The sequence below is a fragment of the Pontibacillus salicampi genome, from assembly GCF_042434395.1.
GTDB classification, from domain to species: Bacteria; Bacillota; Bacilli; order Bacillales; family BH030062; genus Pontibacillus; species Pontibacillus salicampi.
Genome location: NZ_JBHLTP010000020.1, coordinates 1 through 52688, shown reverse-complemented (window position 1 = coordinate 52688; position 52688 = coordinate 1). Strand labels below are relative to the sequence as shown.

Below are 52688 nucleotides of genomic sequence, written 5' to 3'. Positions count from 1 at the left end.
TAATCGAAGTATGGTGGCTTAAGCGAAGAGGTCACACCTGTTCCCATGCCGAACACAGCAGTTAAGCTCTTCAGCGCCGATGGTAGTCGGGGTTTTCCCCCGCAAGAGTAGGACGCCGCCATGCACACAAGTAATCCCTTCCGATACTGTCGGAGGGGATTTTTTTAGAACATCGGAACCAGTAACGGTTAACGGTTTGGTGATTACGAATGTATAGACAATAAATATAAGAGCGGTACAGACACCTGTTCTGGGCGCCTCTCATACCATGTAAAGAAACTATTATTGAAGAATATGTATATAGTTCGTTAGATTAGGAGATACTAGTCTTACGGAGGTGGAGAACCATGGGCGAAGGGCGTCGGAAAGAGCGTTGTGGTGTTTGTGAATTAGAAAAAGAGAATGGCATTCATCTATATAACATGTATATTTGTGGATCTTGTGAAGAGGAAATCATAGATACTGATCCATCAGAGCAAAAATATCAATATTTTCTTAAGAAGATGAGGATTATGAATCAAACTACCTTATACTCATAATACATGTACTCACCGAACTAATTGGTTCGGTTTTTTTGTGTTTCCTATTATGAGGCAGCACCCCATTGTTTGTTACAATAATAGAAAGAGATTGAGTATAGAAAGGAAAGTACTATGAATCAGCGACATACCCCTCTATTTGATGCAATACAATCACACCATCAGCGCCAACCTGTTTCTATGCATGTTCCTGGTCATAAAAATGGACGGGTTTTCCCGGAAAAAGGCAGAGCATTCTTTGAAACGATGTTGTCGATTGACTATACAGAACTAACCAATCTGGATGATTTGCATGAACCAGAAGGCTGTATAAAGGAAGCACAGGAATTAGCGGCACAATGGTTTGGGGCAAGGGAGTCCTTTTTTTTAATAGGTGGCAGTACGGTAGGCAATCTAGCTATGATTCTAGCAGTTCATCAACGTGGAAAACCGATTATCGTGCAACGAGATTGTCACAAGTCGGTAATGCATGGATTAGAATTAGCCGGGGCTTTACCAGTATTTGTGGCCCCTTCCTATGATTCGTCCGTGGATATAGATGGGACTCTTTCGGCCATGGAGGCATACCCAGATGCATCGGGAGTTGTTTTAACCTACCCAACGTATTTTGGTCACACCTATCATTTGGAACGCATCATAAAACGAGCTAAGGAATTAAATATCTTAGTACTTGTCGATGAAGCACATGGCGTTCACTTTTCGCATTCCGATGTACTACCTCCCTCTGCATTGGAGCTTGGGGCGGATGTGGTGGTTCAATCCGCTCATAAAATGGCACCATCTATGACGATGGGATCCTATTTACATATTGCTCAACAGGCTGGGATGTCCATTCGTAATAAGCTGGCAAATTATTTGCAGATGGTTCAATCAAGCAGCCCCTCTTATCCGATTATGGCTTCTCTAGATTTAGCGAGGTATTACTTAGCAAATGTAACAAAAGAGGCTCTCTTGAAAAGTATCCTGTCGGTTTCTCAGTTCAGAGAAGGACTTGCCAAGATTTCCATTTGGGATGTGGCTCCTTGTCGAGCGAAGGATGACCCGTTTAAGGTAACCATAAGGGTGAAAGATTGGTATGATGCACAGGAAATTGCTTCTATATTAGAAGCTAAAGGCTTTTATCCAGAGCTTGTTTATCAGCAGAGCATATTACTTCTGTTTGGCTTAGAGGGAATATCGAATGTAGAGGGATATATACAGATATTTCAAGAGGTAGAACAGGAAGTGACCGCCCATAGAAATACTCAGCGTGCTACAATAGAAGCAGTGTCTATGTTTGAGGGGATTCCTTATCAAAAGGCTGCATATCATTATTTACAGCTATCGGAGATGGAAACGGAGTTTGTACTCTGGCATGAGGTAGAAAATCGAATCGCATGTAATCATATCATTCCATATCCGCCAGGGATTCCGTTAATTATGAAGGGAGAGCGTGTAACCAAGCAGCAAGTAGATGTATTGCACACCCTTCTCAAACAAAGAATACACATACAGACGAATGAAGCTTCCCTCGAGGAAGGGATGCATGTATATAGAGAACGCAGGTAAAGGAGAATGATTTGTGACTGGTCGGTTTATTACATTTGAAGGTGGCGATGGCGCCGGTAAGTCTTCAGTGCTAAAAGCGTTACACGATAAGCTAGTACAGGAAGGATATGACGTAGTTGCGACGAGGGAACCAGGTGGTGTCGAAATCGCCGAAAAGATTCGCAACGTTATTTTAGATACTTCTCATACTGCAATGGACGGCAGGACAGAGGCCTTGTTATATGCTGCTGCACGAAGGCAGCATTTAGTAGAAGTCGTCATGCCAGCTTTGAGTGAGGGTAAGATGGTGCTGTGTGATCGCTTTATCGATAGCAGTCTGGCCTATCAGGGATATGCTAGAGGATTAGGAATGGATGAAGTATATAAGATAAATGAATTTGCTGTTGAAGACTGTATGCCGGATTTAACGTTATTATTTGATCTATCACCAGAAGAGGGGCTGGCAAGAATAGCAGGTAATAAAGGAAGAGAGCAAAATCGTCTAGACTTGGAAAAAATTCAATTCCATCATGATGTCTATGCTGCTTATCAGACCATTTTAGAGAAATTCAAAGATCGAATAAGCGTCATTGATGCTTCTAAAACAGAGGAAGAAGTACTGCAGGAAGTATATGACACACTAATTCCATACCTTCAATGCGATTGATGTATTCGTTTTTATGACAATTCTTGTTATAATAGAACTAAATGCTTCCCAATGATTTAAGGAGGAAGAATCACAGTGAAATTAATTATTGCGGTTATTCAAGATAAAGATAGTAATCGGTTAACAGACGCTTTATCCGATCATAACTATAAGACCACTAAGCTATCCACTACTGGGGGCTTCCTTAAGGAAGGAAACACAACCTTAATGATTGGAGTGGAGGATCACCAGGTGGATGATGTACTGGATGTCATTCGAGATAACTGCAGCCAGCGAGATCAGATGGTAGCTCCTATCTCTCCAATGGGTGGAAATGCCGATTCCTATATACCGAAACCAGTAAAGGTTGAAGTTGGCGGTGCTACAGTATTCGTCATGCCTGTCGAGTCTTTCTTTCAGTTTTAAGCAGTATGGAGTAAGGGAGATACGTTCATGAAGATTGGACAAGATTTGCGGACGCAATTAGATACCAATACGAAAAATCTGAAGCAGCTTCCCCCATCAGGGAAAGGGTTTGACGCACTTGTCCAAACACAGGCAAGTAAAATGCAGGAGAATCAGCTTCAGCGTTTAATGGATGATATTACGAAGCAAGGCGAACGAGTCGCCCGTTTTCGTTCCTTCAAGGATTTAGCTAAGTATAAACGTTTAGTCAAATCATTTCTTGAAGAATCCGTGCAATATGGGATGAACTTGAAGCAATCCCATAACTGGAATATGCATGGACAAAGCCGGAAGCTGACTATAGTGGAATCCGTGGATGAGAAGCTAATGGAGTTAACAGACGCAGTGGTGCAGCAAGAGAAGAAATCTATAGATATATTAGGAATCATTGGAGAAATTAAAGGACTATTAGTTAACCTTTATGCGTAAGGTAGTGAACATATATGGCAACATGGACTGAGATGGCAAACTTGCAGCCGACTGTATCTAAAATGCTGACTAACAGTATTAAAAAAGATCGTGTAGCGCATGCCTATTTGTTTCAGGGTTCTAAAGGAACCGGAAAATTACAGATGAGCCTTCTTTTTGCACAAAGTTTCTTCTGTTCCTATCGAGATGGTATTGAGCCTTGCCATAGCTGTAAGGATTGTAAGCGTATTTCTTCCGGGAATCACCCGGATGTACACGTCATCCAGCCAGACGGTCAATCCATTAAGAAAGAACAGATTCTTCATTTGCAAAAAGAGTTTACCTATACTGGACTTGAGTCCAATCAAAAAGTATATATTGTAGAAGATGCAGATAAAATGACAACGAATGCATCCAATCGATTGCTTAAATTTTTGGAGGAACCCAATCGGCAAACGATTGCCATGCTGCTAACGGAAAATGGCCAATCCTTATTGGATACCATCCGTTCCAGGTGTCAAATAATGGCGTTCCAGCCTCTCAATCCTCAAAATATCACGAACAAGCTCATGGAGGACGGTATGACGGAGTCTACAGCACGTCTCATGAGTGAGTTAACGAATAATATAGAGCAAGCTAAGGAGATTAGTGAGGATGAGTGGTTTGCTAAGGCAAGAAAATTAGTGATACAATTAATAGAAGTGCTTCAAGATAAGCCCAGCGAGGCTTTATTATTTATAAATAATCAGTGGATGAGTCATTTTAAGGATAAAGACCTTATGAACCAGGGACTTGATTTACTCATGCTTTGGTTTAAGGATGTCGTATATGAACACGTAGAGAACGAATCAGCAATTGTGTTCATTAAAGAAAGGGAACGCATACAGACTAGTACGTATCACTGGTCTAAGCAACAAGCGACAGAGGCATTAAGTGCCATCTTAGAGGCTAAACGCAAGCTAGTATCAAATGTTCATCCTACCCTGGTGATGGAACAACTCACGCTTCAAATACAGAGGTGATATAGATTGGTTGAAGTTGTTGGCGTACGTTTTAAACAAGCAGGGAAGATTTATTACTTCGACCCAGATGCTTTTCAAATAACGAAAGATGATTATGTAATTGTCGAGACGGTTAGAGGAATTGAATTTGGAAAAGTGGTAATAGCTAATAAACAAGTCGATGAGGAAGATATCGTCTTACCATTGAAAAAAGTCATCCGCATTGCGGATAATAAAGATAAGATAGCTGTTTCCGAGAATAAAGATAACGCTAAAGAAGCGTATGACGTCTGTACTCAGAAAATAAGAGAACATAAATTAGATATGAATCTGGTGGATGTGGAGTACACGTTTGATCGAAATAAGGTTATTTTTTATTTCACTGCAGACGGGCGCGTTGATTTTCGTCAGCTAGTAAAAGATTTAGCTTCTGTCTTTAAGACACGTATAGAGCTAAGACAAATAGGGGTGCGGGATGAGGCAAAAATGCTAGGCGGTATTGGACCGTGTGGACGAATGTTGTGCTGTTCTACATTCTTAGGTGATTTTGAACCAGTATCCATAAAGATGGCGAAGGACCAAAACCTTTCTCTCAATCCCGCGAAAATTTCTGGATTATGTGGTCGCCTCATGTGTTGTTTGAAATATGAAAATGACGACTATGAAACCGCTAAGAAGGAAATGCCGGATATTGGGGAAGATATTAAAACCCCTCAAGGTGCAGGACGTGTAGTAGGCTTAAACATCCTAGAACGTATTGTACAAATCGAACTACCTGACAAAGAACGTATGTTAGAATATACGCTAGACGAGCTCATACAAGAAGGTGCCGTACAAACGCAAGCCACAGAATGATGGGGTGGATTTAAGCGTGAACAAAAAAGAAGTATTTGAACAAGTGTCCCATATGGAAGAACAAATTGGTCAGTTATACCAGCAGCTTGGTGATTTAAAAAAGCAGCTGGTGGAATTGCTGGAGGAAAATCAGCATTTATCTATCGAGAATCATCATCTTAGACAACGCCTGGAGAAAGAGAATGATGAGAATGGAAGTGTCCCCTCTAGCCCCGAGCAGGATAGAGGGGCTCTTATAGGCGAAGGGTACGATAACTTGGCCCGTCTGTATGAGGAAGGCTTTCATATTTGCAATCTTCATTTTGGGAGCCCTAGGGATGAGGATTGCTTATTTTGCCTGTCCTTCTTAAACAAAAACAAGTAATGATGGAATCCTAGCACAAGCCCTTTCAGTGCTAGGATTTTCATATGTTTTCATAGAATGTAATGGCAGATGGGGAGTGACAATACGAATGGAATTACACGGTGACGAACGAATTGATTATTTACTAGCGGAAGAGGATATGCGGATTATCCAAAGCCCAAGTGTTTTCGCTTTTTCCTTGGATGCGGTGCTGTTAGCTAAATTTGCCTATGTTCCTATCAAGAGAGGCAACATATTGGATTTATGTACGGGGAACGGGGTAATTCCGTTATTTTTAACAAGGCGATCCTCCTCACCCATTCTCGGGGTGGAAATTCAGGAGCGTCTATACGATATGGCTGTTCGAAATGTAGACTTAAACCAAATTGGAGAACAAGTATCCATACAACAAGGAGATTTACGTGATATGCCTGCCGTGCTAGGGCATGGACGCTTTGATGTTGTTACATGTAACCCTCCTTATTTCCCAACCCCTAAAGAGGACGAACTCAATGTAAATGAACACCTAGCGATTGCAAGACACGAAATTCATTGTACTCTCGAGGAGGTCGTATGGGCCTGTAGTCGATTAGTTAAGCCTGGTGGGAAAGTTTCCTTGGTTCACCGTCCCGGCAGATTAATTGAAATCATTGAGTTATTTCGAAAATATCGTTTAGAGCCAAAACGAATTCAGTTCGTGTATCCACGGGTAGGAAAGGAAGCGAACATGCTGCTGATAGAAGGAGCAAGGGATGGAAAGCCGGACGTCAAAATGCTTCCTCCTCTATTCATCTATAATGAACAGAACGAATACACACCTCAATTGAAGGAGATATTGTATGGGTGAGCATACCGTGTATATATTGCAATGTAAGGATAGCACCCTATATACAGGTTACACGAATGATTTGGATAAGCGTCTGCGTATGCATGAAGAGGGGAAGGGTGCTAAATACACAAGAGGAAGAGGTCCGTTTACGGTTGTATATATAGCAGTATTCCCTACAAAAAATGAAGCCCTGCAGGAGGAATATCGGATAAAACAACTGACCAGAACACAAAAGAATGTGTTAATTAGTTCTTTTACCACAGGCTTTGTTCAACCCTAAAACGGAAGCTTAACTATCCATACAGAAAGGTTGGAAAGCTGATGAACATACAAAAAAGCTATCAACAATCAGAGGACAGCCGGGGTAGATTATATATCGTGCCAACCCCGATAGGGAATTTAGAGGATATTACGTATAGGGCACTAAAGACATTGGAGCAAGTAGCAATCATTGCAGCAGAGGATACAAGGCAAACGAGAAAGCTGCTGACCCATTTCGATATCCATACCCCGCTTATGAGCTATCACGAACATAATAAACTGAATAAAGAAACTCAGCTTCTCGACGCACTAGCAGAGGGGAAGGATATAGCCATTGTCAGTGATGCGGGGATGCCAGGTATTTCAGATCCTGGTTATGAGATTGTTAAGGCAGCTATTGCTAAAGAACTGAACGTCATTGTTCTGCCAGGAGCGAATGCGGCACTTTGTGCACTAGTTGGTTCTGGACTCGATACATCCCAATTTCACTTTTATGGATTTCTTCCAAGAAAGAAGAAGGAACGAAAGGAAGAGCTGGAGCAGCTAAAAAAAATGACGACTACCCTGCTGTTTTATGAATCACCTCATCGGATTAAAGAAATGATGAAGCATATACAGGAAGTATTTGGGGAACGGCCGGTGGCGCTAGCAAGAGAGCTGACAAAGAAATATGAGGAATTTGTGAGAGGCAGTACCTCTGAAATAGTAGAATGGCTTCAGGGGAATGAGATTCGTGGAGAATTTTGCGTCATTGTGGAAGGAAATCCGGAAGAACAGGCTGCTGATGATACTGGCTGGTGGGCTTCTTTCTCTATAATGGACCATGTAGAACAGTATATGGAGCAAGGACTTTCCTCAAAGGATGCCATCAAACAAGCGGCTAAGGACCGCAACATGCCAAAACGTGAAGTCTATCAAGCCTACCACGTCGAGGAATAAAACATATAAAAAACCCCGCTTCATCCAGCGGGGTTTTGTCGTCTCTTTTTTGTCTCTTTTTTATTTGTTTTGGTTATCTAGGCTGTTTTGAATCTCAGACATTAGTTCTTTTGCACCTTCAGGGCTTAGAACTAATTTACCATTAGCAAGGCTCATGTTGTTGTCAGATACTTCACCAGTTACGTGGCAAGTCATGTTAGGCTTGTATTTTTTCAATACAATCTGATCATCATCCACATAAATTTCAAGAGCATCCTTTTCATTGATTCCTAGAGTACGGCGTAATTCGATAGGAATTACCACACGACCTAGCTCATCGACCTTACGTACAATACCAGTAGATTTCATAAATTAATAACTCCCCTCACTCAGTTTTTGATAGTTCTCTCTCTTTTCGTCATGATTCGACATTTCTATACCACATATCGTACCAATCATTCCAAAGCATGTCAATTCTTTTATTTCCCATATTGCGCAAAAATTTAACAGATATGCTTGGAAGAGGATTGCTATATGAAACTATTATACCATGAATAAGTGAAAATTTACCTGTTAATATTTTGTATGCCAATATATATCATTATTATGGTATCTAATACATGATTCGACAGAATTCGACCATACTTGAGGGTGGATTCTACAAAAATTTAGTAGCTTTTCCGATTTCTTGACATAAAGAAAAAGGTTTTTGTATAGTTTTTTGTTAGAGATGGAAATAATGCTAATTAATCGGTAAAATAGAAGGTATCTGTCCATTAAGTATTAGTAGGATTGAGATGCTATGGAAAAAGTCCTCTCGTCTTTTGTGGACGGGAGTTTTATTATAGGAATGGTACATAATTGTTGAGGAGGGAAATACATGGCGGAAGAAAAGAAGACTTTTTATATTACAACCCCGATTTACTACCCAAGTGGAAACCTGCATATTGGCCACGCATACACAACTGTAGCAGGAGATGCGATGGCACGTTATAAACGGTTAAGAGGCTTTGATGTCATGTACTTGACCGGTACAGATGAGCATGGTCAGAAGATTCAGCGTAAAGCGGATGAGAAAGGCGAAACCCCACAGGAATATGTGGATCATATCGTAGGTGGGATTAAAAACCTGTGGGAGAAAATGGACATCTCTATTGATGATTTTATCCGAACAACGGAGGATCGTCATACCCAAGTGGTAGAGCAAATCTTCTCCTATTTAGTAGAAAAAGGGGACATCTATTTAGATGAATATGAAGGATGGTACTGTACTTCGTGTGAATCCTTCTTTACGGAAAGACAGCTGGAAAATGGCCGTTGTCCGGACTGTGGAAATGAAGTAGAAAAAGTGAAGGAAGAATCGTACTTCTTCAAGATGAGTAAATATGTGGACCAGCTTCTCGAGTTTTATGATCAGAATCCTGAATTCATTCAACCTGAAAGCCGTAAGAATGAAATGATTAATAACTTTATCAAGCCAGGGCTGGAGGATTTGGCGGTATCCCGTACGACCTTTGAATGGGGAGTTAAAGTACCAGGTGATCCAAAGCATGTAATCTACGTATGGATCGACGCATTAAGTAACTATATTACAGCGCTTGGTTATGGAACGAACAATGATGAACGCTATCAGAAATATTGGCCTGCGGATGTGCATTTAATGAGTAAGGAAATTGTTCGTTTCCACACCATCTACTGGCCTATTATGCTGATGGCCCTTGATGTACCGCTTCCGAAAAAGGTGTTTGCACACGGCTGGATTTTAATGAAGGACGGTAAAATGTCTAAATCGAAAGGGAACGTTGTGGACCCGGTTGATCTTATCGATCGTTATGGCCTAGATGCTTTACGTTATTACCTGCTGCGCGAGGTACCATTTGGTTCTGATGGCGTATTTACACCAGAAGGTTTCGTAGAGCGTACCAACTATGACTTAGCTAACGACCTTGGTAACCTGTTAAATCGTACGGTTGCTATGATTAGTAAATACTTTGATGGCCAGATTCCATCCTTCCGTACTGGAGAAGAGCCAGTGGATACAGCGTTAGAGGATTTCGCAAAGGATACACGAGCTAGTGTAGAACAAGCAATGGAGAACATGGAATTCTCGGTAGCGTTAAATAAGCTATGGAGCTTCATTAGTCGTACTAACAAGTATATTGATGAGACGACACCTTGGATTCTTGCTAAGGACGAGTCCAAGCAAGAGCGCCTCGGCAATGTGATGGCACATCTAGCTGAATCATTACGCCATATTGCTGTGATGCTGCAGCCGTTCATGACTCGTACACCACAGCAAATTGTTGGCCAGCTTGGATTAACAGGTGACGAATATCTATCCTGGGAAAGCCTTGATCAGCTTGGAATGATTCCTGCTGGTACAACCGTGCAGAAGGGTCAGCCTATCTTCCCGCGTTTAGAAACAGAGGAAGAAACTCAAATCATCAAAGATATGATGAAGGGTGCCTCTCCACAGCAGGAGGAAGAAGAGCCAGAAGCAGAACAAACAGAAGAAATCGCTATTGATGACTTTATGAAGATAGATTTAAGAGTTGCCGAAGTAGTGGAAGCTGACAAGCATCCGAAAGCAGACAAACTGCTGCGCTTACAGTTGGATTTAGGTTCAGAAAGCCGTCAGGTAGTATCCGGCATTGCTAAATACTACAATCCAGAAGACTTAGTAGGTCGCAAAGTAGTATGTGTTACCAATTTAAAACCTGTTAAACTTCGCGGAGAGTTATCACAAGGAATGGTATTATCCGCTGAAGATGAAAACGGTGATCTAACGCTAGTTTCCATTGATCAGAATCAACCAAATGGGTCAGTAGTTAAATAAATAATAGGGATGTTACGGCATTCCGTTCAGCTTGCAGAGAAACGCTCGTTTCCTGCAAGCTTTTTTTCTTGCTTTAAACACGCCCCCAATCCTTCCATATTCAAAGAGAGAAACGAGTAAATACGTGTCGAAAAAAGGGAAAGGGGCAGACTATAGCGAAAGAGGTAGTTGGGAATACATACACGTTTAATCGAACTACTTAAGAAACTAAGATACTGGTGTTACAATGATGACACAAAATCGAATTAAAGGAGATATACTATATGCTATTTGATACACATGTACACTTGAATGCAAGACAATTTGATGATGACCGAGAAGAAACGATTAAACGGGCAAGGGACGCTGGTGTGGAATATATGGTTGTCGTAGGGTTTGATAGAGAAACCATTCCTTTAGCGATAGAAATTGCCGAAACCCATGAGCATATTTATGCAGCTGTAGGGTGGCATCCAGTTGATGCTGTAGATATGGAATCAAAGGATTTGGAGTGGCTCGAGGAACTATCGGCACATCCGAAAGTGGTGGCGCTTGGTGAAATGGGCTTGGATTATTATTGGGATAAATCGCCAGCAGAGGTGCAAAAGGACGTATTTAGAAAGCAAATCCAACTAGCTAAAAAGGTAAATATGCCAATCATTATCCATAACCGTGAAGCAACAAAGGATATCGTCGACATATTGAAGGAGGAGCGAGCAGAAGAAGTAGGAGGCATTATGCATTGCTATAATGATGTGGTGGAATATGCGAAAGAATGTGTAGAGATGAACTTTTACATATCCTTAGGGGGGCCTGTCACCTTTAAGAATGCAAGAGATCCGAAAGAAGTAGCGGAAGCAATTGATCTTGAGCACATGCTGATTGAAACGGATTGTCCATTTCTAGCACCGCATCCAAACCGCGGAACACGGAATGAACCTGCCTATGTGAAGCTGGTTGCAGAAAAAGTTGCAGAAATTAAAGGACTTTCGCTCGAAGAAGTTGGTCAGAAAACGACAGAAAATGCTTTTAAATTATTTCGTCTAAACCAATAACTCCGCAAAAAGTGGCAGCGGTAGGGGGGAATTGGAGGCTCTTGTATATACGTGTCGAAACTTTTGGGTTTCCAATTTCTCTATTACCGTTTATAGTAATAAGAGCTTGGCTGAAGGGGTTCTGGGTAATTATGCCATAACGACCAGAATCTGATTTGACAGCTAACTTATGCGGTGAGTATAATCTACTGCATGGATAAAGGAGGCAGAGCATGAAGAAGCTTGTGTTGTCAGTAGTAAGTTCTGTAGTGTTTTTTGCCTTGCTCGGTAGCTTTACCTACGAAGCTCTTAAAGCGGAGGTAACGGTAAGCACTAATGAAGAGACAAAGACAGTGCGTACACACGCCAAAACAGTTGGCGATCTACTAGCAAGCCTTGACATCGATGTTCAGTCACACGATAAAATCTCGCACTCCACAGAAGCGGACATTACATCAGGAATGAAGATAGACTATCAATCTGCTAAAGCGGTGACGCTGACGGTTGATGATCAAACTAAACAATATTACACAGTTCAAGATACAGTAAAAGATTTTTTCCAGGCTAAGGACGTATCTATATCCGATCGGGACCATTTGTCTCATGAGAAAGGTGCGACAATTAAGGATGGTATGAGTATAGACGTACGAAAAGCGTTTGAGGTTTCATTAAATGACGGCGGCAAGGAAAAAAATATTTGGACTACTGCTCAGACAGTAGAGAAATTCCTTGAAGAGCAAGGAATTGAGTTAGGCAAGCAAGATACATTGAAGCAGAACACATCGGATGCCCTATCACATGATTCATCCGACGTAACGATTACTCGTGTGGAAAAAGTGACAGACGTAGTGGAAGAATCACTCGACTATGCAGTAGTAAAACGAAATGATGAATCGATTGAAAAAGGCGATGAAAAAGTAGTACAAAGTGGTAAAGAAGGCGTTGTGGAGAAGCATTATGAGGTAACGCTTGAAAACGGGAAAGAAGTGAAGCGGGAGCTAGTGGAAGAGAAGACTGCTAAGGAAAGTAAGGACAAGATTGTCGCTGTAGGAACGAAGGTAATTCAGCAAAACGTTTCCCGTAAGTCCTCCAGCAGCAGTAATAGCAATAATAACAATAATACTAATAATCCGTCCGGCAGCAGTAAAACTCTTTACATGTCCGCAACAGCTTATACTGCCAACTGTTCTGGTTGTACAGGTGTGACCACTACCGGTATTAATTTGAAATCAAATCCAAACCAGAAGGTCGTAGCAGTGGACCCAAGTGTTATACCCCTCGGTACTCGTGTGTGGGTAGAGGGCTACGGATATGCTGTAGCAGGTGACACGGGATCAGCTATTAAAGGAAACAAGATTGATCTCTATTATCAATCGAAAAGCGCCGCGAACTCATTTGGAAGGCGGCAAGTCAGAGTGAAGGTGCTAGGTAAGTAAAGCAGGGGGAAACCTCTGCTCTTTTTTTTTGTGCCGTCCATCATTGGTTGCTCCGGGGCTACGTTTTCTTTTCCTCTCGTTCCGTGTTATAACTAATAGAAGATAGATGTACGGGAGGAAGAATGATTGAGAATAAAAGAAGTAATTGTTGTAGAAGGCAAGGATGATACAGTCAACATTAAAAGAGCCGTTGAAGCGGATACTATTGAAACGAATGGGTCGGCGGTGGACGAATCAGCGCTAACTCAAATTCGTCACGCTCAAGCAAAGCGAGGCGTGATTATTTTTACGGACCCTGATTACCCGGGGGAGCGAATTCGGCACATTGTCTCTCAGGCTATCCCTGGATGCAAGCACGCCTTTTTGCCGAAGAAGGAAGCTTTGGCTAAATATAATAAAGGCGTCGGTGTAGAGCATGCATCAATAGAAGCGGTGCAGGAAGCGCTAAAGAACGTCTATACAATGACAGAGGCATATGAGAGTGATATTACTCAAGAAGACTTAGTGATTTTTGGGCTTGTTGGTGGTGCTAATGCCAGAGCACGAAGAGAAAAGCTAGGTCTCAGATTAAAAATAGGGTACACCAATGCAAAGCAACTATATAAGCGGTTAACGATGTTTCAAATCACGAGAAAAGAGTTTGTGACGGCGATGGAAGCCATACTGCAGGAGGAAGAGGCATAATGGAGCAAAAAGCGATAGCAACCCCTAAACGGACCAAAGAGATACTCGACAAATACAGCTTCGCGTTTAAGAAGAGCTTAGGGCAGAATTTCTTGATTGACGTCAACGTGTTAGAGAATATTGTAGAGAAGGCTGGAGTGGACGAGGAGAGTGGAGTCATTGAAATCGGCCCAGGAATCGGTGCTCTTACGGAGCAGTTAGCAAAGAAAGCAGATAAGGTATTGGCATTTGAAATTGATCAACGCCTTCTGCCGATTTTAAACGATACGTTAGAGCCCTATGAGAATATCCGTATCGTTCATGAGGATATATTAAAGGCAAATGTCCATGAAGTGATTGAGGAGTATTTTCAAGAGGGACAGCCTATTCATGTAGTTGCGAATCTCCCTTATTATATTACGACTCCAATCTTAATGAATTTGCTCATGGACAACCTCCCGATAACTAGTATCAATGTTATGATTCAAAAGGAAGTGGCAGATCGTATGGCTGCCGAACCAGGCAGCAAGAGCTATGGCTCTCTTTCAATAGCGGTACAGTACTACACAGAGGCAAGTGTAGTCATGGATGTGCCGAAGACGGTGTTTATGCCGCAGCCTAACGTTGGTTCTGCTATTTTACGATTAGTAATGAGAGAGGAGCCACCTGTTCAGGTCGATAATGAGCCGTTTTATTTTGACTTGGTTAGAGCCTCCTTTGGGCAACGAAGGAAAACACTAATGAATAACCTTTCTCGTCATTTCAAGGATCGCTTTTCAAAAGACGAAATACGCGAAGGGTTAGAGGAAGCCTCCATTGAGGGTGGACGACGCGGAGAATCTCTATCAATGGCAGAGTTTGCAAGGCTTGCTAATACATTTTACTCGATGCTGTAAGCACAATCTCCTCTTTCACACATAGGCTACTGTAGTAAGTGTTCTTTGTGTGAGGAGGAGATTTTTGTATGTTTGTAAAGGGTGACCTAGTAACGCGTTCCTCATACGGCCATGACGTGTTATTTCGCGTTCAGGAAGTACAAGAGAAACGAGTTCTATTATATGGAGAAGAAGTTCGTTTAGAAGCAGACGCCCCTCCTTTGGATTTGGTAAAGGTTCAAACAGAGGAAGTGAAGCGGCGTAAAGAACAAGCCAAGGAAGAGGAGGAATACTCTTATCGCTTGTTCAAGCAGGACTATCAACTAATGAGGCAAAAACGAGAATATGAAGCGTCTGCTGGATATCAGCATGGAGGATCTTATTTTCAGCTCCCTTCTCGTGTTCTGCATTTAGATGGAGACCGATTATACTTAAAGAAGTGTATCGACCTATATGAGCAATTAGGACTCCAGGTGCATGGTGTGTATGTGAATGAGAAGGATATGCCTCACCAGGTAGGAGAGCTTATTGACAAGATAAACCCAGATATTCTGGTTATCACTGGTCACGATGCTTACTCCCAAAACAAAGGAGAGAAGCATGACATACGCGCTTATCGACATTCTAAGTACTTCGCTGAAACCGTCCGAGAGGCTAGAAGAAAAGTACCCCATTTAGATCAGCTGGTTATTTTCTCCGGTGCCTGTCAATCCCATTTCGAGTCGTTAATAGGGTCTGGCAGCAATTTTGCAAGCTCCCCGACAAGAGTGAACATTCACGCCCTAGACCCTGTCTATATAGTCGCAAAAATCAGCTATACATCCTTCATGGAAAAAGTGAACGTATGGGATGTTATCCGTAACACCTTAACCGGAGAAAAGGGGCTTGGTGGTGTGGAGACAAGAGGGCTGATGAGAACAGGGATGCCATATCAGAAAGAAGAAGGAACATTTCTAATCGAGGAATAAACGCCTGGTGCAATCGCTGCGCCGGGTTTTTTGTATAAATTGCCCGACCGCTCATTAATTTGAATAACAGCTCATTCAACTCATATAACTGACTCATCCCATTTAAAAATCGCTCATATATAGCACTCCATTTGTAAATTTACTGGAGGATGCATACTATTCCTTTTTGGAGCATAGTATTACCTTTGTGGGGTGCAAAGAAGAACGTAGAAATTCCTCAAATTATCTATACATAAGTTTGTCGAAATTTGGAACAATAACCAATAGTGTAGGAATTTACGTAGAAATCATTGACATTAAAAATAAGATACTGCTATAATATTAAGATTTATTTGACTTAAGTAGAGCTTCTATGTTATAGTGGAAACATAGTGAGGTGGAGTGTAGTGGGAAAAACGTTAGCAGAAATTAAACAGGCTCTCGATGGTCAAATTGGGAATCGGTTAACATTGAAAGCTAATGGTGGTCGTAGAAAAACCATCGAACGAAGTGGTGTACTTGCAGAAACCTATCCGGCTGTATTTATTGTAGAGCTGGATCAAGAGCAAAACTCTTTTGAAAGAGTCTCTTACAGCTACGCAGATGTCTTAACAGAAACAGTTGAATTAAGCTTTGGCGAAAGTGCTACAATGGCTTTAGGGGAGCAGTAAACCACGTTTACTGCTTTTTTTATTGCCTTTTTTTCCATAAACATTTCCGATTATTGCCTAGTTGCTTCTCACACACTATAGATGTCGGACCCATCTAATGAAGAAAGGAGCTGTTTTCCCTTGAGCAGACGTCGAGGCATCATGTCAGATCAATTCAAAGAGGAAATCGCTAAAGAGTTGGGCTTTTACGACACCGTTGCTAAAGAAGGCTATGGTGGTATTACGGCACGAGATGCAGGTAATATGACTAAATTAGCCGTTCAACGAGCACAGCAGCAACTAGCAAAGAACAAACCTCAATAACGGTTAAGACCCTCGAACGGGTTGAACATGATACTTGCTAAGTCATGGACGAAATCATATGGTTTCGTCCTGATTTCTTCTATACAAAAGAAATAAAATGAGGACAACCGGCCCTTTCTTATTCGTCTCGCTTGCTATGTCCTTTTATGATACAATCGGTTCATATATTTATGTTGAGATGGGGTGATGTGTTGCGTTTCCTAGAGAAGGCTCCGGCTAAAATTAATTTAGTGTTGGATACGCTGTATAAGCGGGAGGATGGATATCATGAGGTAGAGATGGTTATGACGACAGTAGATTTGGCTGATCGTATTGAGCTGACACCTCTGAAGTCGGATGAGATTCGGATTGTGTCTGAGAACCGCTTTGTTCCGAGTGATAGCCGGAATCTTGCCTATCAAGCGGCGCGACTCATTAAGGATACATATCACATTCGTGAGGGTGTAGAGATTTTTATTGAAAAACAAATTCCAGTGGCGGCAGGGTTAGCTGGAGGCAGCAGTGATGCGGCAGCGGTGTTACGGGGCCTAAATCATTTATGGGGTCTTGATTTATCGTTAGATACGCTAGCAACACTTGGAGCTGGCATTGGGTCTGATGTCTCCTTTTGTGTGTACGGTGGGACGGCACTAGCTACAGGCAGAGGAGAACAGATTAAGGAGATAGATGCTCCCCCTCCATGCTGGGTCATTTTAGCCAAACCTTCCATTGGAGTGTCGACCAAAGCCATCTATCAAAACCTGAACCTTGAGACTATTGATCATCCAGACGTTCATAAGATGGTTGAAGCGTTACAGGAAGAGGATTATGACAAGATGTGTGCCAATATGGGAAATGTATTGGAGCCTGTCACAACGAGTCTCCATGCAGAGGTAGATCAAATTAAATCCCATATGAAGGATTTTGGAGCAGACGCCGTCTTAATGAGTGGCAGCGGACCAACTGTGTTTGGCTTAACACAGCAGGAGTCCCGCGCACACCGCATTTATAATGGTCTTAGAGGGTTTTGCGACGAGGTGTATATTGTCCGAATGCTGGGTACTCGAAACACACTTGATTAAAACCGTATATTTTTGGTATATTAAGCATATAATATTCGGTTTTGAGGTGTGAGCATGAAACGAAGTGAACGTTTAATTGCAATGACAAATTATTTAATAGAGCATCCTCATCAATTAGTATCGCTGCCTTTCTTCACAGACGTGTATGATTCAGCTAAATCCTCTATAAGCGAGGATCTTGGCATCATAAATGAAAGGTTTCAAAAAGAGGGGATTGGCCGCTTGCAAACTGTTCCGGGGGCAGCAGGCGGTGTAAAATACATTCCGCTAAATTCGAAAGAGAAAAGCGAATCCTTTGTTGATGAGTTAGCTAATAAGTTAGAGGATCCAGATCGGTTGTTACCTGGTGGGTATCTTTTCATGAGTGATTTACTTGGAGACCCACAAACAGTAAGGAACATCGGAAGGCTATTTGCTACTCACTTTGCAGAGCATTCTATTGATGTTGTTGTTACAGTGGCTACAAAAGGAATTCCGCTAGCTTATGCTGTAGCTTCCTTCTTAAACGTCCCAGTGGTCATTGTAAGGAGAGACCCTAAAGTAACAGAAGGATCGACGGTCAGCATTAATTATGTGTCCGGCTCGTCCCGAAAAATTCAAACTATGGTACTCCCAAAGCGCAGCTTCAGCCAGGGCACTAACGTACTAATCATTGATGACTTCATGAAAGCTGGAGGAACAATCAATGGAATGAAAAGCCTGCTGGATGAATTTGAAGCCAACGTGGCAGGGATTGGAGTGCTTGCTGAAGCAGAGGACGAAGAGGAAGAACGAGTTGTGGATGATTATGTTTCCTTGCTGCAGATTAGCAATGTAGATATCAAGAATAAGAAAATAGATGTCCATCGTGGAAACCTGTTTCAGGGATAGATGGCTGTAAGAAGGGGAGGTTCCAAACCCCCTTCTTTTTTTATGCCTTCCATAATGCAGACCGGCGCCAACCGTGACAATGAATGCACCAATGAGATTTCTCGTAAGCCTGAATCGGATAAACAAGGCGCTTCCCGCTTTTCTAGTTACTAGGAACTATTTATGCGCTAAGGGGATGACAATATATACATTTGTTTCCTAAAATTAGTGAAAATGAAGAAAAAATAGAAAATAGTAAATTTTTTTATTCACTAAGAAGGAATTCATGGATTCTTGTTGAATATTGGTAAATAAGTTCTTATGACAAAAGGTGGTGACACATAATGGAAGTTACAGACGTAAGATTACGCCGCGTCAATACGGAAGGAAGAATGCGAGCAATTGCTTCTATTACACTGGATGGGGAATTCGTAGTTCATGATATTCGTGTAATTGATGGTAATAACGGGTTGTTCGTAGCGATGCCAAGTAAACGCACTCCAGATGGAGAGTTTCGTGACATCGCTCACCCAATTAACTCTAACACGCGTGGGAAGATTCAGGACGCAGTATTAGAGGAGTATCACCGTGCCGGTGAAGTAGAAGTTGAATATGAAGAAGCTGGAGCTTCTTAAGTTATCTAAGGAACAGGGAGTCTAATCTTTTTAGGAGATTAGGCTCCTTTTTTATGGTTATACCCGAAAATAATGAGGTTCAATCTTCTCTGGTTTCTTTTATTTATTGAAATAGAGTGGGTTTTAAGATATATTCGTAATGGATATAAAGGATGGGGGTATTGTGTTCATGGATAATCGCTATGCAATCGTGTTAGCAGCTGGTAAAGGAACCCGTATGAAGTCATCATTATATAAAGTATTGCACCCTGTATGCGGAAAGCCGATGGTTCAGCATGTAGTAGACCAATTACTGTCACTACAGTTGGAGAACATCATTACCATCGTTGGCCATGGCGCAGAGCAGGTGGAGGAGCAAATTGGTGAGGACAGCCAATTTATCATCCAAGAGGAACAGCTAGGTACTGGCCATGCTGTACAGCAGGCTGACCCGGTGTTATCTGGTAAGAAGGGTACGACATTGGTAGTTTGTGGAGACACACCGCTACTGACCTCTGAGACACTAGAAAATCTAATCCAGTACCATGAGCAAGAGGAAGCTAAAGTAACGCTTCTAACCGCTCATGCAGATAATCCTGCTGGATATGGACGCATCGTTCGAAATGAGGACCAGGATGTAGCAAGAATCGTTGAACAAAAAGATGCCTCTTCTGACGAGAAGTTGATCCAAGAAATAAATACTGGTACATATTGCTTCGACAATGAGGCTTTATTTGAAGCGTTGCAACTTGTATCTAACGATAATGCACAAGGGGAGTATTACCTTCCGGATGTCATCGAGATTCTTAAGAATCAAGGGGAGAAGATTTCTGCCTACCAAACGGACGATGTTACAGAAACCTTAGGGGTAAATGACCGTGTAGCGTTATCCAAAGCGGAACGTGCTATGCAGTCGCGCATTAACGAATATCATATGCGGAGCGGCGTCACCCTAATAGATCCAGATAATACGTATATCGGATTAGGTGTAGCAATTGGTCAGGATGCAGTGGTTTACCCTGGATGCACCATCAGTGGTCATACAACTATTGCAGGGGGAGCGGAAATCGGCCCTCATACTGAAATTAAAGATTGTACAATTGGACAAGATACAACTATTAAACAAAGTGTAGCTCATGATAGTCACATCGGTGCACGTGTTAAAATTGGTCCATATGCTCACATTCGTCCTGCTTCTGAGTTAGCAGATGACGTGAAGATAGGTAACTTTGTGGAAACAAAGAAAGCTGCTTTCGGAGAGGGAAGTAAAGCGTCTCATTTGAGTTATATTGGTGACGCAAAGGTAGGCAGTGGTGTTAATATTGGCTGTGGAACCATTACAGTTAATTATGATGGAGAAAACAAGCATCTTACCACTATTGAAGATGGAGCATTTATCGGATGTAACTCTAACCTGGTTGCTCCCGTCACAATAGGTGAAGGTTCCTATGTTGCAGCAGGTTCTACGATAACTAATGATGTTCCTGACAGCTCTCTTTCCATAGCCCGTTCCCGTCAAACGAACAAGGAAGGCTATGTAGAAAAATTAAAAAATAAGAAAAACGACTAATGGAGGTTTGTAGCTAATGGCTAATAGTCAATATAAGGATCCGGCTTTAAAGGTATTTTCCCTTAATTCCAATCCGTCCTTGGCACAAGAGATTGCAGAAAACATAGGTACAGAGCTAGGTAAATGTACCGTAACTAGTTTTAGTGATGGAGAAATTCAGATTAACATTGAAGAAAGCGTTCGTGGCTGTGATGTATATGTTATTCAATCTACCGGTGAGCCAGTGAACCAGCACATTATGGAGCTTTTGATTATGATCGATGCTCTAAAACGTGCATCTGCTCGTTCTATTAATATTGTAATGCCATATTACGGCTATGCTCGTCAGGACCGTAAAGCTCGTTCCCGTGAGCCTATTACGTCTAAATTAGTAGCAAACCTTCTAGAAACTGCTGGTGCTACTCGTGTCATCATGCTGGACCTTCACGCACCTCAAATTCAAGGGTTCTTTGATGTTCCAATCGATCACCTTATTGGAGTACCGCTTCTATCTGATTACTTTGAAGAGAAGAACTTTGATGATGTCGTAATCGTATCTCCAGACCACGGCGGTGTGACCCGTGCTCGTAAAATGGCAGATCGTTTGAAAGCGCCAATCGCTATTATTGATAAACGACGCCCTCGTCCAAACGTGGCAGAGGTCATGAATATTGTTGGTAATATTGAAGGCAAGACAGCTATTCTAATAGACGATATTATTGATACGGCAGGAACCATGACGTTAGCTGCGAATGCTCTTATTGAAAACGGAGCAAAAGATGTGTATGCATGCTGCACACACCCTGTATTGTCTGGACCGGCTATTGAACGAATCGATAATTCTAAGATTAAAGAGCTTGTCGTGACCAATACAATTCCATTGAAGGACGAGAAGCTCATTGATAAGATTACAGTTCTTTCTGTAGGTCAATTGATTAGCGAAGCTATCACGCGTGTACACGAACGTAAATCCATTAGCATCTTGTTTGACTAATTTGTAAATTTTCTAAAATTAATGTTTAGCCCTGGTAAACTACGGGAATTATAGTTCATTAGAAGCTTCATAATTTCTTGGAGGTTGATTATCTTGGCAATTACAGTAAAAGCTAATACTAGAAATGATTTCAGACGTTCAGCAACGAATGAACTTCGCAACAATGGTCAAGTACCGGCGATTGTATATGGACAAAACCAAGAGCCGATTTCTATTTCCGTTGACAGTTTGGAATTACTGAAAACCCTTCGTGATGAAGGTAAAAACGTAATCCTTGCTCTTGATATTGAAGGGCATAAACCAATTGACGTTATGCTCCATGACCATCAAGTAGAACCGATTCGTGATGAACTGTATCATGCAGACTTCTTCCGAATCGATATGTCTTCTGAAGTAGACGTACAAGTGCCAATTCACTTGGACGGAGAAGCACAAGGCGTGAAAGATGGAGGAATTCTCTCTCAACCGCTTCATGAATTATCCGTTCGTGCTAAACCAAATGAAATACCAGAGCACATCACTTTAGATGTTACTAACCTAGAAGTTAATGATAGTTTATTGGTTTCAGACCTTAAAGAAGGTCGGAATTATGAAATTACAGAGGACGAAACCACTACCATTGTAACCGTCCTGCCACCTCAGACTGAAGAGGTTGTTGAATCAGGTGAGACACAAGATGCTGAGCCTGAAGTAATCAATGAAAAAGCAGAACAAGAAGCAAATACAGAGGAAAACTCAGAAGAGGACCAATCCTAATGAGTTAGCAAAAGGAGGCGCCCAACCTATTGGTTGCGCCTCTTTTTTATGAGAATAGGAATGGCAGCTTCTCGGTTAGAATATCTAAACACGAAAAGGATTCAGCGCTCTCCTTGCGATAAGTCAACATCGATTCGCAATGCTCATCGTGTTTCCTTTATCTCATTCAGGGTAGGGAAGTTCCGCTAAGGCACGTCGTGTGGCAACGCGGAACTGACCAACATCCTGTTGGCCTCAGTCCATACGCCGCTTAGCGGGCACTTCCGCTTTTCTTGATCTAGCTGTGGCGACCAAAGACTAGTGGGCTTCCTTCCTCTCCTTGCGATAAGTCAACATCGATTCGCAATGCTCATCGTGTTTCCTTTATCTCATGCGAGGCCGTCCAGCCCATACGTCTTTGAACGGTCGCCTTCGCTTTTCGTGTCTAGCTGCAGTGCCCAGCGGCTAGTGGACTTCTGTCCCTTCCTTGCGATAAGTCAACATCAATTCGCATTGCTCATTGTGTTTCCTTTATCTCATTCAGGGCCATCCAGTCCATACGCCGCTTAACGGGCACTTCCGCTTTTCTAAATATTTCACAGGTTTCTTCTTTTCTTTTGCTTATAAAATTCGGTACAATATATAAAGCTAGATATTATTTGGACGTGTTGTGGAAATGAGGGATAATATGAAGTGTATTATTGGGCTTGGTAATCCAGGACCTAAGTTTGATAAGACAAGGCATAACGTTGGGTTTATGGTTATAGATGAGTTGTTACGACGGCAGGGCTGGACGTTAGATAAAGAGAAGTATAAAGCTCAATATACAGTGGAGCGTATAGGTACAGAGAAGATTTTAATCATGAAGCCGATGACGTACATGAATTTATCAGGGGAGGCTATTCGTCCGCTGATGGAATATTATGATTTAGATATTGAAGATATTGTTGTAGTCTTCGATGATCTGGATCTGCCTCCAGGAAAAATACGACTTCGGAAAAAAGGTGGTCATGGAGGCCATAATGGCATACGGTCTACCATTGATCAGCTTGGTACGAAGGAGTTTCCTCGCTTGCGTTTTGGTATTGGAAGACCGAGTGTGCCAATGCCAGTACCGGATTACGTACTTGGCAAGTTTCAACAAGACGAAGAGGCTGTTATTCAAGACAGTATTTCTTATGCAGCGGATGCTTGTGAAGCTTGGATGGAAAAGTCGTTTAATGAAGTGATGAACGATTTTAATCAATAACGGGGAATCCTTGAACCTGTTTTCGTATAAGGTTATCTTATAGAGGACAAACTAGGCATAAAAGTGTTCTGTTAGGAGGCACATTATGGCCGTAGTTTACCGATGCCGTCACTGTAAGCAGCACATGGCTGAAATTGGGCACGAACAGGCAACTAGCCATGAGCTTGGGATTCATCAATTAACCGATCAGGAGCGTCTTGAGATGATTCGATATCACGAAAATGGAGATATTCAAGTAGAAACCATATGTGAGCATTGTCAGGAAGCAATGGAAAACAATCCGCATTACCATGAATTAGATTCTTTTTTACAATAAAAGATGTTGTGCTTTGGTGAGAAACCCAAAGCATTTTTGTATGGATGCTAGGCTAATCAGGGGGGAAAAACTTGCAAGGATTAAAGACGTACTTACAAAAGCAAGATGATGTTCATTCCATAATCTCCGGGTTTTCCTCCGGAATGAAGGAACAATTTGCATCAGGTCTTTCTGGTTCAGCTAGAAGTACCTTAGTTTCTATTTTAGAAGAGGCTACAGAAAGACCTATATTATTAGTAACTCATCAGTTGGTCCAAGCGCAGCAATTATATGAAGATTTACTAGGTTTATCAACTGCAGAACAGGTTCATCTTTATCCGGTTAACGAGCTGATTGCTTCTGAAATCGCTGTCGCCAGTCCGGAATTGAGAAGTGAGCGAATTGAAGCATTAAACCATTGGGCACAAAGCAAAAAGGGGATATTAGTGGCTCCAGTTGCTGCATTGAAGCGAATACTCCCTCCTACTACATATTGGGAATCGTATCAGCTTTCCTTTGAAGTGGGGACTACAATAGAGCTTGATAAGTATCTGAAGGAGCTCGTCGATGTTGGCTATGAGCGTGCTGATTTAGTATCCTCGCCTGGACAATTCAGTCTGCGAGGAGGCATCTTGGATATTTATCCATTAACGCAGCCCAATCCGCTGCGCATTGAATTATTTGACGATGAAATTGATTCAATCCGATACTTTGATTCTGATAGTCAGCGCTCTCTTGCTAAGCTGGACCGTGTCACCATTGGGCCCGCGAGCGAGCTGCTGTTAACAGAAGAGGACTTAACAAGGGCTGGGCAGCGTTTGGAAGAGGCATACTCCTCTACGCTTCAAAAGCTATCCAGTGATGAGTTGAAAGAGCAGCTAGCCGAGACGATTGAAAATGATATTGAAAAATTAAAGAATCAAGAGCGATTTCAGGAAATGTATAAATATTCCTCCTTGTTCTATGAGCAATCGGCTAGTTTACTAGACTATTTACCAGAAGATGGGCTTGTTATTTTAGATGAGATGAGCCGTATTCAAGAAACGGCGAATCGTTTGGATGAAGAAGAATCAGAGTGGTATAGCAGTTTGCTGGAGCAAGGGAAGATCGTCCGAGATCTGGCTATTTCGTATAATTGGAAGGACGTATGGCATGGCATGCATCATCCCCGTTTATATATGTCTGTTTTTCTGCGTCATATTCCGAATACACAGCCAGAAAATATAGTGAATTTCTCCTGTCGCGCTATGCAGCAATTTCATGGGCAGATGAATTTGCTTCAAAATGAAATGCAGCGCTGGGAAAAAGGGAACTATTCTGTTCTTATTGTGGCTCCGAATGAGGAGCGGGCTGACAAAATTCAATCAGTTCTTGAAGACTATGATATGGAAGCAGTGAAGGCAGACAAGCAGCCTGAGCTTCCGATTCAGAAACCTACTATTATTATTGATCAAATCAATAGTGGTTTTGAGCTGCCGATGCACCATGTTGCTGTTTTAACTGAAAAAGAGCTGTTTAAAAAACGGACCAGTCGTCCCAAAAGGAAACAGAAAATATCCAATGCCGAGCGGATAAAGAGCTATCAGGAATTAAAGGTTGGCGATTACGTTGTCCACGCTAATCACGGGATTGGTCGGTATATAGGTATTGAAACTTTAGAGCTAAATGGTATTCACAAGGACTACCTAAACATTAAATATTCCGGAGATGACAAGCTGTACGTTCCGATTGACCAAATTGACCTCGTCCAGAAATACGTTGGCTCCGAAGGCAAAGAGCCGAAGTTGTACAAGCTCGGCGGTTCTGAATGGAAGAAGGTAAAAAGCCGCGTACAATCCTCTGTGGAGGATATTGCAGACGATTTAATCCAGTTATATGCAGAACGGGAAGCTTCCAAAGGTCACGCTTTTGGAGAAGATACCGAAATGCAGCGTGATTTTGAAGCGGCCTTTCCATACCAAGAGACAGAGGACCAGATACGCTGCATTGAAGAAATTAAGCACGATATGGAGCGTGTTCGACCAATGGATCGTCTCTTATGTGGGGATGTTGGCTATGGGAAAACCGAAGTGGCTATTCGTGCAGCATTTAAAGCTATTGCCGATGGAAAACAGGTAGCTATATTAGTACCAACCACCATACTAGCCCAGCAGCATTACGAAACCATCCGTGAACGATTCCAAGACTTCCCTGTCAATATTGGTTTACTAAGTCGCTTCCGAACAAGAAAACAGCAAAAAGAAACGATAGATGGTCTGAAAAATGGCAGTGTCGACCTTGTAATCGGTACCCACCGTGTCTTATCCAAGGATATTAAAGTGAAGGAGCTTGGCCTGCTCATCGTGGATGAGGAGCAACGATTTGGTGTGAAGCATAAAGAGAAGATTAAACAGATGAAGACGAATGTTGATGTGCTAACGTTAACGGCTACTCCTATCCCAAGAACGTTGCACATGTCCATGCTTGGTGTAAGAGACTTATCTGTAATCGAAACGCCTCCAGAGAATCGCTTCCCCATCCAGACTTATGTTCTGGAGTACAACCCTGTATTTATTCGAGAAGCAATAGAACGGGAAATGGCGCGGGGAGGTCAGGTGTTTTTCCTATATAACCGTGTAGAGAATATTGAACGAGTTGCAGAGGAAATATCAGCACTAGTAGAGGATGCGCGTGTGTCTCATGCACATGGCCAAATGAACGAGTCTGAGCTGGAGGATGTCATGTTCAGCTTCTTAGAAGGGGAATCCGATGTACTCGTTTCTACTACAATTATTGAAACGGGTGTAGATATTCCGAACGTGAATACCCTCATCGTCTCTGATGCGGATCGCATGGGGCTGAGTCAGCTGTATCAAATCCGTGGGCGAGTTGGCCGCTCCAATCGCGTGGCATATGCCTATTTCACCTATCAAAAAGATAAGGTGTTAACAGAAGTAGCAGAAAAACGCCTGCAAGCCATTAAGGAATTTACCGAATTAGGCTCCGGGTTTAAGATTGCCATGCGAGATTTATCCATTCGTGGGGCAGGTAATCTCTTAGGTGCCCAGCAGCACGGTTTTATTGATTCTGTTGGCTTCGATATGTATTCGCAAATGCTGAAAGATGCTATCGAGGCTAAACGACAAGGAAAATCCTATGAAGAGGTCAAGCCGTTTGAGCCAGAATTGAATTTGGGAATCGATGCGTACTTGCCAGATAGTTACATTAACGATGAGAAGCAAAAGATTGATATGTATAAACGATTCCAATCTATCGAATCTCATGAAGACATCCAGGATTTAAAGGACGAGCTGATGGATCGGTTCGGTGATTATCCAGAGGAAGTAGAGAATCTGTTCCAAGTATCTATCCTGAAGCTGCATGCTAAGAAGGAACGCATTGAATCCATTACGGAAAAGAATAAGAAGATTGAGCTAGTAATGGAAACAGAAGCGAGTCAGTCCATTGATGGAGCAAAGCTGTTTGAGCTTGCTAATCAATACGGACGCCTTATCCAATTAGGGACAGAAGAAACGAAATTAAAAATGACCTTCCAATTTAATCGCAAAGATTCCTTGAATCGTTATAAAACAGTGGAAGAAGTTACGAAAGCACTGGAAACAGTGAAGGAGTAATTTACTTGTAGGGACCCTCACCTTGTGGTGAGGGTCTTTTTTGCGTTGCTCATTGTGTTTCCTTTATCTCATTCAGGTAGGGGAAGTTCCGCTAAGGGCGCCACGTCGTGTGGCAACGTGGAACTGACCAACATCCTGTTGGCCTCAGTCCATACGCCTTTGAACGGTCGCCTCCGCTTTTCGTGTCTAGCTGCAGTGGGCAGTGACTAGAAGGGTTCCGTCCTCTCTTTGCGATAAGTCAACATCAATTCGCGTTGCTTATTGTGTTTCCTTTATCTCATTCAAGGCCATCCACCCTTTACGTCACTAACCGCCCACTTTCGCTTTTCTTGATCTAGCTGCAGTGGGCAGTGACTAGAAGGGTTCCGTCCTCTCCTTGCGATAAGTCAACATCGATTCGCTGTGCTCATCGTGTTTCCTTTATCTCATGCGAGGCCGTCCACCCTTTACGTCACTAACCGCCCACTTCCGCTTTTCGTGTCTAGCTGCGGCGACCAAAGACTAGTGGGCTTCCTCCCTTTCCTTGCGATAAGTCAACATCAATTCGCTGTGCTCATTGTGTTTCCTTTATCTCATACAAGGGAAGTCCAGCCCATACGTCTTTGAACGGTCGCCTCCGCTTTTCTTGTCACTTTATGGTTTTTTTATTATAAATTTGAATTTTAAATGAATAGTTCCTGTATTGTGAATAATACTATACTCATCAGGTGGTGATCCTGTTAATTCAGGGAGTGTCAATTTTTTCACCATGGCTAATCATCTAATGAAAGTGAGGCTCCATAGAATGAAAGCAACAGGTATAGTACGTCGTATTGATGATTTAGGTAGGGTTGTTATCCCGAAGGAAATACGTAGGACACTGCGTATTCGGGAAGGGGATCCGCTAGAGATTTTTGTGGATCGTGAAGGTGAAGTTATTTTGAAAAAGTATTCTCCGATTAGTGAGCTTGGTGATTTTGCTAAGGAGTATGCGGATGCTTTGTTTGATTCTCTTGGTCATACTGTTCTTATATGTGATCGTGATGAATTTATTGCTGTTGCAGGAGGATCAAAGAAGGAATATTTGAACAAGAACATTGGGAAAAAAGTAGAGCAGGCTATTCAGGATAGAAGTGTTATTACAGATGGTAATGAATCCACTGTAGAAGTGGTGGAGGGGAATGAAGAGTCTATCTCCTCCTATGTGATTGGCCCTATTATTGCTAATGGTGACCCGATAGGGTGTGTGATGATAATTGGTAAAGAAGGACAAACCATTGGCGATGTGGAACAGAAGGCTGTGGAAACTGCTGCTAGTTTCCTTGCAAGGCAAATGGAATAGCTTGGAGGAGCCGATTAGGGCTCCTTTTTTAATGGTTTCAGTGCTGTGTATGTATGTTGTTCTGGTCTAAGTTATAAGGTTATTTATGCTATAATATTTGGCAGATAGAGATTGATGAAGAAAGGATCCATCCATGGGAAGTAACAACGTACGACAACATTTTTTTAAGGGTGCTATGCTGTTAACGATTGCCGGAATGATTGGCAAGGTGCTTAGTGCCGGCTATCGAATTCCGTTGCAAAATATAGCAGGTGATGTAGGATTCTACATATATCAACAGGTTTATCCGTTTCTTGGCATGGCATGGATGATATCGATTTATGGCTTTCCTGTCGCTATTTCGACATTGGTTGCTGAAAGACGAATGTTGTCGATGCGCGGCTTTTTTGTTCCGGTGTTCTTGTTGCTGATAAGTATTAGTTTAGTGTTATGTGGGTTATTGTATGGGGGAGCTCCCTTCATTGCTACCTTCATGGGGGATGAAGGATTGGTTATGCCTCTTCGTGTCTCGGCTTTGGTCTTCTTATTCCTGCCTTTTACTTCTATATTGCGAGGTACGTTTCAAGGTCTTCAGGATATGGGGCCGACCGCATACTCTCAAATAACGGAGCAGCTAGTCCGAGTCGTTGTTATCGTTTTAGCGACGGTTTATTTGGTTGGAGGCGGTTATAGTCTGTACCATGTTGGGGCTGGGGCAGCCTTCGGATCGATTGTTGGGGCAATGGTTGCCATTGGCGTGTTAGGAGCTTTTGCTGTTAAGCGTCTTCCATCTAGTATCAATGAACAACGACCAATTCCGTTCAGGAATATTATCCGAACGGTTTTCATGGTTGGGTTGTTTATCTGTCTCAATTATATGCTTTTACTATTCATCCAGCTCGGAGATGCTTTAACGATGGTGGCACAGCTTAAAGATTATGGCTACTCTCTAGAGAAAGCGAAAGAGTGGAAGGGTGTTTTTGATAGAGGATATCCGCTTATCCAATTAGGTACGGTAATCGGCTCTTCCTTTGCGCTCTCCTTAGTTCCTTCTCTCACAAAGCAGCGATTGGAGAATAAACGAGCGGAGGCTTATGCTGATGCGCATAGTGCCATTAAGTTTAGTTTTATTTTTTCTGCAGCAGCGGCAGTTGGCCTCGTATTAGTGCTCCCGGAGGTAAATGTATTATTCTTTAATTCCCGACATGGTACCGAGACGCTGCAGGTGCTAGCAGTGTTAGTTTTGTTCGGCTCTTTAGCTCTTACCTACTCCTCCTTACTTCAAGGACTAGGAAGAATGAAGACTCCAGCTGTGATGGTATTGCTAGGCTTCGTAGTAAAGGTTTTTCTCAATATATGGCTGATTCCAATGTATGGTATTACTGGCGGGGCTATTAGCTCGGTAACAGCAATCATGGTGGTCTGGGGTGGGAATGCACTCCTATTATATCGAACGATTCGTGTACCTTTTATCAACTCCCTACCATGGAAGGCAATCACCATGTCCTTGCTGGCATTGATAAGTACCGTTTTGGCTGGGAAATGGGTTATGGAGACCCTTTTTACTATACAAACACGCCTGGATTATCTTTGGTACACTATAAGTATTGTAAGCGCAGGCATATTTGTTACAATGCTTGTACTGCTACGTATGAACGTTTTTACGGAAGATGAACTATATGCGCTTCCTTTCGGAGGAAAGCTCATTTGGTTATGGAAAAGGAGGTAGAATATGAATCACATTACTGTGGTAGGACTAGGCGCTGGAGATATAGAACAGCTGCAGTTAGGCCTGTATCGTCTCATGACAAATTATAAAGAGACTGTTTTTACTCGTACTCTTCATCATCCGGTTGTGGAGGCTTTGCAGGAGGAAGGAGTGTCTTTTCAATCGTTCGATCATACATATGAAGCTTTTGAACAGTTTGGAGATGTGTATAGTAGCATTGCGGACACTTTAATTCAGCAATCACAGCAGCAATCGGTACTGTACACGGTGCCTGGTCACCCTATGCTAGCTGAGAGAACGGTGCAGATTCTGTTAGAAAAACAAAAAGAAGGTGTAGTCACCGTGGAAATTAAAGGGGGGCAAAGCTTTCTAGACGACCTATTTGCCTCGCTCCGTATCGATCCTATAGAAGGATTTCAATTTCTGGATGCTACGAATTTTACGAGGAGTCAGCTGAATTATGAGCAGCACACTATTTTCTGTCAGCTATACGATGAGATGATTGCCTCTGACGTGAAGATAGAATTAATGGAAGACATTCCACATGATCATCCCGTCTATATTGTGGAAGCTGCTGGAACCTCCCAGGAAGAGATAACGGAATTACCTCTTTTTGAATTGGATAGGGAGATGGCTTTAAGTAATTTAACCAGTTTATATATCCCGCCCGTGCCGAGGGAGAAGCTGAATCATCAATTTTTCCGGTTGAAAGAAGTAATTAGTACGTTAAGAGGACCAAATGGCTGCCCATGGGATAGAAAACAGACCCATGAATCTCTTCGTCCTTATTTAATAGAAGAAGCCTACGAATTCCTTCAAGCTGTTGAAGATCAAGATGATGAGGGGATGGTTGAAGAGCTGGGCGATGTCCTTCTTCAGGTAATGCTGCACAGCCAAATCGGGGAAGATGAAGGATATTTCACGGTAGATGACGTAATTCTATCTATAACCGAAAAGATGATCCGCCGTCATCCCCATGTATTTGGAGATACAACCATTCACTCTGCAGAAGAAGTGGTAAACACATGGGATCAAATCAAACAACAGGAAAAGGGTGACAGTAGACCATCTGTAATAGACGGCGTAGTAGATACCCTGCCTGGCTTAATGAAGGCACAAGAGCTCCAGAAAAAAGCTAAGAAGGTTGGTTTTGATTGGGATGACCCAGCTCCAATGTGGGAAAAGGTAGAAGAGGAAATACAAGAATTCCATGAGAGTGTAGATGCCAAAGGAGCGTACGAACAAGAAGACGAATTGGGAGACATATTATTTGCGCTCGTAAATGTTGCCCGCTACTATAGGATTAATCCTGAAATTGCCATACAACGTACCAATCATAAATTTAAAAGCCGCTTCATAGAAATGGAGTCTCTTGTTTCAGAGTCAGGAAAGGTTATGTCCGAGATGACGTTAGAGGAGCTCGATCAATATTGGGTGTTAGCAAAACAAAAAGAAAGAAGTGATGGATAACTTATGAGACTGGACAAGTTTCTAAAGATTTCAAGGCTGATTAAAAGGCGTACCCTTGCTAAGGAAGTAGCCTCTCAAGGAAGAATCCATGTTAATGGGAATCTTGCTAAGGCTTCTTCAGAAATTAGTATCGGAGATGAATTGTCCATTCGATTTGGACAAAAGCAACTGACTATAGAAATAGTTTCGCTTCGCGAGACCGTAAAAAAAGACGAAGCTAATTCTTTATACAAAGTGATAAAGGAAGAAGAGCTATAAGGAAAAACGAGCCTCCAAAGCAGGCTCGTTTTTTTATGACATTCTTTATCATCTAAAAAAATCCGTTTCACTAGCATACATAAGCTAAAACAATTCCGCCAACTAGTATGATTATCCAGCCAATATGAAGCGAAGGTCCATGCTTTATGACAAATTACTGCATTAATTGCGCGGGAAATAGTGTACAGGACAAATGGGGATGCTGCCCCAGCTGTTGAAATTTTGTTCTACTTCTTTGCCTCTGTTCATACATTGTTATCGATAAGGGGGGTTGTTCGATGGAGTATTATGAGAAGGAAGAAACAGTTCGGGGACAAGCAGAGCATCACGTGAAGATGAACAATCGTCGAAATCTAGAAATTACAGGTGTGAAGGAAGTGGACAGCTTCGACGCGGAAGAGTTTTTATTACAAACGTCTATGGGATATTTGGTTGTCAGAGGCCAAAATCTACAGATGAAAAATCTTGATGTCGATCAAGGAATCGTTTCTATTAAAGGGAAAGTGTACGAGCTCACCTACCTTGATGAGCAAAATGGGGAGAAGGCTAAAGGATTCTTTAGCAAAATGTTCAAATGAGTTTAGATACACAGTTTGTCACTATGTTTATGATGCTATGGACAGGAATATATCTCGGGATGGCAATCGATACCTTTCGACGGTTTGAAAGGTACTGGAAAAAGCAAATCATATTTGCTTTTTCCATCGAGATATTTTTTTGGATCTTGCAAGGCTTAATTATTTTTTATTTTATGTTCGTTGCAAACCAGGGGGAGCTCCGGTTTTATATATTTCTTCTTATTCTGTGTGGGTTTTCCATGTATCAGGCATTGCTGAAGACCATTTACATGAAAGTGTTAGAAAAGATTATTGCTATTACTATTTCTGTCATTCGATTGGTAAAACGACTTTTCCTTATTGTCATATACCACCCAATACGTTGGCTGCTGCTTCTCTTATTAAAAATATTACTAGGTTTATGGACGATTTTAGTTTGGCTTCTTGTGCTTACGGGAAAAATTCTACTGTTCCCACTACAACTTATTGGCAAAATCCTTTGGCGACTAACCCCAAAATTTATGAAAAATTATTTACTCCATTTAAAAGGGTTTTATAGTACAATAGAGAATATAATGCTTAAATGGTGGAAAAAGATCCGACACAAGGGGAGGTAGCTATTTGGTGAAGGAAAAACGAAAATCCGTCGCTAAAATCGATTCTGGATATGTAAAGCAATATGATGCATATATGGAAAGACAACAGAAGAAGAAAAAGCGCCTTATACGTCGGTTGGCTTTATTTACACTAGTTACTGTGCTATTATTTGGAGGCTTAATCACTTTCCATATAAATCAACGTATTACTTATGCGGAAAAAAAGGAACAATATGAACAATTACAAGATCAGATGGCTACGTTGGATCAGGAGGAGAAGGATCTGAAAGAGGAGATTCAGCTTCTTAATGACGAGGAATACGTCCTTCAAATAGCAAGGACCAATTATTTCTTCTCGAAAGAAGGAGAAATTATCTTTAAAATGCCTGATAACAGCCCGTCATATTGACACTCTTTTTAAAGCTTATATATAATATGTTGGAAGATACTTTTTGAAATTCTTAAGGAGGAGCATTTTTTTTATGTCAATCGAAGTAGGCAGCAAGTTGCAGGGCAAGGTAACAGGTATCACTAACTTTGGAGCGTTCGTAGAACTTCCAAATGGTTCTACAGGTCTCGTTCACATTAGTGAGGTTGCTGATAGTTATGTGAAAGACATTAACGACCACCTAAGCGAAGGTGATCAGGTTGAGGTTAAGGTTATCAACGTAGAGAATGATGGAAAGATTGGTCTTTCTATTAAGAAAGCTCAGGAAAATTATAACCAAAACCAAAACCAGAGCAATAACCATAATAAAGATCGTCGTCCAAAAGGTGGAGGCCGTGGAAAGAGTAACCATGATCGCCGTGAAAAGCCGGAAACGTTTGAGTCGAAGATGAACCGTTTTCTAAAGGATAGCGAGGAGCGTATGGCGTCCCTTAGAAAGCATACAGAGTCCAAACGCGGGGGTCGAGGTGCTAAAAGAGGCTAACTTGCTGTCTATGAGCAACTATTAGGAATGAACTATATTTTATATAAAGAGAATGCTTTGCGTTCCCATAGAAGGTCTGCTGCGATGTGTCCAGCAGACCTTTTTATATGACATCACTGAACAGGGTACAATTTTTTGAGCATATAAGAACATTTTGATACTATTAGAATACGCAGTCGAACGTACAAGAGGTCTAAATAGGAAGGTGAAACGGATGAAGAATCATCTAATTAATGATTCCATTTATTATTCTTTGTTAGAAAAAGCGATTGATCATACGCGCGTTGGCGCCATTATTACAGATCCCAATCAAAGTGATAATCCCATTATCTACGCAAACGAAGGTTTTCGTTACATCACGGGGTATGATTCAGAAGAAATACTAGGTCATAACTGCCGCTTTCTTCAGGGTGAGCAAACAGATGAGCGAGCAATCCAACAGCTTCGAGAAGCTATTCAGCATAGGAAGTCCATTACCATTGAGGTATTAAACTATAAGAAAGACGGCACCCCATTTTGGAATGAATTACATATTGATCCTGTTTATATGGAAGCAGAAGGGCAGTATTACTTCATTGGAGTCCAAAAAGATATTTCTGCTCAAAAGCATGCTGAAGATGACCTCACAACGTATATGAAAGAAGTATCCGCTCTTTCCACACCTATTGTTCCGATAGCTGAAGGGATATCTGTATTGCCGATAATCGGAAATATTGATGGGGAGCGCTTGAATTTAATTACCGATAATATTACGAGCAAAATGGCAGAAACGCAGCATGAATATTTAATTATGGAGTTATCTGGTCTTAACAGCTATGATGAGGAAATTATCCGTGGGATATATAGGCTAAAGGATATTCTACAGCTATTAGGTACTGAGTTAATTATTGCAGGCATCTCCCCTGGGCTTGCCCTGCAATCTGCCAAAATCAACTTGGATTTATCCTCCTTAAAAACGTTCCCAACAGTGAAGGAAGCCATAGAAATGCATCAATCGTAAACTAAAAACGACCTGGCTGCTCCTAGCGCCAGGTCGTTTTTCATGGTTACTATATTAGCGGTATATACATAAAAAACGCACAGCATAGCTGTGCGTTAGGACAAGAATCGGATGATGACCCGTACGGGATTCGAACCCGTGTTACCGCCGTGAAAGGGCGGTGTCTTAACCACTTGACCAACGGGCCTAGCACTATGAATATGTAAAAAAAAGAAAGTAGCGGCGGAGGGAGTCGAACCCACGACCTCACGGGTATGAACCGTGCGCTCTCGCCAGCTGAGCTACGCCGCCATATATATAGCAAAGGCTCCTTCAATGTCATTATGGAATTCATCGCCTGAGCTGTTTCAAGTGTGTTATCGCGAAGTCACAAGGAATATAATACACCACGTATAAAATGGTGTCAATAAAATATGGGACATTTTTTATTTAGTAATTCTTTTTCGGCTAACAGGTTGATGAGATGCAGCATTTGGTGATTCGTCTTAATCAATATAATGGGGGATAATGAAGGGTCATTTACTTATATGAATATGGGAGGCTATGGTCTGGAGTGACAACCCTCATATTACTTCGTATCAAGTTTTCCGCATCATTATGCTATACAGGAGGAAAAACTACAACTATTAGCAGAGTTTATTGCTCACGAAGGACATATACCATTCTTTTATCGTGACAATTGGAGAAAAGACCATTCTTTCCGACATGAGCATGTATGGAAAAGGGATGGGGATGGATTGAAAATGGCGAATCCTCTTTTTGGAAGAAGAATGTAGTCGAAAGGTTCTTCCCTAACGTTCTGTTGTTTTGACAAAATAAGTTTGTCCATTGTGGTTAAATGAAACAACAAGGAGGAGAGATAACCATGATGGATTCTATTACACGAGGGAACGTGAAAGTTTCTAGAAGAAATATGACCCATGTCATGACGAAGTGGAAGCGGAGGATGGGGGAGCAGGTGAAAGTATTCTTCATTGAACGAGGATGGCTCCTATTTATAGTTGGTTTTCTATTAGGACGAGCTATCGTTCTATCAACTGTATCGCCTTTTGCCCTTTCTTTTCTCGCTTCTGTGTGGCTGATGAGAAAAGAGAAGTCCATGAAAGTGATGTTTGCCGTTCTAATAGGTTCAATGACTTTTCATTGGCAGCAGAGCATCTTTATAAGCATGGCTATGGTCTTGTTTTTCCTATTAGCCTTTATCTTTCATAGATTCAGGGACCAGCAAAAACTGCTCCCGTTCTTTGTTTTCTTTGCAAGTCTCGCAACAAGATCCGTTCTCTACTACTTGACCAACAATATGGAAGCGTACGACTGGATGCTGGCGCTTGTGGAAGCAAGCCTTAGTGCCATCCTTGTACTAATATTTATGCAGAGTGTTCCATTACTATCACCAAAAAAGTATAAGCAGGCACTGAAAAATGAAGAGATTGTGTGTATGATCATTTTATTAGCCTCTGTCCTGACAGGAACGATAGGCTGGCAGATCTATGATGTGTCGATGGAGCAAATTCTATCCCGTTATCTAGTGATGTGGCTTGCCTTTGTAGGTGGAGCGGCAATTGGTTCTACGGTTGGGGTCGTTACAGGGTTAATTTTGAGCTTAGCGGATGTGGCAAGTCTTTATCAGATGAGTTTGCTGGCCTTTTCTGGTTTATTAGGAGGCTTATTAAAAGACGGAAAAAAATTCGGAGTAGGCATCGGTTTATTTGTTGGTACCCTGCTAATTGGAATATATGGGGAAGGGTATCAAGAGCTCGCTCCTTCTATATATGAAACGTCTGTGGCGGTGTTGTTATTTTTCTTAACACCGGAGTCGTGGATACGTAAGATTGCTCGTTACATCCCTGGTACGAACGAGCATACCCATCAGCAGGAACAATACTTAGAGAAAGTGCGAAACGTAACGGCAGATCGCGTACAGCAGTTCTCTCATGTGTTTAAAGCGCTATCAAGTAGTTTTTCTCAAGTGGAGTGGAAGGAAGATCAGGAGGAAGAGGAGAAAGAGACAGATTATTTCCTGAGCAATGTTACAGAAAAAACGTGTCAGAATTGCTTTCGCAAGGAGAAGTGCTGGGCACAGAACTTTGATCAAACGTACGGCTATATGCAGGAAATGATGACAAGTCTGGATGATGGAACTTATACGAGTAAACGCAAATTGCATATGGAGTTTGATAAGCATTGCGTAAAGACTGATAAAGTGGTGGAATCCATGCGTCATGAGCTTTCCTTTTTTCAGGCTAATAAGCATTTAAAGAGACAGGTGTTCGAAAGCAGAAGGTTTGTTGCAGAGCAGCTCCGTGGAGTATCAGAAGTGATGGGGGACTTTGCGAAGGAAATTTTAAAGGAACGAGAAAATCATGATACCCAAGAAGAAGAAATAGTCCAGGCGCTTAAAACGATGGGCTTTGAAATAGAGCAGATGGAGATTTACAGCTTAGAAGCGGGGGATGTAGATATAGAGATGACCTTATCCTTTTACGATTATAAAGGGGAGGGGGCAAAAATAGTTGCTCCGGTGCTTTCAGAGATATTACGGGAGACGATAATTGTAAAGCAGGAAGAAATTTCACCATTTCCTAATGGGTATTGCTACTTCTCGTTCGGATCGGCTAGAAAGTATGTTATTGAAACGGGTGTAGCGCATGCGGCTAAGGATGGAGGGCTGGTGTCTGGGGACAGCTATTCTACCATTGAGCTCGGTGCGGGTAAGTATGCGGTAGCAATTAGTGATGGGATGGGGAATGGAGAAAGAGCTCACGTGGAGAGTATGGAGACCTTGCGTTTGCTCCAACAAATATTAGAAACAGGAATTGAAGAGAAGGTTGCTATTAAGTCTATCAATTCTATTCTGTCGCTTCGAACGACGGATGAGATATTTTCCACGTTAGATTTAGCGGTGTTGGATTTACAGGATGCTAGTGCGAAATTCTTAAAGGTTGGGTCAACTCCTAGCTTTATTAGACGCAACGATCAATTGCATAAAATCGAAGCTAGCAACCTACCGATTGGCATTATCCAGGATTTTGAGGTTGATGTCGTAAGCGAGGAATTGAAAGCTGGAGACCTTCTCATTATGATGAGTGATGGTATTTTTGAAGGACCCAAGCATGTGGAGAATGTCGACCTGTGGCTGAAGAGAAAGATAAGGGACATGGAAACCGATGATCCCCAGGATATTGCGGATTTATTATTAGAAGAGGTTGTGCGGACAAGGTCTGGTGCGATAGAGGATGACATGACTGTGCTGGTAACAAAGATAAAAAGAAATGTTCCAGAATGGGCTGCGATTCCAGTAGCAAAAAAGCGAACGGTAGGATAATGCGAACTCCTTCTTTAAGGGGTTCGTTTTTTTGTGAGCCAGCGAAGTATATTTTCTAATCCGAGAGGCGATGATGGTAATACCATTTTTGCAGGAGGAGAGCATTCATGAAAAAAGGTACGCTAAAACAGGTGTTACTAATAACTGACGGTTGCTCCAACCAAGGAGAGGATCCATCTGCCGTTGCAACATTAGCTCACCAGCAAGGTATAACCATTAATGTTATCGGTGTGTTGGAAAATGATCAATCCGAACAGCCGGAAGGGTTAGAGGAAGTAGAGGAAATTGCATTATCCGGGGGCGGGGTCAGCCAAATCGTTTATGCCAAATCCTTGTCTCAAACCGTTCAGATGGTTACCAGGCAAGCAATGACTCAAACGTTACAGGGTGTCGTCAACCAAGAGCTGCAGTCCATTCTTGGCGCTGAGAAGCACGTAGAGGAGCTGCCGCCAGATCAAAGAGGAGAAGTGATGGAGGTTGTAGAGGACCTAGGGGAAACGTGTGATTTAGAAGTATTGGTTCTTGTCGATACAAGTGCAAGCATGCACAACAAACTCCCTACCGTGCAGGATTCGTTGTATGACCTTTCTTTAAGCTTGAATGCCAGAATGGGTAATAATAAATTTTCCATCTATTCCTTCCCTGGTAAGCGGAAGCCGATAGAAAGAATCATGGATTGGACGCCTCAGCTGGATTCGATTTCGTCCGTTTTCCCTAAGCTGACAAGCGGTGGTATTACACCAACTGGTCCAGCTTTACGAGAGGCCATTCAACAGTTCCAAAAGAAGAAAAATTTGAGGAGTCTATTGAGTCGTGATGAATCATCCAGGGAAGAATCAGGTTATTGATATTCAACCAGGCACAATTGTAACAGGAAAATGGTATAGCCGATCTTATCGCATCGTAAAGAAGCTTGGGTCCGGAGCTTGTGGGGCAGTATTTCTGGCCCAATATAACAGAACTCCAGTCGCGATTAAGTTCGGCTTCAACCAGACTACTATCACATCCGAAGTCAATGTACTGAAGTCGTTTCAGAAGGTTCAAGGCACACCCCTTGGACCTTCTTTAATGGATGTTGATGATTGGGTGAAGCGGGATGGAACGACCACCTCTTTTTATGTAATGGAATATTTGCGAGGGAAAGAGCTTATTCCGTTTATGCAATCACATGGCGAGGAATGGCTGGGAGTACTAATGGTTCAATTACTGGAGGACCTAGAGAAGCTTCATCAAGCAGGGTGGGTGTTTGGAGACTTAAAAACGGAGAACCTTATTGTAACCTATCCTCCGGCAAGGCTTCGTTGGATTGATGTGGGGGGAACGACTCTACAGGGAAGAGCCATTAAAGAATACACTGAATTTTATGATCGAGGGTACTGGGGTATGGGGTCAAGAAAGGCGGAGGCTAGCTACGATTTGTTTGCACTTGCAATGGTGATGCTGCACATTTATTATCCGAAACGATTTGAGAGAGGGAAAGATGGTGAAAAGACCTTGGCCACAAAGCTGAATCAGTGCAAAGAGCTAAGAGCGTATCGAGGAGTAATCCATCATGCTCTCTCCGGGAAGTTTCATTCCAGCGGCCAAATGAAGGCAGCTGTGCAACAAATAGTTTGGGATGACCGACTAAGGCAGCAAAGCAGTAAATCAAGTGGAACACCCTCTCGTGTACAAAGAAAACAAGCTGCACCACGTCACAAATCCGGGGTACCTGCACCTGTACCAAAGAAGTCCCATGCTGTGTGGGAAGGTATGGGGATACTTGCTCTAGCAGGAATGTTCTACACCATTTATATTTTAATGCAGTGGATGTAAACATAAACTTTGCAGGAGGATTGTGAAAAATGATACGATAAGGAATGATATATTAAGAACAGATTAGAACGGAGTGGAGCGGTTGTTTAACCTGAAGGTCGATCAATTTGCTCGTCAGCATCAGCTGTTTAAACAGCATGCAACTATACTTATCGCGGTATCTGGAGGGCCGGATTCAATGGCCCTTCTTCATTATCTAAAAGGCATTCAGCATCACTGGGGCTTCCATCTGGTTGCCCTCACGGTAGACCACTCTTTAAGAGGAGCGGCTTCCGAAGAGGATGTGAAGTTTGTAACATCTGTGTGTGACGACTTGGGGGTAGCGTGTGAATCTGTTACGTTGGACGTTCCTTCCTATAAGGAACAGCATCAGGTAGGCACTCAGGTGGCTGCAAGACATATGCGATATCAATTTTTCGCTGAACAAATGCAGAAGCATCAAGCAGATATGCTGGCTATGGGGCACCATGGCGATGATCAAGTAGAAACTGTATTTATGCGAATGGCTAGAGGGGCAGAGCCACAGCATATGAAAGGAATGGATGTCCGCCGCCCGTTTGGGGGAGGACAGATTATTCGTCCATTTCTTGGGGTTACGAAGGCAGAAATTGAGGAATACTGTCAAAAGCATGACATCCACTATTGCGTTGATGCCTCTAATGCTAGTCCGGCGTACACTAGGAACGCTTTTCGATTACATGTGCTCCCCTTTTTGAAAGAGCAAAATAGAAAGGTGCATGAGCATATACAAGCTTATAGCGAGTATGTATCAGAGGATGAAGCCTTTTTAAAGGAGCAGACAGATCGTTTTTTTCAATCTTCATTATTTCATAAAGAACCTGAGGAAATCCGATTTGACCTCAATGCATTTCTAGCCGCGTCTTCATCTTTACAAAGGCGTACCTTTCATCTAATATTAAACTATCTTTATCAAGAGCAGCCTGATGATGTTACCTATCATCATTGGGAGCAGTTTAAACAAATAATGAAGGCAGAGAGTCCGCATTTATCCATAAATCTTCCTCGAAACTTAATGGTGCTACGTTCGTATGAACAGATAACCTTTACGTTTCTACGGGAGGACAAGGACAGCGAGCCCTTTCATTTTTATTTAAATGTACCTGGTAAGGTGCTTTTGCCGGATGGTACAAGCGTGCATGCTAGTTGGGATGGACCATCATTAGAGCAAAATGAGCATCATTTCATGTGTGATGTAAATAAAATCGCACTTCCTTTGCATGTTCGAACGAGGCGCGCTGGGGATAGGATTGCTTTACGAGGGATGGATGGGCATAAAAAGATTAAAGATCTGTTCATTGATCATAAGGTTCCTCAAAAAGAGAGAGATTCATGGCCTATGGTAACGGATCATAACGGCCGGATCCTGTGGGTTGTCTCCTTGCAGAAAGCGCGATTAGAAGCAGGTGACTCAATCGATTGGTTACATCTAACTGTTAAGAATGACGATACTTCTAGGAGGATGGGAAATGCATAACGATATTGAAAAAGTATTAATATCTGAGGAAGAGATACAGCAGAAGATCCAAGAACTTGCTGCCCAGTTAACAGGGGAATATCATGATAAATTTCCTTTAGTAATTGGTGTGCTGAAAGGCGCTCTTCCATTCATGTCAGATTTATTGAAGCGGGTAGAATCTCACTTGGAAATGGACTTTATGGACGTTTCCAGCTATCACGGGACTACTCAATCGTCTGGCGAGGTAAAAATAATTAAGGATTTAGACACACAAGTAGAAGGAAGAGATTTGCTTATTATCGAAGATATAATCGATAGTGGCCTAACTCTCAGCTATCTTGTGGACTTGTTTAAGTATCGTAAAGCAAGATCCATTAAAATCGTAACACTCCTAGATAAGCCGGCTGGTCGTAAGGGAGATGTGAAAGCAGATTTGGCAGGTTTTGAGGTTCCGGATGAATTCGTTGTAGGTTATGGGTTAGACTATCAAGAACGATATCGAAATCTTCCTTACATCGGAGTATTAAAGCCATCGATTTATGGTGGAGAGTAAGGGAGACAGCTTCCTGCACTTATAAGGTCAGCATTTCATTAGGATTCTGACGTTATAATAAATATACCTAATTCATATAGTGAAGGAATTAGGTGTTTCATTTCTATTTACAGAATGAAGTAACATGAATGGCTATGAGTTGTGTAAAAACTTTTACTTATGGTACTATTTACTATAGTTTTCTCGCCTGGGAGGAGGTAGGCAATGAACCGAGTATTTCGCAATACAATATTCTACGCATTAATCTTTTTAGTTGTGATAGGTGTTGTAGGACTATTTAACGGTGATAACGATCAAGATACACAATTGAGTTATATTGAATTCAAAGATGCTTTAAATAATGGTCAAGTAGAAAAGATGACTGTTCAATATACGAATCATGCTTACAATGTAACTGGTGAGCTTGCTTCAGGAGAAGATGAGGAAAATTCTTTCACATCTATCATTCCGGATAATGAACAAATCATCCAAAACATTACTACCATTGCAGAAGAACAAAATCTTGGTGAAAGTTTAAGCTTTGAAGCTGCTGAAGAACCGAGTGGTTGGGTGAGGTTCTTAACCTCCATCATTCCTTTTGTGATTATTTTCATATTATTCTTCTTCCTGCTTAACCAAGCACAAGGCGGCGGAAGCCGTGTTATGAACTTTGGTAAGAGTAAGGCCAAGCTGTTTAGCGAGGATAAGAAGAAAGTTCGCTTCAAAGATGTAGCTGGAGCAGATGAAGAAAAGCAAGAGCTTGTTGAAGTGGTGGATTTCTTAAAAGACCCTCGCAAATTTGCTCAAATTGGTGCACGTATTCCAAAGGGTGTCCTATTAGTAGGACCTCCTGGTACTGGTAAAACATTGCTAGCAAGAGCAGTTGCAGGTGAAGCAGGCGTACCATTCTTCTCTATTAGTGGTTCCGACTTCGTAGAGATGTTTGTTGGTGTCGGTGCTTCCCGTGTCCGTGACCTATTTGAAAATGCGAAGAAGAATTCTCCATGTATCATCTTCATTGATGAGATTGATGCAGTAGGACGTCAGCGTGGCGCTGGTTTAGGCGGTGGCCATGATGAACGTGAACAAACATTGAACCAATTACTAGTAGAAATGGATGGCTTCGGTGCCAATGAAGGTATCATTATTATTTCTGCTACAAACCGCCCTGACATACTTGACCCTGCCTTATTACGTCCGGGACGTTTCGACCGTCAAATTACGGTTAACCGTCCAGACCTTAAAGGCCGTGAAGAAGTATTGAAGGTACACGTACGTAATAAGCCTCTTGATGAAGATTCAGTAGATCTTCACACCATTGCGATGCGTACACCAGGTTTCTCTGGTGCAGACCTTGAGAACCTGTTAAACGAGGCTGCTCTTGTAGCGGCTCGTGCTGACAAGGAAAAAATCGATATGGTTTCTATTGACGAAGCAATCGACCGAGTTATCGCAGGTCCGGCTAAGAAGAGCCGTGTGGTTAGTGAGAAAGAACGAAACATCGTGGCTCACCACGAAAGTGGACATACTATTATTGGTATGGTTCTGGACGAGGCGGATGCTGTGCATAAGGTTACGATTGTACCTCGTGGTCAAGCTGGAGGGTATGCTGTTATGCTGCCGAAGGAAGACCGCTTCATGATGACCAAACCAGAATTGCTCGACAAGATTACTGGCTTACTTGGTGGTCGTGTTGCTGAGGAAATTATGTTCGGTGAAGCTAGTACTGGTGCTAGTAACGACTTCCAACGTACAACTAATATTGCACGGAAGATGGTTACAGAATACGGCATGAGTGAAAAACTAGGACCGCTTCAATTTGGCGGCGGTGGCGGCCAGGTATTCTTAGGCCGTGACATTCAAAATGAGCAGAACTATAGTGATCAAATCGCTTACGAGATTGACCAAGAAGTTCAGCGCATTGTGAAAGAATGTTATGACCGCGCTAAACAAATTCTTACTGAAAACAGAGAACAATTAGAGCTAATAGCACAAACACTTCTTGAAGTGGAAACGTTAGATGCAACTGAAATTCGTTCTCTATTTGAGAAAGGCGTACTACCTGAGGATTCCGAAGCTGCTCGTATTAAAGAAGACAATACGAAGGCTGATTCAGATGTGAAAGTGAATATTAATTCTAAGTCTGAAGAAGATGCGGCAGAGGAGAAAACAAAACAGGAAGATACTACGACTGAAGCTCCGTCTAATGACGAGACAGACGAAGATCAAAACAAATAAGTCATTTACAAAATGTCCCTGATTACTCAGGGGCATTTTTTTATCGGTATGGAAGAAAGCTTTTATAGGATGGACGATTAGAGATAAACTAATGATGGAATACCTTCTTCTAGAACAGATGTGATATGATGTAATCGTTATTATTGTGAATGGAAGCGGTGAATCAGAATGATTTTTGTGCTAGATGTAGGGAATACCAATACAGTGCTTGGTGTTTTTGAAGAAGAAGAAATGAGATACCAGTGGCGGATAGCAACAGATCGCCACAAAACAGAAGATGAGTTTGCAATGATTATAAAACAGCTGTTTGAGCATGAAAGTTTATCTTTTTATGATATTCGTGGCATTATTATATCCTCGGTAGTCCCCCCAATCATGTATGCATTGGAAAGAATGTGCCATAAATATTTTTATCAATCACCTTTAATAATTGGGGATCAGACGGTGGAAACAAACCTACTCATGGCATATCCTAATCCAGAAGAAATAGGGGCCGATCGCATTGTTAATGCGGTGGGGGCTATTAAAGAATATGGCGCTCCTCTTGTTATCATTGATTTTGGTACGGCTACTACGTATTGTTATATCAATGAGGCAGGGCAGTATGTTGGCGGTGCTATAGCTCCAGGTGTTAATATATCAACCGAAGCGTTATATGCCAAAGCGGCGAAATTACCTCGTATAGAAATCCTTGCCCCACAGAACGTAGTAGGAGACTCTACAGTAGAAGCTATGCAAGCTGGTATCTTTTACGGTTATGTCGGGCAGGTGGATGAGGTTGTTCGGAGGATGAAGGAACAATCCTTATATTCTCCGACTGTGATTGCCACAGGGGGATTGGCTGGTTTGTTCGCTGAAGAGTCTAGAACGATTGATATAGTCGATCCGTATTTAACGTTAAAAGGACTATACGAAATATATATGCAAAATGAAGGAATTTTGTTGAATAAAGGAGAATGAACATCAATGGGAGATTATCTAATTCGCTCCACAGCGTTCGATGGTAAGGTACGTGCTTATGCCATTGAATCTACAGAAACAGTAAGGGAAGCCGTTCGTCGTCATGACACATATGCAACTGCATCTGCAGCACTTGGGCGTACTATGTCCATTTCTGCAATGATGGGTGCTATGCAAAAAGGAGAAGACACTCTTACAATAAAAATTGAAGGTGGAGGTCCAATCGGCGTTATTGTTGCTGACTCTAATGCTCACGGCGATGTACGAGCATATTTGAGCAACCCTCACGTTGACTTCCATTTAAACGATCAAGGAAAGCTTGATGTAGCGCAAGCAGTCGGAACTTCCGGAACCATCAGTGTTGTAAAGGACACGGGCTTGAAAGATTATTTCACAGGAGAAACTCCAATAGTATCAGGAGAAATAAGTGAAGATTTCACGTATTACTTCGCTAATTCTGAGCAAGTTCCATCAGCAGTTGGAGCGGGGGTTCTTGTTAATCCAGATCATTCTGTTAAAGCATCAGGCGGTTTTATCCTTCAAATGATGCCTGGAGCGGACGATGATACAATTACTAAAGTAGAAAATAATATTAACGAGCTGCCGCCTATTTCTTCTTTAATTGACCAGGGACACTCTCCAGAACAAATCTTAGAGAAGCTTTTAGCTGGTGGAGACCATAAAGTATTAAGCACTACACCAGTACAGTTTAAATGCCGTTGTTCCAGAGAGCGTTTAGAAAATGCGCTTATGGGCTTAGGCAATGATGAATTACGCGCCATGATCGAAGAAGATAAGGGTGCGGAGGCGACATGCCATTTTTGTAATGAAGAGTATCACTTCACAGAAGATGAATTAAGACAACTGGTAACACAACAATAAGTCAGCTTACAAAAAGGTGGTCGGTATGACAAGAAAGTTTTTGTGGGGAATGGTTGTAGTATTACTGCTGACCAATCTAACCACTTTACTTGTGTGGTTAAATACAGACAAAGCTCCTTCTGAAAATCCTAACAACAAGTTGCGGCAGCCAGTAGCTGCTAGCGAGGAAGAGGTCGTTGCTTCCATCGGCGATGAAAGCATCCTTCATCAGAACTGGCTTACCATGCTTGAAAAACGTCATGGGAAAACAGTATTAGAGGAACTCATTAACAAGGAAGTAGTGTTCCGGCTAGCAGAGGAAAAAGGTATTCAACTCAATGATAAGGTGATGGAACGAGAATTGGCTCTAATGGAAACCATGCTAGGGGTAACAAGCGATAGTAAGTTGAAGGAGAAGCGCAAGACCTGGCAAGAGCAAGTACGATACAATTACCTACTTGAAGAATTAATGACTCAGGATATTGGAATTGAGGAAAAAAAGATAAAGGATTATTATGAAGAATACAAGGATCAGTATGATTTCCAAAAGTCCTTTCAATTTTCCCATATCGTTGTCTCCACCGAGGGAGAAGCCAAGAAGGTGGCTAAAGAATTGGAAGATGGCTCTAGCTTTGAGATTCTAGCTAGGGAATATTCTACTGATTCCTCCACGCGAGGCAGCGGAGGTTATTTAGGCTATTTTTCAAAGGATAGCTCCTATGTTCCTGATGAATATTTCAAACGAGCTCAGAAACTTTCTGCAGGGTCATACTCCGACCCCTTTGAAACAGACCAAGGATACGTTCTGTTATATGTGCACAGAATGCTTCCGAAGATAAATATCAGCTATGAAGATGTAAAACAGCATATAAAAAGGCAATTAGCTTTAGATTACGTTGGCGATTCTGTATCTGTTAAAACGCTCTGGGATGATGTAGGTGTAGAGTGGTTTTATGGCGATTAAGGAATCGCCTTCTTTTGATTATATTGTTTGACATTTCAGATAGTTTGCTCTATATTGTATATAATACATATAAAAATACTAGGAATTAGAGGTGGAAATCATGCGCGTAGCTAACTCTATATCAGAATTAATAGGACAAACTCCTATTGTAAAACTAAATGGTGTAAGTGACGAAAATAGTGCGGATATTTACGTGAAATTAGAATTTATGAACCCAGGAAGCTCTGTCAAGGACCGTATAGCATTAGCAATGATTGAAGATGCTGAAGCGAATCAGCAGATTAAACCAGGAGATACAATTATTGAGCCAACGAGCGGTAACACAGGAATTGGCCTGGCTATGGTCGCGGCAGCAAAAGGATACAAATCCATTTTGGTTATGCCTGATACGATGAGTCAGGAGCGTCGCAACCTGTTACGTGCATATGGAGCTGAATTAGTACTTACCCCAGGAAGCGAAGGAATGAAGGGGGCTATTCAAAAAGCAACAGAACTGCAGGAAGAGCACGGTTATTACATGCCTCAGCAATTTAATAACCCTGCTAACCCAAGCATTCATGAACGGACAACTGGAAAAGAGATTGTAGAGCAAATGGGCAATCAGTTAGATGCGTTTGTAGCAGGTATAGGGACGGGTGGAACCATTACTGGTGCTGGGAAAGTGCTGAAATCCCATTACGACAATATTAAAATATACGCCGTAGAGCCGGAGAGCTCCCCTGTTTTATCTGGAGGGAAGCCAGGTCCTCATAAAATTCAAGGGATAGGTGCAGGGTTTGTGCCATCTATTTTAGATACGGAAATTTATGAAGGGGTTATTCAAGTGTCTAATGATGCTTCCTTTGAAACGGCTCGCGAAGTTGCCAAAACGGAAGGGCTGCTAGGAGGTATTTCTACCGGTGCTGCTATTTATGCAGCCAAGGAAGTAGCTAAAGAGCTTGGTAAAGGGAAGAAAGTGCTGGCCATCGTTCCAAGTAACGGGGAACGCTATTTATCTACTCCTTTATATAATTTCGAACAAGAATAATTGGAATAGCCGACTACCGCATGAACGTGCGGTAGTTTTTTTGTGTTTTTCTTTTCCCACGGCTGATGAAATGATTAAACGCAATAGATTGTGTACAATAGTAAGAGGCAAGTTGATCGGTGAAGGAGATAAGTGGTATGACTAGAATATTGAAAACGAAAGTAAAAACATTTAATTTGGATGAAGAAACAATAATAATGGGAATTTTGAATGTGACACCTGACTCATTTTCTGATGGTGGCCGATTCAATGAAGTAGATGCAGCGGTCCATCAGGCTAAGGAAATGGAAAGGGATGGGGCACACATTATTGATATAGGTGGGGAGTCCACAAGACCTGGTCATAAGCCTGTATCAGCAGAGGAAGAGATGGAGCGTGTACTCCCTATTATTCGAGCGGTTCATCGGGAAGTAGGAATCCCTATATCTATTGATACCTATAAGTCAGATGTAGCAAGAGCTGCAGTAGAGGCAGGCGCTTCTATTATTAACGATGTTTGGGGAGCGAAGCGGGATAGGGAGATAGCAAATGTAGCCGCTGCCTACCAAGTGCCTATTGTATTAATGCATAACCGGGATAATCGACAGTATGTAAATATAATAGACGATATGATACAGGATTTGGAGGAAAGTGTTTCTATCGTTAAAGAAGCCGGTGTCAAAGCTCATAACATTATATTGGATCCGGGAGTAGGGTTTGCTAAAACACCGGAGGACAACCTTGTTGTTATGCGTTATTTGGAACGGGTATGTAATAGAGGGTACCCTGTATTGTTGGGAACTTCCCGGAAATCATTTATAGGCAAAGTGTTAGACCTTCCTGTTGAGGAAAGGATGGAGGGGACGGGAGCCACTGTATGTCTCGGTATTTCTAAAGGTGTAGCCATGGTTAGAGTACATGATGTTAAATCAATAGCTCGTATGACAAAAATGATGGATACCATGATTGGGAAAGGAGAAATGACAAATGGATAAGATTCTCATGAATAAGATGGAGTTTTACGGTTATCACGGTTTATTCCCGGAGGAGAATAAATTGGGGCAGGCGTTTATTGTGGATTTAGAACTTGAGCTTGATTTGAAAAAAGCCGGTGAAACAGACGACATGAACGAAAGTATCAATTATGGTCAAATTTATGAAGTAACAAAGCAGGTAGTTGAAGGAGAAGTGAAGTATTTGGTGGAGGCCATTGCGGAGGACTTGGCCGCCAAATTGTTCGAGCGCTTTGATAAACTGCATGCGGTGACCGTTAAAGTAATTAAACCAAACCCTCCTATTCCAGGGCATTACGAGTCAGTAGCTATTGAGATATATAGGGAGAGGACATAAATGACAACAGCATACGTAGCATTAGGGTCAAATATTGAACCAAGAATGAATTATTTGCAAGAAGCTATCAATCAAGTAGACAACCATGAAAAAGTACATGTTTTACAATCTTCCCCTATTTATGAAACGGCCCCGGTAGGTTATACTGAGCAGGATGACTTTTTAAATGCCGTTATAAAGCTCGAGACAACTCTTGAGCCGCTGGACCTCCTTGCTCACTGTCAGAGTATTGAACAGCAATTAGGCCGTGAGCGCTCTGTTAAGTGGGGACCAAGAACTATTGACCTTGATATTTTGTTATATAATGATGAGCGTGTGGCGACAGATCACTTAACGCTCCCGCATCCTAGATTACATGAACGAGCATTCGTGCTTGTTCCGTTGCACGATATAGATTCTGAGCTTTATATAGATCGTTACCATAAGCAAGTAAGGCAGCTACTAGCTGATTTGCCAGCCGCCGAGAAAGAAGGAGTAAGGCAATGGAAGCCGAAAAATGGGGAAAACGAATAAAAGCCTATCGTAAATTAAAAGGATACACGCAAATAGATTTTGCGGAAAGCATCGGAATCTCTGTTTCCGTTCTAGGTGAAATAGAGCGAGGGGTCAGACTACCGAGTGAAAACGTCATTAACAAAGCGTCTATCGAGTTGAATATACCTGTGCAGGAATTGACTCCGAAAAAGTAACCTTTCTGTTTACTTCTAATGGAAGCAGATTCTCGTAAGCGGACCAGTATAGAAAAAGGGTATTTCTATAAGCAGAGTGATTCGAGGACGTCGCAAGGTATTGTAGGTACGTTGACACAACCCAACTAATTCCCTATACTACGTTTAAGTTGAAGGCTGCCAAGCGATTTGGCGGTTTTATGCATAGCCCGTATAAACTAGTATCGGACGTGGGGATGGAATAAGACAAGCTATAGAATTGGAGTGATTAAGATGACGGAAGAAACGAACGACCTTATGAGGGTGCGTAGAGAGAAGCTGGATGCCTTTTATCAAAAAGGACTAGATCCATTTGGAAATAAATTTGAGCGCACGCATTTCTCAGAAGAACTAAAACATTCCTATAATGATATATCAAAAGAAGATTTGGAAGAGCGGCAGATTCCTACCACTATCGCAGGAAGGATTATGACAAAGCGAGGAAAAGGGAAAGCTGGATTTGCGCATATCCAGGACTTAACTGGCCAAATCCAAATCTACGTACGAAAAGATACAGTAGGTGAAGATGCGTATGAAATGTTCCAGTCTGCTGACATGGGGGATATAGTTGGTGTTGATGGAGTAATGTTTAAAACGAAAGTTGGGGAACTTTCTGTTAAAGCACACGAATTCCATATGCTTACCAAATCCTTACGACCTCTTCCGGAGAAATTCCATGGGTTGAAGGATATAGAACAACGCTACCGTCAGCGCTATCTTGACCTTATTACAAATCCGGATAGTCGTGATACATTCGTGTTACGAAGCAAAATTATTCAATCCATGCGTCGTTACTTTGATGACAAAGGTTTCTTAGAGGTGGAGACGCCAACGATGCACGCCATCCCAGGCGGCGCTTCTGCGCGTCCGTTCATCACTCACCATAACGCGTTAGACATGCCTTTATATATGCGTATCGCTATTGAACTTCACCTGAAACGCCTTATCGTTGGAGGTATGGAAAAGGTGTATGAGATAGGCCGCGTATTCCGTAATGAAGGTGTATCCACTCGTCATAATCCGGAATTTACGATGCTGGAGCTGTATGAAGCGTATGCAGATTTTCATGACATTATGACGCTGACAGAGAACGTAATAGCTCATATTGCTAAAGATGTGCTAGGAAGCACCAAGGTGCAATACGGTGAATATGAGGTAGATCTAGAGCCAGAATGGAAACGAGTCCATATGGCGGATATCGTAAAAGAATATACTGGCGTCGACTTCTGGCAGGAGATGTCTGATGAAGATGCCAAATCTCTTGCGAAGGAACATGGCATCAAAATAGAAGATAATATGACATTTGGTCATATCCTGAACGAATTCTTTGAACAGCGAGTAGAAGAGAAGCTAATTCAACCAACGTTTATTTTTGGACATCCGGTAGAAATCTCCCCGCTTGCTAAGAAAAACAAAGAAGACGGACGTTTTACGGATCGCTTTGAATTATTCATTGTTGGACGCGAGCATGCGAATGCCTTCTCCGAGTTGAACGACCCTGTGGATCAGCGTCAACGCTTTGAAGCCCAATTAAAAGAAAGAGAAGAGGGTAATGACGAAGCCCACATGATGGATGAAGACTTTCTAGAGGCGTTAGAATACGGTTTGCCTCCAACTGGAGGACTTGGTATTGGTATTGATCGTCTTGTTATGCTATTAACTAATTCTCCTTCCATTAGAGACGTATTACTATTCCCTCAAATGAGGCATCGAGATTAATAAACAAGCGCCTGGGCCTATTGTGCCGGGCGCTTTCTTTATGTACTGGGCAAGTGTTAACGAGAAGAAACAAATAAAAATAAAAAAACATCAGAAAAACTATTGCGTTATTCGAGAAGAGCATGGTATATTATTAAACGTTGCGCTAACGACGGCAACAAAACAAACCAAATCGACAGCAAAAACAACAAAAAAGAAATCATAAAAAGTTGTTGACGCAATGACGATTAAATGGTATATTAATAAAGTCGCTATTTTGAGCGGCCAAACAAAAAGCTGAAACGCTTTTGATCTTTGAAAACTGAACAAAACAACTTGTAAACAACCTGTTAATTTTTTAACATTAGCCAGTAATCATGTTCACATGATGTTAGGCGAACTCTTATGGAGAGTTTG

At 42.0% G+C, this 52688-nt stretch carries 53 protein-coding genes, 2 tRNA genes and 1 rRNA gene; 53 read left to right on the top strand and 3 right to left on the bottom strand.

Translation table 11 applies throughout. The features are described 5' to 3' along the window. Window positions 1-9: 9 nt before the first annotated feature. From rrf to rsmI, 12 genes are all read left to right on the top strand, one after another. Window positions 10-124, top strand: a 5S ribosomal RNA gene (gene rrf / locus ACFFGV_RS18950). Between the two features lie 223 nt (window positions 125-347). Beyond that, window positions 348-539: a sigma factor G inhibitor Gin gene (locus ACFFGV_RS18945; RefSeq protein WP_377351258.1), complete on the top strand. Its 192-nt coding sequence runs from the start codon at window positions 348-350 to the stop codon at window positions 537-539. 114 nt (window positions 540-653) lie between these two features. Beyond that, complete coding sequence (locus ACFFGV_RS18940; protein WP_377351256.1) at window positions 654-2087, top strand: aminotransferase class I/II-fold pyridoxal phosphate-dependent enzyme; 1434 nt, start codon at window positions 654-656, stop codon at window positions 2085-2087. Window positions 2088-2100: 13 nt separating this feature from the next. Next, a complete protein-coding gene (gene tmk / locus ACFFGV_RS18935) occupies window positions 2101-2733 on the top strand; it encodes a dTMP kinase (protein WP_377351254.1) in 633 nt (210 codons plus the stop codon). Between the two features lie 75 nt (window positions 2734-2808). Beyond that, a complete protein-coding gene (gene darA / locus ACFFGV_RS18930) occupies window positions 2809-3138 on the top strand; it encodes a cyclic di-AMP receptor DarA (RefSeq protein ID WP_377351252.1) in 330 nt (109 codons plus the stop codon). A gap of 27 nt (window positions 3139-3165) precedes the next feature. Next, entirely contained in the window at window positions 3166-3606 is a 441-nt protein-coding gene (locus tag ACFFGV_RS18925; RefSeq protein WP_377351250.1) for a YaaR family protein, read from the top strand. Between the two features lie 14 nt (window positions 3607-3620). After that, entirely contained in the window at window positions 3621-4607 is a 987-nt protein-coding gene (gene holB, locus ACFFGV_RS18920) for a DNA polymerase III subunit delta' (RefSeq protein ID WP_377351248.1), read from the top strand. A gap of 6 nt (window positions 4608-4613) precedes the next feature. Then, window positions 4614-5441, top strand: coding sequence for a PSP1 domain-containing protein (locus ACFFGV_RS18915; RefSeq protein WP_377351246.1), 828 nt, complete (start codon window positions 4614-4616; stop codon window positions 5439-5441). A gap of 16 nt (window positions 5442-5457) precedes the next feature. Beyond that, entirely contained in the window at window positions 5458-5805 is a 348-nt protein-coding gene (yabA, locus tag ACFFGV_RS18910) for a DNA replication initiation control protein YabA (RefSeq protein ID WP_377351244.1), read from the top strand. Between the two features lie 88 nt (window positions 5806-5893). Next, the gene (locus tag ACFFGV_RS18905) at window positions 5894-6631 is read left to right on the top strand and encodes a tRNA1(Val) (adenine(37)-N6)-methyltransferase (protein ID WP_377351242.1); all 738 of its coding nucleotides are present in this window, start codon (window positions 5894-5896) and stop codon (window positions 6629-6631) included. Continuing rightward, the gene (locus tag ACFFGV_RS18900) at window positions 6624-6893 is read left to right on the top strand and encodes a GIY-YIG nuclease family protein (RefSeq protein WP_377351240.1); all 270 of its coding nucleotides are present in this window, start codon (window positions 6624-6626) and stop codon (window positions 6891-6893) included. Before ACFFGV_RS18905 ends, ACFFGV_RS18900 begins: the two co-directional genes overlap by 8 nt. 41 nt (window positions 6894-6934) lie before the next feature. Continuing rightward, a complete protein-coding gene (gene rsmI / locus ACFFGV_RS18895) occupies window positions 6935-7813 on the top strand; it encodes a 16S rRNA (cytidine(1402)-2'-O)-methyltransferase (RefSeq protein ID WP_377351238.1) in 879 nt (292 codons plus the stop codon). Window positions 7814-7873: 60 nt separating this feature from the next. On the opposite strand, the gene abrB is transcribed toward rsmI, so the two are convergent. Continuing rightward, window positions 7874-8161, bottom strand: coding sequence for a transition state genes transcriptional regulator AbrB (gene abrB, locus ACFFGV_RS18890; RefSeq protein ID WP_377351235.1), 288 nt, complete (start codon window positions 8159-8161; stop codon window positions 7874-7876). A gap of 511 nt (window positions 8162-8672) precedes the next feature. Between abrB and metG the strand changes: the two genes are divergently transcribed. The 26 genes from metG (at window position 8673) to ytvA (ending at window position 35338) form a co-directional block, all read left to right on the top strand. Beyond that, a complete protein-coding gene (gene metG / locus ACFFGV_RS18885; RefSeq protein WP_377351233.1) occupies window positions 8673-10628 on the top strand; it encodes a methionine--tRNA ligase in 1956 nt (651 codons plus the stop codon). 263 nt (window positions 10629-10891) lie between these two features. Then, entirely contained in the window at window positions 10892-11662 is a 771-nt protein-coding gene (locus tag ACFFGV_RS18880) for a TatD family hydrolase (protein WP_377351231.1), read from the top strand. Window positions 11663-11874: 212 nt separating this feature from the next. Continuing rightward, entirely contained in the window at window positions 11875-13077 is a 1203-nt protein-coding gene (locus ACFFGV_RS18875) for a ubiquitin-like domain-containing protein (protein WP_377351229.1), read from the top strand. 126 nt (window positions 13078-13203) lie between these two features. Beyond that, window positions 13204-13761, top strand: a complete 558-nt coding sequence (rnmV, locus tag ACFFGV_RS18870; protein WP_377351227.1) for a ribonuclease M5 — start codon at window positions 13204-13206, stop codon at window positions 13759-13761. Continuing rightward, window positions 13761-14636: a 16S rRNA (adenine(1518)-N(6)/adenine(1519)-N(6))-dimethyltransferase RsmA gene (gene rsmA, locus ACFFGV_RS18865; protein ID WP_377351224.1), complete on the top strand. Its 876-nt coding sequence runs from the start codon at window positions 13761-13763 to the stop codon at window positions 14634-14636. Before rnmV ends, rsmA begins: the two co-directional genes overlap by 1 nt. A gap of 68 nt (window positions 14637-14704) precedes the next feature. After that, window positions 14705-15583, top strand: a complete 879-nt coding sequence (gene yabG, locus ACFFGV_RS18860) for a sporulation peptidase YabG (RefSeq protein ID WP_377351222.1) — start codon at window positions 14705-14707, stop codon at window positions 15581-15583. Window positions 15584-15969: 386 nt separating this feature from the next. Beyond that, the gene (gene veg / locus ACFFGV_RS18855) at window positions 15970-16233 is read left to right on the top strand and encodes a biofilm formation stimulator Veg (protein WP_377351220.1); all 264 of its coding nucleotides are present in this window, start codon (window positions 15970-15972) and stop codon (window positions 16231-16233) included. Between the two features lie 120 nt (window positions 16234-16353). Next, on the top strand, window positions 16354-16536 hold the full coding sequence (locus ACFFGV_RS18850) for a small, acid-soluble spore protein, alpha/beta type (RefSeq protein WP_377351217.1): 183 nt from the start codon (window positions 16354-16356) through the stop codon (window positions 16534-16536). Between the two features lie 191 nt (window positions 16537-16727). Beyond that, the gene (gene ispE / locus ACFFGV_RS18845; protein ID WP_377351264.1) at window positions 16728-17597 is read left to right on the top strand and encodes a 4-(cytidine 5'-diphospho)-2-C-methyl-D-erythritol kinase; all 870 of its coding nucleotides are present in this window, start codon (window positions 16728-16730) and stop codon (window positions 17595-17597) included. Between the two features lie 54 nt (window positions 17598-17651). Continuing rightward, window positions 17652-18467 carry a pur operon repressor gene (purR, locus tag ACFFGV_RS18840; RefSeq protein ID WP_377351214.1) on the top strand — a complete coding sequence of 272 codons (816 nt, stop codon included), beginning with the start codon at window positions 17652-17654 and terminating at the stop codon, window positions 18465-18467. Between the two features lie 323 nt (window positions 18468-18790). Further along, on the top strand, window positions 18791-19081 hold the full coding sequence (spoVG, locus tag ACFFGV_RS18835) for a septation regulator SpoVG (RefSeq protein ID WP_377351210.1): 291 nt from the start codon (window positions 18791-18793) through the stop codon (window positions 19079-19081). A 169-nt stretch (window positions 19082-19250) separates the two neighbouring features. Further along, window positions 19251-20630, top strand: coding sequence for a bifunctional UDP-N-acetylglucosamine diphosphorylase/glucosamine-1-phosphate N-acetyltransferase GlmU (gene glmU, locus ACFFGV_RS18830; RefSeq protein WP_377351207.1), 1380 nt, complete (start codon window positions 19251-19253; stop codon window positions 20628-20630). A gap of 16 nt (window positions 20631-20646) precedes the next feature. Further along, window positions 20647-21603: a ribose-phosphate diphosphokinase gene (locus ACFFGV_RS18825; protein WP_377351203.1), complete on the top strand. Its 957-nt coding sequence runs from the start codon at window positions 20647-20649 to the stop codon at window positions 21601-21603. A 93-nt stretch (window positions 21604-21696) separates the two neighbouring features. After that, entirely contained in the window at window positions 21697-22359 is a 663-nt protein-coding gene (locus tag ACFFGV_RS18820) for a 50S ribosomal protein L25/general stress protein Ctc (RefSeq protein WP_377351201.1), read from the top strand. A gap of 667 nt (window positions 22360-23026) precedes the next feature. Next, window positions 23027-23587: an aminoacyl-tRNA hydrolase gene (gene pth / locus ACFFGV_RS18815; protein ID WP_377351198.1), complete on the top strand. Its 561-nt coding sequence runs from the start codon at window positions 23027-23029 to the stop codon at window positions 23585-23587. An 85-nt stretch (window positions 23588-23672) separates the two neighbouring features. Beyond that, window positions 23673-23903 carry an anti-sigma-F factor Fin gene (gene fin / locus ACFFGV_RS18810; RefSeq protein ID WP_377351196.1) on the top strand — a complete coding sequence of 77 codons (231 nt, stop codon included), beginning with the start codon at window positions 23673-23675 and terminating at the stop codon, window positions 23901-23903. Between the two features lie 71 nt (window positions 23904-23974). Beyond that, window positions 23975-27496 (top strand): transcription-repair coupling factor, encoded by a 3522-nt coding sequence (gene mfd / locus ACFFGV_RS18805; protein ID WP_377351194.1) that lies wholly within the window; start codon window positions 23975-23977, stop codon window positions 27494-27496. Window positions 27497-28280: 784 nt separating this feature from the next. Next, window positions 28281-28817: a stage V sporulation protein T gene (spoVT, locus tag ACFFGV_RS18800; protein ID WP_377351192.1), complete on the top strand. Its 537-nt coding sequence runs from the start codon at window positions 28281-28283 to the stop codon at window positions 28815-28817. A 133-nt stretch (window positions 28818-28950) separates the two neighbouring features. Beyond that, window positions 28951-30525 carry a putative polysaccharide biosynthesis protein gene (locus tag ACFFGV_RS18795; protein WP_377351190.1) on the top strand — a complete coding sequence of 525 codons (1575 nt, stop codon included), beginning with the start codon at window positions 28951-28953 and terminating at the stop codon, window positions 30523-30525. Between the two features lie 3 nt (window positions 30526-30528). After that, window positions 30529-31995 carry a bifunctional methyltransferase/pyrophosphohydrolase YabN gene (gene yabN / locus ACFFGV_RS18790; RefSeq protein ID WP_377351188.1) on the top strand — a complete coding sequence of 489 codons (1467 nt, stop codon included), beginning with the start codon at window positions 30529-30531 and terminating at the stop codon, window positions 31993-31995. A gap of 3 nt (window positions 31996-31998) precedes the next feature. Continuing rightward, window positions 31999-32253 (top strand): RNA-binding S4 domain-containing protein, encoded by a 255-nt coding sequence (locus ACFFGV_RS18785; RefSeq protein WP_377351186.1) that lies wholly within the window; start codon window positions 31999-32001, stop codon window positions 32251-32253. Window positions 32254-32531: 278 nt separating this feature from the next. Then, window positions 32532-32831: a sporulation protein YabP gene (yabP, locus tag ACFFGV_RS18780; protein WP_377351184.1), complete on the top strand. Its 300-nt coding sequence runs from the start codon at window positions 32532-32534 to the stop codon at window positions 32829-32831. Beyond that, window positions 32828-33427, top strand: a complete 600-nt coding sequence (yabQ, locus tag ACFFGV_RS18775; RefSeq protein WP_377351181.1) for a spore cortex biosynthesis protein YabQ — start codon at window positions 32828-32830, stop codon at window positions 33425-33427. Before yabP ends, yabQ begins: the two co-directional genes overlap by 4 nt. Before the next feature lie 7 nt (window positions 33428-33434). Then, on the top strand, window positions 33435-33815 hold the full coding sequence (locus ACFFGV_RS18770; RefSeq protein WP_377351179.1) for an FtsB family cell division protein: 381 nt from the start codon (window positions 33435-33437) through the stop codon (window positions 33813-33815). Between the two features lie 73 nt (window positions 33816-33888). Further along, window positions 33889-34338 carry a S1 domain-containing RNA-binding protein gene (locus ACFFGV_RS18765; protein ID WP_377351177.1) on the top strand — a complete coding sequence of 150 codons (450 nt, stop codon included), beginning with the start codon at window positions 33889-33891 and terminating at the stop codon, window positions 34336-34338. A gap of 214 nt (window positions 34339-34552) precedes the next feature. Then, complete coding sequence (gene ytvA / locus ACFFGV_RS18760) at window positions 34553-35338, top strand: YtvA family blue-light photoreceptor (RefSeq protein WP_377351175.1); 786 nt, start codon at window positions 34553-34555, stop codon at window positions 35336-35338. A gap of 115 nt (window positions 35339-35453) precedes the next feature. On the opposite strand, the gene ACFFGV_RS18755 is transcribed toward ytvA, so the two are convergent. Both ACFFGV_RS18755 and ACFFGV_RS18750 read right to left on the bottom strand, forming a co-directional pair. Beyond that, window positions 35454-35525: transfer RNA gene (locus ACFFGV_RS18755), tRNA-Glu, on the bottom strand. 30 nt (window positions 35526-35555) lie between these two features. Continuing rightward, window positions 35556-35629 (bottom strand) — tRNA-Met (locus ACFFGV_RS18750). 574 nt (window positions 35630-36203) lie between these two features. On the opposite strand from ACFFGV_RS18750, the gene spoIIE reads away from it, so the two are divergent. From spoIIE to lysS, 15 genes are all read left to right on the top strand, one after another. Next, window positions 36204-38663: a stage II sporulation protein E gene (gene spoIIE, locus ACFFGV_RS18745; protein WP_377351173.1), complete on the top strand. Its 2460-nt coding sequence runs from the start codon at window positions 36204-36206 to the stop codon at window positions 38661-38663. 107 nt (window positions 38664-38770) lie between these two features. Continuing rightward, window positions 38771-39511, top strand: coding sequence for a VWA domain-containing protein (locus ACFFGV_RS18740; protein ID WP_377351171.1), 741 nt, complete (start codon window positions 38771-38773; stop codon window positions 39509-39511). Next, window positions 39480-40478 (top strand): serine/threonine protein kinase PrkT, encoded by a 999-nt coding sequence (gene prkT, locus ACFFGV_RS18735; protein WP_377351262.1) that lies wholly within the window; start codon window positions 39480-39482, stop codon window positions 40476-40478. The genes ACFFGV_RS18740 and prkT overlap by 32 nt, the downstream gene beginning before the upstream one ends. Before the next feature lie 82 nt (window positions 40479-40560). Beyond that, window positions 40561-41973, top strand: a complete 1413-nt coding sequence (gene tilS / locus ACFFGV_RS18730; RefSeq protein WP_377351169.1) for a tRNA lysidine(34) synthetase TilS — start codon at window positions 40561-40563, stop codon at window positions 41971-41973. Next, a complete protein-coding gene (gene hpt / locus ACFFGV_RS18725) occupies window positions 41966-42508 on the top strand; it encodes a hypoxanthine phosphoribosyltransferase (protein ID WP_377351167.1) in 543 nt (180 codons plus the stop codon). The genes tilS and hpt overlap by 8 nt, the downstream gene beginning before the upstream one ends. A gap of 204 nt (window positions 42509-42712) precedes the next feature. Further along, a complete protein-coding gene (ftsH, locus tag ACFFGV_RS18720; protein ID WP_377351164.1) occupies window positions 42713-44725 on the top strand; it encodes an ATP-dependent zinc metalloprotease FtsH in 2013 nt (670 codons plus the stop codon). A 168-nt stretch (window positions 44726-44893) separates the two neighbouring features. Continuing rightward, on the top strand, window positions 44894-45685 hold the full coding sequence (locus ACFFGV_RS18715) for a type III pantothenate kinase (protein WP_377351162.1): 792 nt from the start codon (window positions 44894-44896) through the stop codon (window positions 45683-45685). Between the two features lie 6 nt (window positions 45686-45691). Further along, complete coding sequence (hslO, locus tag ACFFGV_RS18710; RefSeq protein ID WP_377351160.1) at window positions 45692-46567, top strand: Hsp33 family molecular chaperone HslO; 876 nt, start codon at window positions 45692-45694, stop codon at window positions 46565-46567. A 25-nt stretch (window positions 46568-46592) separates the two neighbouring features. Beyond that, a complete protein-coding gene (locus ACFFGV_RS18705) occupies window positions 46593-47510 on the top strand; it encodes a peptidylprolyl isomerase (protein WP_377351158.1) in 918 nt (305 codons plus the stop codon). 97 nt (window positions 47511-47607) lie between these two features. Continuing rightward, window positions 47608-48537 carry a cysteine synthase A gene (gene cysK, locus ACFFGV_RS18700; protein WP_377351260.1) on the top strand — a complete coding sequence of 310 codons (930 nt, stop codon included), beginning with the start codon at window positions 47608-47610 and terminating at the stop codon, window positions 48535-48537. 137 nt (window positions 48538-48674) lie between these two features. Then, a complete protein-coding gene (gene folP / locus ACFFGV_RS18695) occupies window positions 48675-49511 on the top strand; it encodes a dihydropteroate synthase (RefSeq protein ID WP_377351155.1) in 837 nt (278 codons plus the stop codon). Continuing rightward, window positions 49504-49866 (top strand): dihydroneopterin aldolase, encoded by a 363-nt coding sequence (folB, locus tag ACFFGV_RS18690; protein WP_377351153.1) that lies wholly within the window; start codon window positions 49504-49506, stop codon window positions 49864-49866. Before folP ends, folB begins: the two co-directional genes overlap by 8 nt. Further along, window positions 49867-50379: a 2-amino-4-hydroxy-6-hydroxymethyldihydropteridine diphosphokinase gene (gene folK / locus ACFFGV_RS18685; protein WP_377351151.1), complete on the top strand. Its 513-nt coding sequence runs from the start codon at window positions 49867-49869 to the stop codon at window positions 50377-50379. It begins immediately after the preceding gene. Beyond that, window positions 50349-50555, top strand: coding sequence for a helix-turn-helix domain-containing protein (locus ACFFGV_RS18680; protein WP_377351149.1), 207 nt, complete (start codon window positions 50349-50351; stop codon window positions 50553-50555). The genes folK and ACFFGV_RS18680 overlap by 31 nt, the downstream gene beginning before the upstream one ends. A gap of 252 nt (window positions 50556-50807) precedes the next feature. After that, window positions 50808-52292, top strand: coding sequence for a lysine--tRNA ligase (gene lysS / locus ACFFGV_RS18675; protein ID WP_377351147.1), 1485 nt, complete (start codon window positions 50808-50810; stop codon window positions 52290-52292). The last annotated feature ends 396 nt before the right edge of the window (window positions 52293-52688 follow it).

What these genes read in the sequence shown, in the direction of transcription:
- ftsH (WP_377351164.1), top strand. Translation starts at nt 42,713, where the DNA reads ATGAACCGAGTATTTCGCAATACAATATTCTACGCATTAATCTTTTTA.
- rsmA (WP_377351224.1), top strand. Translation starts at nt 13,761, where the DNA reads ATGGAGCAAAAAGCGATAGCAACCCCTAAACGGACCAAAGAGATACTC.
- prkT (WP_377351262.1), top strand. Translation starts at nt 39,480, where the DNA reads ATGAATCATCCAGGGAAGAATCAGGTTATTGATATTCAACCAGGCACA.
- holB (WP_377351248.1), top strand. Translation starts at nt 3,621, where the DNA reads ATGGCAACATGGACTGAGATGGCAAACTTGCAGCCGACTGTATCTAAA.
- ACFFGV_RS18705 (WP_377351158.1), top strand. Translation starts at nt 46,593, where the DNA reads ATGACAAGAAAGTTTTTGTGGGGAATGGTTGTAGTATTACTGCTGACC.
- ACFFGV_RS18905 (WP_377351242.1), top strand. Translation starts at nt 5,894, where the DNA reads ATGGAATTACACGGTGACGAACGAATTGATTATTTACTAGCGGAAGAG.
- spoIIE (WP_377351173.1), top strand. Translation starts at nt 36,204, where the DNA reads ATGATGGATTCTATTACACGAGGGAACGTGAAAGTTTCTAGAAGAAAT.
- ytvA (WP_377351175.1), top strand. Translation starts at nt 34,553, where the DNA reads ATGAAGAATCATCTAATTAATGATTCCATTTATTATTCTTTGTTAGAA.
- ACFFGV_RS18945 (WP_377351258.1), top strand. Translation starts at nt 348, where the DNA reads ATGGGCGAAGGGCGTCGGAAAGAGCGTTGTGGTGTTTGTGAATTAGAA.
- pth (WP_377351198.1), top strand. Translation starts at nt 23,027, where the DNA reads ATGAAGTGTATTATTGGGCTTGGTAATCCAGGACCTAAGTTTGATAAG.
- hslO (WP_377351160.1), top strand. Translation starts at nt 45,692, where the DNA reads ATGGGAGATTATCTAATTCGCTCCACAGCGTTCGATGGTAAGGTACGT.
- purR (WP_377351214.1), top strand. Translation starts at nt 17,652, where the DNA reads ATGAAACGAAGTGAACGTTTAATTGCAATGACAAATTATTTAATAGAG.
- ACFFGV_RS18940 (WP_377351256.1), top strand. Translation starts at nt 654, where the DNA reads ATGAATCAGCGACATACCCCTCTATTTGATGCAATACAATCACACCAT.
- abrB (WP_377351235.1), bottom strand. Translation starts at nt 8,161, where the DNA reads ATGAAATCTACTGGTATTGTACGTAAGGTCGATGAGCTAGGTCGTGTG.
- ACFFGV_RS18795 (WP_377351190.1), top strand. Translation starts at nt 28,951, where the DNA reads ATGGGAAGTAACAACGTACGACAACATTTTTTTAAGGGTGCTATGCTG.
- rsmI (WP_377351238.1), top strand. Translation starts at nt 6,935, where the DNA reads ATGAACATACAAAAAAGCTATCAACAATCAGAGGACAGCCGGGGTAGA.
- ACFFGV_RS18785 (WP_377351186.1), top strand. Translation starts at nt 31,999, where the DNA reads ATGAGACTGGACAAGTTTCTAAAGATTTCAAGGCTGATTAAAAGGCGT.
- metG (WP_377351233.1), top strand. Translation starts at nt 8,673, where the DNA reads ATGGCGGAAGAAAAGAAGACTTTTTATATTACAACCCCGATTTACTAC.
- spoVT (WP_377351192.1), top strand. Translation starts at nt 28,281, where the DNA reads ATGAAAGCAACAGGTATAGTACGTCGTATTGATGATTTAGGTAGGGTT.
- glmU (WP_377351207.1), top strand. Translation starts at nt 19,251, where the DNA reads ATGGATAATCGCTATGCAATCGTGTTAGCAGCTGGTAAAGGAACCCGT.
- ACFFGV_RS18680 (WP_377351149.1), top strand. Translation starts at nt 50,349, where the DNA reads ATGGAAGCCGAAAAATGGGGAAAACGAATAAAAGCCTATCGTAAATTA.
- yabG (WP_377351222.1), top strand. Translation starts at nt 14,705, where the DNA reads ATGTTTGTAAAGGGTGACCTAGTAACGCGTTCCTCATACGGCCATGAC.
- ACFFGV_RS18740 (WP_377351171.1), top strand. Translation starts at nt 38,771, where the DNA reads ATGAAAAAAGGTACGCTAAAACAGGTGTTACTAATAACTGACGGTTGC.
- ACFFGV_RS18825 (WP_377351203.1), top strand. Translation starts at nt 20,647, where the DNA reads ATGGCTAATAGTCAATATAAGGATCCGGCTTTAAAGGTATTTTCCCTT.
- yabN (WP_377351188.1), top strand. Translation starts at nt 30,529, where the DNA reads ATGAATCACATTACTGTGGTAGGACTAGGCGCTGGAGATATAGAACAG.
- ACFFGV_RS18900 (WP_377351240.1), top strand. Translation starts at nt 6,624, where the DNA reads ATGGGTGAGCATACCGTGTATATATTGCAATGTAAGGATAGCACCCTA.
- yabP (WP_377351184.1), top strand. Translation starts at nt 32,532, where the DNA reads ATGGAGTATTATGAGAAGGAAGAAACAGTTCGGGGACAAGCAGAGCAT.
- ACFFGV_RS18880 (WP_377351231.1), top strand. Translation starts at nt 10,892, where the DNA reads ATGCTATTTGATACACATGTACACTTGAATGCAAGACAATTTGATGAT.
- folB (WP_377351153.1), top strand. Translation starts at nt 49,504, where the DNA reads ATGGATAAGATTCTCATGAATAAGATGGAGTTTTACGGTTATCACGGT.
- spoVG (WP_377351210.1), top strand. Translation starts at nt 18,791, where the DNA reads ATGGAAGTTACAGACGTAAGATTACGCCGCGTCAATACGGAAGGAAGA.
- hpt (WP_377351167.1), top strand. Translation starts at nt 41,966, where the DNA reads ATGCATAACGATATTGAAAAAGTATTAATATCTGAGGAAGAGATACAG.
- yabQ (WP_377351181.1), top strand. Translation starts at nt 32,828, where the DNA reads ATGAGTTTAGATACACAGTTTGTCACTATGTTTATGATGCTATGGACA.
- ACFFGV_RS18925 (WP_377351250.1), top strand. Translation starts at nt 3,166, where the DNA reads ATGAAGATTGGACAAGATTTGCGGACGCAATTAGATACCAATACGAAA.
- lysS (WP_377351147.1), top strand. Translation starts at nt 50,808, where the DNA reads ATGACGGAAGAAACGAACGACCTTATGAGGGTGCGTAGAGAGAAGCTG.
- ACFFGV_RS18765 (WP_377351177.1), top strand. Translation starts at nt 33,889, where the DNA reads ATGTCAATCGAAGTAGGCAGCAAGTTGCAGGGCAAGGTAACAGGTATC.
- folK (WP_377351151.1), top strand. Translation starts at nt 49,867, where the DNA reads ATGACAACAGCATACGTAGCATTAGGGTCAAATATTGAACCAAGAATG.
- folP (WP_377351155.1), top strand. Translation starts at nt 48,675, where the DNA reads ATGACTAGAATATTGAAAACGAAAGTAAAAACATTTAATTTGGATGAA.
- fin (WP_377351196.1), top strand. Translation starts at nt 23,673, where the DNA reads ATGGCCGTAGTTTACCGATGCCGTCACTGTAAGCAGCACATGGCTGAA.
- ACFFGV_RS18715 (WP_377351162.1), top strand. Translation starts at nt 44,894, where the DNA reads ATGATTTTTGTGCTAGATGTAGGGAATACCAATACAGTGCTTGGTGTT.
- ACFFGV_RS18875 (WP_377351229.1), top strand. Translation starts at nt 11,875, where the DNA reads ATGAAGAAGCTTGTGTTGTCAGTAGTAAGTTCTGTAGTGTTTTTTGCC.